Here is a 56,976-nt window from a genome sequence, read left to right on the forward strand (position 1 = left end):
GACCACCGCCAAGAAGACGACTGCCCGCAAGAAGTAGGCACCGCCGGACGGCTCACGCGCCGGGCCGGGCTCCCCTCGGGGAGCCCGGCCCGCGGCGCGTCCGAGGCGTTTTACGGACCTCAGAACGTCTGCAGCGTCACCAGGGTGATCCGCCGGGACGCGCCCTCGCCCTCCGTCTCGATGCGGACCCGCTGGCCCACCCGCAGCAGCCGCAGCCCGCCCGCGTCGAAGGCCTCGGCCCCGAACTCCACCGGGGTCCCGTCGTCGAGCAGCACACTGCCGCTGCGGGTCTCGAAGTCGTATGTGTACGCGGTCGCCTGCATGGACCGAACCTTAGTACCCGGGTACGACATCGACAGCGCCCCGCAGCGCCGCCGTGGCCGGGCCCGTGCCCAGGGACAGCACGATCCGCAGGTCCGCGCCGGTGTCCACGTCACGGCGTACCGAGTCCACCCCGGTCAGCAGGATTTCCGTCGCCCCGGAGGCCGAATGCGCGGCCCGCGAGGGGCCGCCGAATGCCGGCGCCAAATCCACTCCAGGCCCGGCCGAAAGGAAAGTCGTGCCGATTCCGGCCGCGTCGGCCAGAAATGCGCGCGAAAATACGGAGGCGGCATCCAGTACCCGGCCCAATTCCACCGGCCGCAGCGCGGGCAGATCCGCGTTCAGGGCCGCCACCGCCGCCCCGGGGCGCCGCGCCCGTACCGTACGGGCCCCGTGCGCGAGGGCGGCGTTGAGGCCGGCGCCCGGGCGGTCCGCGACGACGCGGGCGCCCAGCGCCGCCAGCTCCGCGCCCGCCAGCGGGTCGTCCGTGACGACCGCCACATCCCGTACCGCCGGGCAGCCGAGCGCCGCCCCCACGGTGTCCAGGGCGAACGCCAGAGCGAGCCGGGGTCGCAACTCCGTGCCGACGGCCGCCGCGAGCCTGCTCTTCGCCAGCGCCAACGGCTTCAGCGGCACGACCAGGGACCAGCGGCCCGGTGGTGCGGTGTTCGTGGCGTCCCCCTCGTCCTCGTCGCTCCCCGCCCGTCGAACGCATAGTCGCTGGACAGGACGGGAGTCATTGTCACCCGGCCAGGAGCGGTCGCCCCACGGTCGAGGCGTACGGTGTTCTCGACAGACCGGAGGGCCGGGGCGACACTTGCTCCCTGCGTGAGTCGCGCAGTGGTCGACAGTGGTCTGTCCTAGAGGAAGGTGCTCCGAGTGTCCCGCCGCAGAATCGGCTTCTGGTACCGCCTGGCGGCGGTCATCGCCAAACCTCCACTGGTGGTGCTTTTCAAGCGGGACTGGCACGGAATGGAGAACATTCCGGCGGACGGCGGCTTTATCACCGCCATCAATCACAACTCGTATCTCGACATGTTCTCCTACGGGCACTTCCAGTACAACACCGGACGGGTGCCCCGGTTCCTCGCCAAGGCCGCGCTCTTCAAGGCGCCCGGCGTGGGGCTGCTGCTGCGCGGCACCGGGCAGATTCCCGTCTACCGCGAGTCCTCCAACGCCTTCGGCGCCTTCCGGGCCGCCGTCGAGGCGATCGAGCGGGGCGAGTGCGTGGCGTTCTACCCCGAGGGCACCCTCACCCGCGACCCCGGTATGTGGCCGATGACCGCCAAGACCGGTGTCGCGCGCGCCGCGCTCCAGACGAAGGCGCCGGTCATCCCGGTCGCCCAGTGGGGCGCCAACTTGGCGATGCCGCCCTACGCCAAGGAGAAGAAGGTCCGCCTCTTCCCCCGCAAGACCCTCCAGGTGAAGGCCGGTCCGCCGGTCGACCTCGACCGCTTCTACGACAAGGAGCCCACGCCCGAGGTGCTGCGCGAGGCGACCGAGGCCATCATGGCCGCGATCACCCGCCAGCTGGAGGAGATCCGGGGCGAGAGCGCCCCCGCCAAGCCGTACGATCCGCGCGAAGTCCGCGCACGGCAGCGCCGCAAGGCCGCCGGGGAGGGCACCAAGTGACGCACGCCGCCACCAAGGCAGCAGTATTCGGCACCGGCTCCTGGGGTACGGCGTTCGCCATGGTCCTCGCCGACGCGGGCTGCGAGGTGACCCTCTGGGGCCGCCGCCCCGAACTCGCCGAGGCGATCAACACCACCCGCGCCAACCCGGACTACCTGCCGGGCATCGAACTGCCCGCGGCGGTACGGGCGACCACCGACCCGGCCGAGGCCGCCGGGGGCGCCGACTTCACGGTCCTCGCGGTGCCCTCGCAGACCCTGCGCGGCAACCTCGCCGCCTGGGCGCCGCTGCTCGCCCCCGACACCGTGCTCGTCTCCCTGATGAAGGGCGTCGAACTCGGCACCGCCAAGCGGATGAGCGAGGTGATCGAGGAGGTCGCCAAGGTCTCCGCCGATCGCGTCGCCGTGGTCACCGGCCCCAACCTCGCCAAGGAGATCGCCCAGCGCCGGCCCGCCGCCGCCGTGGTCGCCTGCCGCGACGAGGCCGTGGCCCAGCGCCTCCAGGCCGCCTGCCACACCCCGTACTTCCGCCCGTACACCAACACCGACGTCGTCGGCTGCGAGCTCGGCGGGGCGGTCAAGAACGTGATCGGGCTCGCCGTCGGCATCGCCGACGGCATGGGCCTGGGCGACAACGCCAAGGGCTCCCTCATCACCCGGGGCCTGGCCGAGACCACCCGGCTCGGCCTCGCCATGGGCGCCGACCCGCTGACCTTCTCCGGCCTCGCGGGCCTCGGCGACCTCGTCGCCACCTGCTCCTCGCCGCTGTCGCGCAACCACACCTTCGGCACCAACCTCGGCAAGGGCATGACGCTCCAGGAGACCATCGCGGTCACCCGGCAGACCGCCGAGGGTGTCAAGTCCTGCGAGTCCGTGCTGGATCTGGCCCGCCGCCACGGCGTCGACATGCCCATCACCGAGACCGTCGTCGGGATCGTCCACGAGGGCAAGCCGCCGGTGGTCGCGCTCAAGGAGCTGATGTCGCGCAGCGCCAAGCCCGAGCGGCGCTGAATCCCGCGAGTCGAACGGGTACGCTCATCGCGATATGAGCAGCGAGAACCTCCCCCAGAGCCCTGAATCGAGCACCCAGCAGCCGCGCAAGCCGCGGGTGGCCGTCGTGTTCGGCGGCCGCAGCTCCGAGCACGGCATCTCGGTCGTCACCGCCGGTGCCGTGCTGCGCGCCATCGACCGTACGAAGTACGACGTGCTGCCCATCGGCATCACGACGGACGGCCGCTGGGCGCTCACCGCCGACGAGCCGGACCGGATGGCCATCGCCGACCGCAAGGTGCCCTCCGTGGCCGAGCTCGCCGAGTCCGCCGAGGGCGGCGTCGTGCTCCCGGTCGACCCGGGCAACCGCGAGGTCGTCTACAGTGAGCCCGGCCAGGTGCCCAAGGCGCTGGGCGAGGTCGACGTCGTCTTCCCGGTGCTGCACGGCCCGTACGGCGAGGACGGCACCCTCCAGGGCCTTTTGGAGCTCTCCGGCGTCCCCTACGTCGGCTCGGGCGTGCTCGCCTCGGCCGTCGGCCAGGACAAGGACTACATGAAGCGGGTGTTCACCTCGTTCGGGCTGCCGGTCGGCCCGTACCTGGTGGTCCGCCCGCGCGAGTGGGAGCAGGACGAGCAGGGCGCCCGCAAGCGGATCGCCGCGTTCGCGGGGGAGCACGGCTGGCCGCTGTTCATCAAGCCGGCCCGGGCGGGCTCCTCCTTCGGCATCACCAAGGTCGACTCCTTCGACGGCCTGGACGAGGCCATCGAGGAGGCCCGGCGCCACGACCCCAAGTTCCTGGTGGAGTCGCTGCTGCGCGGCCGGGAGATCGAGTGCGGCGTCCTGGAGTTCGAGGACGGGCCGCGCGCGAGCGTGCCCGCCGAGATCCCGCCGGTCAGCGACCACGCGTTCTACGACTTCGAGGCCAAGTACATCGACTCGGCGGACGGGATCGTGCCCGCGCCGATCGGCGCCGAGGCCACCGTCGAGGTGCGCCGGCTCGCCGTGGAGGCGTTCGAGGCCGCGTCCTGCGAGGGGCTGGTCCGGGCGGACTTCTTCCTCCAGGAGAACGGCGAGTTCGTGATCAACGAGATCAACACGATGCCGGGCTTCACCCCGATCTCGATGTACCCGCGGATGTGGGAGGCGACGGGCGTGGACTACGCGGAGCTGGTGGAGGCCCTCATCGAGGCGGCGCTGCGCCGGTCGACGGGCCTGCGCTAGCGGGCACCCCACCCCGCTCGGCACACGGCTACAGGCTCTCCGGAACCGTCTTCTTGACGGGCCCGGAGAGCCCGGTCAGCCATCCGATGTCGCCGGCCGGCCTGTCGCCGTCCGTCCGCATCGTCACCTCCACGTACGCCTTGCGATAGGTCGTAGTGAAGCGGAAGCCGCCCTTCAACTGCTCCAGGAGCCAGTTGACGCCGTCCACGGTCACCCCGTCCGCCTCGGGATCGTTCATCTTCTCCGGCCGGTCGATCCCGCAGCGCAGTACGATCCCGTCGTCGCCCCACCCGGCGGTCAGCTCCGACGCCGGGCTGGGATCATTCCGCTTGAGCCCGTCCAGCTTCCGGGGCAGTGCCTTGTGCAGTGCCCCGCAGAGCGCGGCGGTCTCCTTCGGCGGGCTGGGAACCGTGATCGTCGCCTTCGCGTCCGTGGAGGAGCAGCCCGCGGCGGCCAGCAGGGCGAGGGCGGCTGCGGGCACGAGGAGGGACCGGCGGCGAGAGGAAGTCACCGGCCAAGGGTAAGCGGGGGCTACAGATGAACCACCGGGCAGGTCAGGGTGCGGGTGATCCCGTCCACCTGCTGGACCTTGGCGACCACCATGCGGCCCAGCTCGTCGACCGTGTCCGCCTGGGCGCGCACGATCACGTCGTACGGCCCGGTGACGTCCTCGGCCTGGATCACCCCCGGAATCTTTGCGATGGTCTCGGCGACGGTCGACGCCTTGCCCACCTCGGTCTGGATGAGGATGTACGCCTGTACCACGGAACCTCCAGGGCGGCCACGAGGATCATGTCCCCTCCCTACGGCGGGGAGGCCCAAGGGGGGAAGAAAGAGACGCCACGGTATCGCGTCGCCGTGCGCCCGGGGGAGTACCGCGCAGGCGCGGGCGCTCGCACATCCGCGTGCGCGCGGCAGAAGTTGACGTATGTGTTGACGGTACCCACCGAGGTGACGGCTCGCGACCGCGAGCGCGCCGGGTACCGAGGGGTACGAGGATGAGAGGTGGCACGGTGAAAGGCACTGTGGGCGAGTTGGGGGAGTTCGGGCTCATCAGGGAGCTGACCTCCCGGCTCACCTCGACCCCCGCGGTACGGATCGGCCCCGGCGACGACGCCGCGGTCGTGACCGCACCCGACCGCAGGGTGGTGGCGAGCACGGACATCCTCCTGGAGGGCCGCCACTTCCGGCGCGACTGGTCGACCGCGTACGACGTGGGGCGCAAGGCCGCCGCGCAGAACTTGGCCGATATCGCCGCCATGGGCGCCGTCCCGACGGCGCTGCTGCTCGGGCTGGTCGTCCCGGCCGAGCTCCCGGCCACCTGGCCGGTCGAGCTGATGGACGGGATCCGCGACGAGTGCCAGGTCGCGGGGGCGGCCGTGGTGGGCGGCGACGTCGTGCGGGGCGACACCATCACCGTGTCCATCACCGCCCTCGGCGACCTGCGCAACCACGAGCCGGTGACCCGCGGCGGCGCGCAGCCCGGCGACGTGGTCGCGGTGACGGGCTGGCTGGGCTGGTCGGCGGCGGGCTACGCGGTCCTCTCGCGCGGCTTCCGCTCGCCGCGCGCCTTCGTGGAGGCGCACCGCCGCCCGGAGCCGCCGTACCACGCGGGCCCCGCCGCGGCCGGGCTCGGCGCCACCGCCATGACGGACGTCAGCGACGGCCTGGTGGCGGACCTGGGGCACATCGCGGAGGCCAGCAAGGTCCGTATCGACCTGCGCTCCGGCCTGATCGACATCCCGACGCAGATGAACGACATCGGCCAGGCGGTCGGCGTCGACCCGCTCCAGTGGGTGCTGACCGGGGGAGAGGACCACGCGATCGTCGCGACCTTCCCGCCGGACGTGAAGCTGCCCGCCCGCTGGAAGGTGATCGGCGAGGTCCTCAACCCCTCGGCGCTTCCCCAGGTGACGGTGGACGGCGCCCCCTGGACCGCCAAGGGCGGCTGGGACCACTTCGGGGACCCGGAGTGAACGCCGCGCCGCCCCGGGTGCTGACCGTCGCCGGTTCCGACTCCGGCGGCGGCGCGGGCGTCCAGGCCGACCTCAAGACGATGCTGGCCCTGGGCGTCCACGGGATGAGCGTGATCACCGCGGTGACCGCGCAGAACTCGCTGGGCGTCCAGGGCGCCTGGGAGCTGCCCGTGGAGGCGGTCCGGGCGCAGTACCGCTCGGTGGTCGACGACATCGGCGTCCAGGCGGTGAAGACGGGGATGCTCTCCTCGTCCGCCCTGGTGGAGACGGTGGCCGAGCTCCTGGCCCGGACGGACGCACCCGTGGTCGTGGACCCGGTGGGCGTCTCCAAGCACGGCGACGCGCTGCTCGCCGCCGAGGCCCTGGACGCGGTACGCCACCGGCTCCTGCCCACCGCGACCGTGGCCACCCCCAACCTGGACGAGGTGGCGCAGCTCACGGGCGTACGGGTGGAGGACGAGGCCGGGATGCGCCGGGCGGCGTCCGAGATCCTGGCCTTCGGCCCCCGCTGGGCCCTGATCAAGGGCGGCCACTACCCGGGCGACGCGCTCGACCTCCTGACCGACGGCGAGGAGGAGCACTGGCTCCGGGCCCCGCGCCACGACAACACCCACACCCACGGCACGGGCTGCACCCTGGCCTCGGCGGTGGCCTCGGGCCTGGCGAAGGGACTCCGGGTCCCGGAGGCGGTGAGGCAGGCGAAGGAGTACGTGACGGGCGCGATCGGGACGGGCTTCGCGCTGGGGGCGGGGATCGGCCCGGTGGACCATTTCTGGCGGCACCGCACGCCATAGGGGCACGGGCTCGGCCTGATGGATCATTCCTGGGCGGCCCGCACCTCCTAGGGGCGCGGGGAACTGCGCGACCAGCCCCTCACCGGCCCGCAGGCGAACGGACACGGCAAAAAGCCGGCCCACCGAGGTGGACCGGCTTTTCAAGGCAACCGCAGGGGCTGCGCTACGACGAAACGTCGCGTGTTAGCGCGAGACCTTGCCGGCCTTGATGCACGAGGTGCAGACGTTGAGCCGCTTCGGCGTCCGACCGACCACGGCACGCACACGCTGGATGTTCGGGTTCCAGCGACGAGACGTACGGCGGTGCGAGTGCGAAATGTTGTTGCCGAAGCCCGGCCCCTTGCCGCAGACGTCGCAGTTGGCAGCCACGGGTCACTCCAAAGACTTCAGATGCACTTACAGTGAAATCCGGCGCACCGGAATCAGAGATCTGAAGTGGCTTGCCGGGGGAATGGCCCGACTCTCGCCGGGCAACCGAAGCAGCATACAACGGCTGCTCCCGAGATACGAAACTACCATGACCGCCGCCGCACCCCGCCCCGGCCCCGAGCCCCGCCCCGGGTCTACCCTGCTGCTGGCCCGCAGCTCACCGGCCGCCCAAGGAGGACACCAGGTGCCGCAGACTCTCGACGCCGTCGCGGTACGCACCTGGTGCTCGCTGGCCCTGGACGGGCTCGGCCGGGACCGCGAGGGGATCGACGCGGTGAACGTCTACCCCGTCGCGGACGGGGACACCGGCACCAACCTCTATCTGACCGTGGAGTCCGCCCACCAGGCGGTCGAGGCGGTCTTCGCCGCGTACACGGGCCTGCCGCGGACGGAGCTGCCGGGCACGCAGACGCCGGGCACGCAGACGTCGGGCACGGAGCTGCCGGGAACACAGACGCCGGAGACGGCCGACGTCATACGGGCCATGGCCCACGGCGCCCTCATCGGCGCCCGCGGCAACTCCGGCACGATCCTCTCCCAGCTGCTGCGCGGCATGGCCGAGGTCCTCACCGAGCGCGGCACGGACCTCGCCGGCGCCCTGCGCAGAGCGGCCGAGTCGGCGTACGAGGCGGTCGCGCACCCGGTCGAGGGCACGGTTTTGACGGTGGCGACGGCCGCGGCCGAGGCGGCCGGGACGGCGGCCGGGAAGGCGCCCGGCGACGCGGCGGCCGTGGCGAGCGCGGCCTACGCGGGCGCCCGCAGGGCCCTGGAGGAGACCCCCGGCCAGCTCGCGGTACTGGGCCGCGCCGGGGTCGTGGACGCGGGCGGCTGGGGGCTGGTGACCGTCCTGGGGGCGCTGGCGCAGACACTCTCCGGCGAGGTCCCGGCCGTACGGCACGAGGCGCACCCGCCGCTCGACCCGCACAGCTGCCCCGCCGACCGGGCGGAGGGCGCCGGGCCCGCCTTCGAGGTGATCTACCTCCTGGAGGCCGGCGACGAGGCCGTGGCCCGGCTGCGGGGCCGGCTGGACGCGCTGGGGGACTCCCTGGTGGTGGTCGGCGGCGACGGGCTGTGGAACGTCCACGTCCATGTGGACGACGCGGGCGCGGCCGTCGAGGCGGGCGTGGAGGCCGGGCGGCCGTACCGGATCCGCATCACCCACTTCGGCGCCCAGCCCGAGCCGCGCGAGCAGGTCCAGCGGGCCGTCGTCGCCGTGGTGCCCGGCGAGGGCCTGGCCGGGCTGTGCGCCGAGGCCGGGGCGACCTCGGTCCTGGCCCGGCCCGGCGAGCCCCCGGCCAGCGGCGAGCTGGTCGACGCGATCCGCCGCGCCCACGCGCGCGAGGTCGTCCTGCTGCCCAACGACGCCGAGCTGCGCCACACCGCCGCGGTGGCCGTGGAACAGGCGCGCGCCGAGGGCGTACGGGTCGCCCTGATCCCCACCCGCGCCGCCGTCCAGGGCCTCGCCGCGCTCGCGGTGCACGCCCCGGACCGCCGCTTCGACGAGGACGTGGTGGCGATGACGGCGGCGGCCGGCGCCACCCGGTACGCCGAACTGGCCGTCGCCGAGCGGCAGTCGTGGACCACGGCGGGCATCTGCCAGGCCGGGGACGTGCTGGGCCTCATCGACGGCGACGTGGCCGTGATCGGGCAGGACCTGGCCGGTACGGCGAAGGCGGTCCTGGACCGGATGCTGGCGGCGGGCGGCGAGCTGGTCACGCTGGTGCTGGCCGCCGGCACCCCGGCGGACCTGGCGCCCGGCGTCGAGGCCCATGTCCGCGAGGCCCATCTGGCGGTCGACACGGTCGTCTACGACGGCGGCAACCAGGGTTCCCCGCTGCTGATCGGCGTCGAGTAGCCGCTCGCGCGCCCGGGGGTCCTGCGGGATGTCAGTGGCGTGGTGTGCAATGGATCGCGTGCCTGCGCTCGAAGAACCACTGAAGAAGCTGCTCGGCGGACCCACCGCGAAGGTGATGGCCGAGCAGCTCGACCTGCACACGGTCGGCGACCTCCTGCACCACTACCCGCGGCGGTACGAGGAGCGCGGCCAGCTCACCAAGCTGGCCGAGCTGCCCCTCGACGAGGACGTCACGGTCGTGGCCCAGGTGGCGGACGCGCGCGTGCACACGTTCAACGGCGGCCGGGGCCAGCGCCTGGAGATCACCATCACCGACGGCAGCGGCCGTCTCCAACTGGTCTTCTTCGGCCGCGGCATCCACAAGCCGCACAAGGATCTGCCGCCCGGCAGCCGCGCGATGTTCGCGGGCAAGGTGTCGATGTTCAACCGCCGCCTCCAGCTCGCCCACCCCACGTACGCGAAGCTGGGCGCCGACAGCGACGAGGACGGCGAGACGGTCGACTCCTGGGCGGGCGCGCTCATCCCGATCTACCCCGCCTGCAAGGGCCTGGAGTCCTGGAAGATCGCCAAGGCGGTCGACGCGGTGCTGCCCAGCGCCCAGGAGGCCGTCGACCCGCTGCCCCCGTCGCTGCGCGAGGGCCGCGGCTTCGTCCCGCTGCCCGAGGCGCTGCTCAAGGTCCACCGCCCGCACACCAAGGACGACGTGGAGCAGGCCCGCCAGCGGTTGAAGTGGGACGAGGCGTTCGTCCTCCAGGTGGCACTGGCCCGGCGGCGGTACGCGGACGCCCAACTGCCCGCCGTGGCGCGCCGGCCCGCCCCCGGCGGCCTCCTCGACGCCTTCGACGCCAAGCTGCCCTTCACCCTCACCGAGGGCCAGCGACACGTCTCCGAGGAGATCTTCGACGACCTGGCGACCGAGCACCCGATGCACCGGCTGCTCCAGGGCGAGGTCGGCTCGGGCAAGACGATGGTCGCCCTGCGCGCGATGCTCGCCGTGGTCGACTCCGGGGGCCAGGCCGCGATGCTCGCCCCCACCGAGGTCCTGGCCCAGCAGCACCACCGGTCCATCACGGAGATGATGGGCGAGCTCGCCGAGGGCGGCATGCTGGGCGGCTCCGAGCTCGGCACCAAGGTGGTGCTGCTCACCGGCTCGATGGGCGCGCCCGCCCGCCGCCAGGCCCTGCTCGACCTGGTCACCGGCGAGGCCGGGATCGTCATCGGCACGCACGCGCTGATCGAGGACAAGGTGCAGTTCCACGACCTGGGCCTGGTCGTGGTCGACGAGCAGCACCGGTTCGGCGTCGAGCAGCGCGACGCCCTGCGCGGCAAGGGGAAGCAGCCCCCGCACCTCCTGGTGATGACGGCCACGCCCATTCCGCGCACGGTCGCGATGACCGTCTTCGGCGACCTGGAGACCTCGGTCCTCGACCAGCTCCCGGCCGGGCGCTCGCCCATCGCCAGCCATGTCGTCCCGGCCCAGGACAAGCCGCACTTCCTGGCCCGCGCCTGGGAGCGGGTCCGCGAGGAGGTCACCAAGGGCCACCAGGGGTACGTGGTGTGTCCGCGCATCGGTGACTCGGCCGATGAGGCCGACGAGAAGAAGGCGGGCAGGAAGAAGTCCGCCGAGGACGACGCCGAGAAGCGGCCGCCGCTCGCCGTGCTCGACATCGCGGACCAGCTCACCAAGGGCCCCCTCCAGGGCCTGCGCATCGAGGTGCTGCACGGCCGGATGCAGCCCGACGACAAGGACGACGTGATGCGCCGGTTCGCCGCCGGCGAGGTCGACGTGCTGGTCGCGACCACGGTCATCGAGGTCGGGGTGAACGTGCCGAACGCCACCGCGATGGTGATCATGGACGCGGACCGGTTCGGCGTCTCGCAGCTGCACCAGCTGCGCGGCCGCGTCGGCCGGGGCTCCGCCCCGGGCCTGTGTCTGCTGGTCACCGAGATGCCGGAGGCGAGCGCGGCCAGGGCCCGGCTGAACGCGGTGGCCGCCACCCTGGACGGCTTCGAGCTCTCCCGCATCGACCTGGAGCAGCGCCGCGAGGGCGATGTCCTCGGGCAGGCCCAGTCGGGCGTGCGCTCCTCGCTGCGGATGCTCGCGGTCATCGACGACGAGGAGGTCATCGCGGCGGCCCGCGAGGAGGCGGTGGCGGTGGTGAGCCGGGACCCGGACCTGGCGGGGCTGCCCGCGCTGCGCACGGCGCTGGACGCCCTGTTGGACAAGGACCGCGAGCAGTACCTCGACAAGGGCTGACCGGTCGCGCGGGCGGCGCCGGCGCGGCGTTCTGAGAAACTGGGGACACCAGTGACACCCGTACACCGACAAGGACTCAGATGACCCGCGTGATCGCCGGCCGGGCCGGCGGACGCCGCCTGGCCGTACCGCCGGGCAACGGCACCCGCCCCACCTCCGACCGCGCGCGCGAGGGCCTCTTCTCCACCTGGGAGGCCCTGCTCGGCACGCTGGAGGGGATCCGGGTCGCGGATCTGTACGCCGGGTCGGGCGCGGTGGGCCTGGAGGCGCTCTCCCGGGGCGCCGCGCACGCGCTGCTGGTGGAGGCCGACGCCCGGGCCGTGAAGACCGTCCGCGACAACGTGCGCGTACTGGGCCTTCCGGGCGCGGAGGTACGTAACGGAAAAGCGGAGCAGATCGTTGCCGGCTCCGCCCCCGAAACCCCCTTTGACGTGGTCTTCCTCGACCCGCCGTACGCCGTCACAGATGACGATCTTCGGGAGATCCTGCTCACACTCCGCACGGGGGGCTGGCTCGCCGACGAGTGCCTGGTCACCGTGGAGCGCAGCACCAGGGGCGGGGAATTCGGCTGGCCGCAGGGGTTCGAGCCGCTGCGGGCCCGCCGTTACGGCGAGGGCACGCTTTGGTACGGTCGCGCCGCCTCTACGTGCGAAGACGCACCATGACCGGGAGCGAGGGACTTCAGTTGCGCCGAGCCGTCTGTCCGGGTTCGTTCGACCCCATCACCAATGGACACCTCGACATCATCGCCCGCGCCTCGAAGCTGTACGACGTGGTGCACGTCGCGGTGATGATCAACCAGTCGAAGAAGGGCCTGTTCACCATCGAGGAGCGGATCGAGCTGATCCGCGAGGTGACCGCCGACTTCGGCAACGTGGAGGTCGAGTCCTTCCACGGCCTGCTGGTCGACTTCTGCAAGCAGCGCGACATCCCCGCCATCGTGAAGGGCCTGCGCGCGGTCAGCGACTTCGACTACGAGCTCCAGATGGCCCAGATGAACAACGGCCTCTCGGGCGTCGAGACCCTCTTCGTGCCGACCAACCCGACGTACAGCTTCCTGTCGTCGTCGCTGGTCAAGGAGGTCGCGGCATGGGGCGGAGACGTCTCCCACCTGCTGCCCGCCACCGTCCACGAGGCACTGGTCGCGCGGATCGCCGAGCAGCGCTGAGCTGACAGCTCGTCAGCTGGTGTCGGGCGGGCCCCGACTGGCCTTACAGTCGTCCCGTCCGTCTCCAACCAGTCGTAGAGAGTGGCGAGCCCACGGTGGACGTGCAGAAGAAGCTGGATGAGATCGTCGACGTCGTCGCCGGTGCCCGCTCCATGCCCATGTCGGCCTCGTGCGTGGTCAACCGCGCCGAGCTGCTCGCGCTCCTGGAGGAGGTGCGCCAGGCCCTGCCCGGCTCCCTCGCCCAGGCCCAGGAGCTGATCGGCGGCCGCGAGCAGCTGGTCGAGCAGGCCCGCCAGGAGGCCGAGCGGATCATCGAGTCCGCCCACGCCCAGCGCGGCACGCTGATCTCCGACACGGCCGTCGCCCGGCAGTCCCAGGAGGAGGCCGACCGCATCCTCGCCGAGGCCAAGCGCGAGGCCGAGGAGATCCGCGCCGAGGCGGAGGACTACGTCGACTCCAAGCTGGCCAACTTCGAGGTCGTCCTCACCAAGACCATCGGCTCGGTCGACCGGGGCCGCGAGAAGCTCCTCGGCCGGGGCCCGGGCCTCGACGAGCAGGGCCGGGCCGACGAGGACGCCCCCGAGTACAGCGCGGACCCGCAGACCCTGATCCGGCGGGCCGACGAGTACATCGACACCAAGCTCGGCGCCTTCGAGGCCGTCCTCGCCAAGACCCTGGAGGCCGTCGGCCGCGGCCGCGAGACCCTGCACGGCCGGATCGCCACCGACGAGCTGGGCGCCCACATGGCCGCCCAGGACGCCGCGGGGGCCCTCGGCGGCGGCCACACCAGCGACGCGGACTATCTGGCGGGCCTGGCCGAGCTGGCGGACCCGCAGCCGCAGGCCGCCGCGCAGCCCCAGGTCCCGGCGCAGGTCTACGACCCGTACGGCTACGGCCAGGCCCAGGCCCAGCCCCAGCAGGACCCGTACGCCTACCAGCAGCCGCAGCAGTACGCCCAGTACGGCTACGACCACCAGCAGCAGGACCCGTACGCCTACGACCCGCAGGCCTACGGCCAGCAGCAGGGGCAGCAGGTCCAGCAGCAGGGCCACGACTACGGCCGCCAGGCCGCGCACCCGCAGCAGCCCGCGCTCGACGAGACCAGCCTCTTCGACACGAGCATGATCGACCTGGAGCAGCTGCGGCAGTACGAACAGGGTCGCTGAGGCGGGCCGCCGCGGCCCGGATTGGGTCAATCGGCGGGCTTCCAGTATCCTGGCTCTTCGGTCGCGCGTACGTCCGCGATCAACGCTGCCCGCGCATCGCCGCACCCACGGCGAGGCATGGCGGCCACCCTCCACGATCCGAAAGCGGGAAGAACCCTGAGCACGCACCTCGACCACCGCAACCCTCTCGTGTTCGACACACACGAGCTGGGCCGGCGTCCTGGTGCCCTCCAGCGGATCTCCCGCACGGTCGAGGCGCCCGCCGATCTCGGGATCGACGGCGTCGTCGGAGTGCCCCAGGGCGCGCCCGTGGAGATCGAGCTCCGCCTGGAGTCGGTCATGGAAGGGGTGCTTGTCACAGGCACCGCCCGTGCATCGGCCGAGGGTGAGTGCGTAAGGTGTCTGGAGCCGCTCGAGCTCGCGCTCGATGCGGACTTCCAGGAGTTGTTCTCGTACCCTGACGCCGACGACCGGGGCCGCAGCAAGCAGGCGGAGCCGGCCGACGACGCCGAGGACGAGGACGTCATCCCGCTCGAGGACGGCCTGTTCGACCTCGAGCCCGTGCTGCGCGATGCGGTGGTGCTCGCACTGCCGATGCAGCCGGTGTGCCGGGAGACCTGCCTCGGCCTGTGTTCCACCTGTGGATTCAGGCTCGAGGACGACCCCGACCACCACCACGACGCCGTCGACATCCGTTGGGCGGCACTGCAAGGACTCGCCGGGACCATCCAGGACGGCGAGAAGGACAACATGAGCGGCACTGCCTCTGACGCGCAGCGAGCCGCCGAGAAGCAGGAGAAGTAGCCGTGGCTGTTCCGAAGCGGAAGATGTCGCGCAGCAACACGCGCCACCGCCGGTCGCAGTGGAAGGCTGCGGTCCCCACCCTGGTTACGTGTGAGCGTTGCCAGGAGCCGAAGCAGCAGCACATCGCGTGCCCGAGCTGCGGCACCTACAACAAGCGCCAGGTCCTCGAGGTCTGAGCGGCTGGTGAGAGGCCCGATGTCTGATCTGTCGAATGCCGGCGCCAAGAAGGCGGGCAGTAGCGACAACAACTCGGCCTCGTCCCACACGCTTCTGGAAGGGCGGCTCGGGTATCACCTTGAGTCCGCCCTTCTGGTGCGTGCGCTGACCCACCGTTCGTACGCGTACGAGAACGGCGGTCTGCCGACCAACGAGCGGCTTGAGTTCCTCGGGGACTCGGTGCTCGGTCTGGTCGTCACCGACACGCTGTACCGCACCCACCCCGACCTCCCGGAAGGCCAGCTGGCCAAGCTCCGGGCCGCGGTGGTCAACTCTCGTGCGCTGGCGCAGGTGGGCCGTGGGCTCGACCTCGGCTCCTTCATCCGGCTCGGCCGGGGCGAAGAGGGCACGGGCGGCCGGGACAAGGCTTCCATCCTCGCCGACACCCTTGAAGCGGTGATCGGCGCGGTCTATCTGGACCAGGGCCTCGAGGCGGCTTCCGAGCTCGTCCACCGCCTCTTCGACCCCCTGATCGAGAAGTCCTCGAACCTCGGGGCCGGCCTGGACTGGAAGACCAGCCTCCAGGAGCTCACCGCGGCCGAAGGCCTCGGCGTTCCGGAGTACCTGGTCTCCGAGACGGGTCCCGACCACGAGAAGACCTTCACTGCTGCCGCCCGCGTCGGTGGTGTCTCGTACGGCACCGGCACCGGCCGCAGCAAGAAGGAAGCGGAACAGCAGGCCGCGGAGTCGGCCTGGCTGTCGATTCGCGCGTCCGCCGACGAGCGGATCGCGAAGGCGAAGGCGGCGGCCGAGGCCCCCGCCCCCGAGGAGAACGGCGGGACGCCGACCCCCGCCGCCGACCCGGCAGCCTGAACCGTCTTCCTTGACCTGCCCCGCACGGCTTCCGTGCGGGGCAGGTTTTCTTACAGCCCCTCCCGGTCCGGCCGGCCCCCGTCCCCCTAGGGGCGCGGGGAACTGCGCGACCAGTGGGAGACGGCCCGCAGACAAAAACGGGGCTGCGGCCCAGCCCCGGTACGGGAAGCGGGATACTTGCCGGGCACCTACGAACCCGCACCCCTCCGGAGGACGACCGTGCCAGAACTGCCCGAGGTCGAGGTCGTCCGGCGCGGTCTCGAACGCTGGGTCGCCGGCCGGGTCGTGGACCACGTGGACGTGCTGCACCCCAGGGCCGTACGCCGCCACCCCGCCGGCGCGGCCGACTTCGCGGCCCGGCTCAAGGGGCACCGCGTCGGCGTGGCCCGGCGGCGCGGCAAGTACCTGTGGCTGCCGCTGGCCGACACCGGGCAGTCCGTGCTCGGACACCTCGGGATGAGCGGGCAGCTGCTCGTGCAGCCGCAGGAGGCGCCGGACGAGAAGCATCTGCGGATCCGGGTGCGGTTTCAGGACGCGGCCGGGACCGAGCTGCGCTTCGTCGACCAGCGGACCTTCGGCGGGCTCTCGCTCCACGAGAACACCCCCGACGGGCTGCCCGACGTCATCGCGCACATCGCGCGCGACCCGCTGGACGAACTCTTCGACGACGCCGCCTTCTTCACCGCCCTGCGGCTGCGGCGCACCACCGTGAAGCGGGCGCTGCTCGACCAGTCACTGATCAGCGGAGTCGGCAACATCTATGCCGACGAGGCGCTGTGGCGCGCCAAGTTGCACTACGAGCGCCCCACTTCGACCCTCACCCGCCCCCGGTCCGCCGAACTCCTCGGCCACGTACGGGACGTGATGAACGCGGCCCTCGCCGCCGGCGGCACCAGCTTCGACAGCCTCTACGTCAATGTGAACGGGGAGTCGGGTTACTTCGACCGCTCGCTGGACGCGTACGGGCGCGAGGGCGAGCCCTGCCGCCGGTGCGGCACCTCGATGCGCCGACGCCCGTGGATGAACCGGTCCAGTTACTTCTGCCCGCGCTGTCAGCGTCCGCCGCGCGCCGCGTCGTAACGCCCGCGCGCTTCGAGGACCGCCGGCATCCGGTCCTCCATCAGATGGATCAGACCCAGCAGGCGCTCGGCGACCTCGGAGCCCAGCGGGGTGAGGGTGTAGTCGACGCGCGGCGGGTTGGTCGGCTGGGCCTCGCGGTGCACGAGCCCGTCGCGCTCCAGCGCCTGGAGCGTCTGGGAGAGCATCTTCTCGCTGACGCCGTCGACCCGCCGCCGCAGCTCGTTGAAGCGGAAGCTGCCCTCGTGGAGCGCGCCCAGCGTGAGGCTGCCCCAGCGGCCGGTGACGTGCTCCAGCGTGGCGCGCGAGGGGCACGCCTTGGAGAAGACGTCGAACGGCAGGTCCGCGGGGTCGGCGGTGGCGGTTTCTTCCATACCTGACACCATACGACGAGACAGCGCTAACCAGAAGTTAGCGCTGTCTCATGCGTCGCGTATGGGGTGGTTCCAGCGTGGGGGCCGGGCTCAGAAGCCGAAGTCCTGCGTCCACCACGGGCCGCCGTCGCCGAAGTGCACCCCGACGCCGAGCGTCTTGTAGTCGCAGTTCAGGATGTTCGCCCGGTGGCCCGGGCTGTTCATCCAGGCCTCCATGACCGCCTTGGCGTCGGCCTGGCCGCGCGCGATGTTCTCGCCGCCCAGGTTGCCGACGCCCGCCTTGGCGGCCCGGTCCCAGGGGCTCTTGCCGTCCGGGTCGGTGTGGTCGAAGAAGCCGCGGGCCGCCATGTCGTCGCTGAAGGCGGTGGCGAGCGCCGCCAGCGAGGCGTCGGCCTTCAGGGGGCTGCACCCCGCCTGCGCGCGCTGCTGGTTGACCAGCGAGACGATGGTGGCGGCGGCGGCCTGCTCGGCGCTGGGCGCCTTGACCTGGCGCTGCTCCGGCACGGCCTTCGCCTTGGAGGGCCGCGTGGAGGGCGTGGCCGTCTTGGGCGCCGCCGGGGTGGACGGCTTCGCCTCCTCCTTCTCCCGTTCCGGAGTCGGCGCGGCCGACGACGGCTTCTGGGAGGGCGTGGCGGAGGGAGAGGTCAGGGGCGCGTGGCTGCTCGGCGAGGTGATCGGCGTCGAGGGGGCCGCACTGGTCGGCTTGACGGCCTCGCCGCCCTGCTGGCGCAGATCGGGGGAGCCGCCCGCCCGGACGTGCTCGCCCGTGGACCCGCCGTTGAGCTCGAAGGAGGAGCCGCCCGGCAGCAGGCCGGAGGCTATGGCCACGGCGCCCACCGCCACGGCGGCGGACGCGCCGAGCAGTCCGGTGCGCACGGGCGCGGCGGACCTCTTCTTGGCGGGCGCGGCGGAGCGACGATGGCGTCCCATCTGCGGGCCTCCCTCATTGCTTCAGTGCTGTGGTCCCTGGGCCCCGGGTCCCGTCCGGGGCGACGGTGGCTGGTCCGAACGGGTGAGGCTCATTGCGTCGGGACTGTACGCCATGACGCAAGAGGGCGAAGTGCTCCGTGAGCTATTGGCCGGTTAGCGTGCAGCCATGAACGAAGATGCACGGCTCACCGCCTGGGTGCGCGGCCGAGTACAGGGAGTGGGCTTCCGCTGGTTCACCAGGGCAAACGCTTTGGAGATCGGCGGCCTCGTCGGCTTCGCCCTCAACCTCGACGACGGCAGGGTGCAGGTCGTGGCCGAGGGGCCACGTGATAAATGCCACCGACTGCTCCAGTGGCTGAGGGAGGGCGACACACCCGGCAGGGTCGACGGCGTCACCGAGATCTGGTCCGTGCCGCGCGGCGGCTACGACGGCTTCGCGATCCGCTAGGACGGCCCGGCGGCCCGTGCCGCGCCCGGGCGCTCGCGTACCAGTTGGTCGGTCCGGGCCCGACGCCCCTGACCTCGTACGACTTCGTTGTTGCCAATCCCGGCCCGGCGTGCAAGGCTGCCGCTAGAAGGATGATCTCCACGCCCCCGGGGCTCCGCGGAGAGGCCTCGCCGGGTGCGTCCCGGCCGGACGGCCCCCGGATTGCCCGCCGATACGGGGCGTGATCGTGTTGACCGTCAAACTTTTTGGTGAGACGCTGGAAGCCCCGCGCACCTTAGCTGTTTGGCATGAAGAACCGCAGTCGAAGTCCAAGCACCGCGGGTGCGATTCCCTCACGACCCACACCGCTTCGGTCGGTCACTCATTGTGGAGGACCATCCATCATGGCAAAGGCGCTTCTCGGTTACGTCGGCGGTTCCGACCCGCGACTCCTCGCCGAGATGCGACGGCTCCAGCAGCGTGTCCAGGACCTCGAGTCCGAGCTCGTACGGATCCAGTCCGAGAAGGACGCGCTGTCCGCTGCCGTCGCTTCGCACCGCGGAGACTCGCTGCTCGAAGGCATCGACATCGACGTACCCCAGGCGGAGCCTGCGCTCACCTGATTGCGGGCCGGACCTCGAAGGCCCGTAGGTGAGATCCACTCTCCAGAGATAGATATGCAAGGGACGCCTTGGCGTCCCTTCTTTCTTGCCCGGCCCTTCCCGCCCGCCCTTCCGCGCCCGGCCCGTGCCGTCCGTCCCGGCCTCGTCGCCCCCGCACTCTTCTCATCCGGTGTGCCCTGGGTGGCCAGAGGTGAAACCGCCGGTGCCGCGCCTTCCCGGGGCCGGGGGCGGGCCGCAGAGTAGAGTCCGACGGCGTGCACCTCAAGGCCCTCACCCTGCGCGGGTTCAAATCCTTCGCTTCCGCGACGACACTGAAGTTCGAGCCCGGCATCACCTGTGTGGTGGGCCCCAACGGCTCCGGCAAGTCCAACGTCGTGGACGCGCTGTCCTGGGTCATGGGCGAGCAGGGCGCCAAGTCGCTGCGCGGCGGCAAGATGGAGGACGTCATCTTCGCCGGGACGACCGGCCGCCCGCCGCTGGGCCGCGCCGAGGTCTCCCTCACCATCGACAACTCCGACGGCGCCCTGCCCATCGAGTACGCCGAGGTCACCATCACCCGGATCATGTTCCGGGGCGGCAGCAGCGAGTACCAGATCAACGGCGACACCTGCCGGCTGCTCGACATCCAGGAGCTGCTCTCCGACTCCGGCATCGGGCGCGAGATGCATGTGATCGTCGGGCAGGGCCAGCTCGACTCCGTGCTGCACGCCGACCCGATGGGCCGCCGGGCCTTCATCGAGGAGGCGGCCGGCGTCCTCAAGCACCGCAAGCGCAAGGAGAAGGCGCTGCGCAAGCTGGACGCGATGCAGGCCAACCTAGCGCGCGTGCAGGACCTCACCGACGAGCTGCGGCGCCAGCTCAAGCCGCTGGGCCGGCAGGCCGCCGTCGCCCGCCGCGCCGCCGTCATCCAGGCCGATCTGCGCGACGCGCGGCTGCGGCTGCTCGCCGACGACCTGGTGCGGATGCGCCAGGCGCTGCGGGCCGAGATCGAGGACGAGGCCGCGCTCAAGCAGCGCAAGGACAGTGCCGAGGCCGAGCTGAAGGCCGCCCTCGCGCGCGAGGCGGAGCTGGAGGAGGAGGTCCGCCGTCTGGCGCCCCGGCTGAGCGGTGCCCAGCAGACCTGGTACGAGCTGTCGCAGCTGGCCGAGCGGGTGCGGGGCACCGTCTCGCTCGCGGACGCGCGCGTGAAGAGCGCCACCGCCGAGGCGCCCGAGGAGCGCCGGGGCCGCGACCCGGAGGACATGGAGCGCGAGGCGGCCCGGATCCGGGAGCAGGAGGCGGAGCTGGAGGCGGCCCGTGAGGCCGCCGAGCGCGCCTTGGAGGACACCGCCTCCCACCGCGCCGAGCTGGAGCGGGAACTCGCGCGGGAAGAGCGTCGTTTGAAGGATGTGGCCCGGGCCATCGCGGACCGGCGCGAGGGCCTGGCGCGGCTGCACGGACAGGTCAACGCGGCGCGGAGCAGGGCGGGTTCGGCGCAGGCGGAGATCGACCGGCTGGCGGCCGCGCGCGACGAGGCGGGCGAGCGGGCGGCGCTGGCCCAGGAGGAGTACGAGCAGCTGAAGGCCGAGGTCGACGGCCTCGACGCGGACGACCACGAGCTCGGCGAGGCCCATGAGCGCGCCAGAGCGGAGCTCGCCGAGGCCGAGACGGCCCTGGGCGCGGCCCGCGAGGCCCTCACGGCCGGCGAGAGGAAACGTGCCGCCGTGGCCGCCCGCCATGACGCGCTCGCCCTGGGGCTGCGCCGCAAGGACGGCACGGGCGCGCTGCTCGCCGCCCAGGAATCGCTCCAGGGGCTGCTGGGCCCCGCCGCGGCCCTGCTCACCGTGGCGCCGGGCTATGAGGTGCCGGTGGCCGCGGCCCTGGGCGCCGCCGCCGACGCGCTCGCGGTGTCGGGGCCGGCCACCGCCGCCGAGGCGATCCGGCTGCTGCGCAAGCAGGACGCCGGGCGGGCCGCGCTCCTGGTGGGCGGCCTGCCCGGCCCCGAGGAGCCGCTTCCCGTACGGCCGGGCGGCCCGCCGTACGCGGCGGACCTGGTGCGCGGCCCCGAGGAACTGCTGCCCGCCGTACGGAAGTTGCTGCGCGGGGTCGTGGTCGTGGGCACCCTGGAGGACGCCGAGGACCTGGTCTACGCACAGCCGGGGCTGACCGCCGTCACCGCCGAGGGCGACCTGCTGGGGGCGTACTTCGCCCAGGGCGGCTCGGCCGGGGCGCCCAGCCTGCTCGAAGTCCAGGCGTCGGTCGACGAGGCCGCCGCCGAGCTCGCCGAGCTGGCGGTGCGCTGCGAGGAGCTCACCGAGGCCCAGCGGACGGCGGGGGAGCGGCGGGCCCGGTGCGCCGAGCGGGCCGAGGAGCTGGGGGAGCGGCGCCGGGCCGCCGACCGGGAGAAGTCGTCCGTCGCCCAGCAGCTCGGGCGGCTCGCCGGACAGGCGCGCGGCGCCGCCGGGGAGGCCGAGCGCACGGCGGCGGCCGCCGCCCGCGCCCAGGAGGCCCTGGAGAAGGCCCTTGAGGAGGCCGAGGAGCTCACCGAGCGGCTCTTGGTCGCCGAGGAGAACCGCCCCGCCGGGGAAGAAGGGGCGGAGGAGCCGGACACCTCCGTACGGGACCGGCTCGCCGCCGACGGGGCCAACGCCCGCCAGACCGAGATGGAGGCCCGCCTCCAGCTGCGTACGCACGAGGAGCGGGTGAAGGGCCTGGCCGGCCGGGCCGACGCGCTCGACCGGGGCGCCCGAGCCGAGCGCGAGGCGCGCGCCCGGGCCGAGGAGCGGCGCGCCCGGCTGCGCCGCGAGGCCCAGGTGGCGGCGGCCGTGGCGGCGGGCGCCCGGACCCTGCTCGCCCACGTCGAGGTCTCGGTGGTGCGGGCCGAGCGGGAGCGGGCCGTCGCCGAGGCCGCCAAGGCCGCGCGCGAGCAGGAGCTGGCGGCCGCCCGGGCCGCCGGCCGCGACCTCAAGGGCGAGCTCGACAAGCTGACGGATTCGGTGCACCGCGGCGAGGTACTCGGTGCCGAGAAGCGGATGCGGATCGAGCAGCTGGAGACGAAGGCGCTGGAGGAGCTGGGGGTGGAGCCGGCCGGTCTGGTCGCCGAGTACGGCCCCGACCAGCCCGTTCCGCCGTCCCCGGCCGCCGAGGGAGAGGAGCTTCCCGAGGACCCGGAGCACCCGCGCAACCGGCCGCGGGGTTTCGACCGCGCGGATCAGGAGAAACGACTGAGGTCAGCCGAACGGGCGTACCAGCAGCTGGGAAAGGTCAACCCGCTCGCGCTGGAGGAGTTCGCGGCTCTGGAGGAGCGGCACAAGTTCCTCTCCGAGCAGCTGGAGGACCTGAAGAAGACGCGGGCCGACCTTCTTCAGGTGGTGAAGGAGGTGGACGAGCGCGTCGAGCAGGTCTTCACGGAGGCGTACCGGGACACGGCCAGGGAGTTCGAGGGCGTCTTCTCGCGGCTCTTCCCGGGCGGCGAGGGGCGGCTGGTGCTGACCGACCCGTCCAACATGCTCGCCACCGGGGTGGACGTGGAGGCGCGGCCGCCGGGCAAGAAGGTCAAGCGGCTCTCGCTGCTCTCGGGCGGTGAGCGGTCGCTGACGGCGGTGGCGCTGCTGGTGTCGATCTTCAAGGCACGGCCGAGCCCGTTCTATGTGATGGACGAGGTCGAGGCGGCGCTCGACGACACCAACCTCCAGCGCCTCATCCGGATCATGGAGGAGCTCCAGGAGTCCTCGCAGCTGATCGTGATCACGCACCAGAAGCGGACGATGGAGGTGGCGGACGCGCTGTACGGCGTGTCCATGCAGGGCGACGGCGTCTCCAAGGTCATCAGCCAGCGCCTTCGCTAGCCTCCGTTAGTTCATCTTCAAGACTTGAACAAGCACAACACGCCAGGGTCGCTCAACTCACATCTCTTGCCCTATTGACTTCGAAACTTGAAGGCATAGTCTCTGCAACGTTGCTTTTACCTTCAAGTGGTGGGTGACCCGAAGTTGTGCGCCACTTGAAGTGCCCCCAACGCCCGGCGACGCTGCCGGGCGGCCCCAGGAGTTCACGTGACCAGCACTACGCAGCCACCGGCCTCGGGAGCCCGTACGGCGCATCCCGAGCACCTCGCCCACGTCGTCTTCATCGCGGCGGCGGCAGCGATGGGCGGTTTCCTCTTCGGCTACGACAGCGCCGTCATCAACGGCGCCGTCGAGGCCGTCAGGGACCGCTACGACATCGGCTCCGCGGCGCTCGCCCAGGTCATCGCGATCGCCCTGATCGGCTGCGCGATCGGTGCCGCCACCGCGGGCCGGATCGCGGACCGCATCGGCCGCATCCGCTGTATGCAGATCGCCTCCGTGCTCTTCACCATCAGCGCCGTCGGCTCCGCGCTCCCCTTCGCCCTGTGGGACCTGGCCTTCTGGCGCATCATCGGCGGCTTCGCCATCGGCATGGCCTCGGTCATCGGCCCCGCCTACATCGCCGAGGTCGCCCCGCCCGCGTACCGCGGCCGGCTCGGCTCCTTCCAGCAGGCCGCCATCGTCATCGGCATCGCCATCTCGCAGCTGGTCAACTGGGGCATCCTCAACGCCGCCGACGGCGACCAGCGCGGCGAGCTGATGGGCCTGGAGGCCTGGCAGGTCATGCTCGGCGTGATGGTCATCCCGGCCGTCCTGTACGGGCTGCTCTCCTTCGCCATCCCCGAGTCCCCGCGCTTCCTGATCTCGGCCGGCCGCGACGCGCGCGCCCGTGAGGTCCTCAAGGAGGTCGAGGGCGATCAGATCGACCTGGACGCCCGCGTCGCCGAGATCGAGCACGCCATGAAGAGCGAGCACAAGTCGAGCTTCAAGGACCTGCTCGGCGGCAGCTTCTTCTTCAAGCCGATCGTCTGGGTCGGTATCGGCCTCTCGGTCTTCCAGCAGTTCGTCGGCATCAACGTGGCGTTCTACTACTCCTCGACGCTGTGGCAGTCGGTCGGCGTCGACCCGTCGCAGTCGTTCTTCTACTCGTTCACCACGTCGATCATCAACATCGTCGGCACCGTGATAGCGATGATCTTCGTCGACCGGATCGGCCGTCGGCCGCTGGCGCTCATCGGCTCGGTCGGCATGGCCCTCGGCCTCGCCCTGGAGGCCTGGGCCTTCAGCTACGACCTCGTCGACGGCAAGCTGCCCGCCACCCAGGGCTGGGTCGCCCTGATCGCCGCCCATGTCTTCGTGCTCTTCTTCGCCCTGTCCTGGGGCGTGGTGGTCTGGGTCTTCCTCGGCGAGATGTTCCCCAACCGGATCCGCGCCGCCGCCCTCGGCGTCGCCGCCTCCGCGCAGTGGATCGCCAACTGGGCCATCACCGCGAGCTTCCCGTCGCTGGCCGACTGGAACCTCTCCGCGACCTATGTCATCTACACGATCTTCGCCACCCTCTCGATCCCCTTCGTACTCAAGTACGTGAAGGAGACCAAGGGCAAGGCGTTGGAGGAGATGGGCTAAACCCCGCTGCCCTGACTCCTCGAACCACGTACTGCCCCGGCTCACCCATGGAGCCGGGGCAGTACGTCGTCGGTGAACAGGCGCAGACTGCGCCACCCCTCCTCCAGCGGCATCCCGCCGCACAGCGGGTGCAGCACCAGGCTCTCCGCGCCGAGCGCGGCGCACTCGTCGGGCGTCACGATCCGGTAGACGCCCTCCGCGCGCAGCTCCCGCACGCTCGACGCCGCCGAGCGCACCGCCGAGCGGATGTCCTTGGACTGCCAGGACGCGTACATCCGCGCCTCGTGCAGGAAGTGCTCCCCGTACAGCTCCCAGGCCCGGTCCGGGTCCTCGCTCAGATGCAGCAGCGGCGTCTTCTCGGCGGGCATCATCGTCCAGCCCTCGGTGCCGTGCGCGGTCAGCTGCTCGCGGTAGTACGCCTCCAGCTCCGGCAGGTGCGCGCTCGGGAAGAACGGCAGCCCCAGCCGGGCCGCGCGCCGGGCCGCCGCCTTGGAGGAGCCGCCGACCAGCAGCGTCGGGTGCGGCTGGGTGAAGGGGCGCGGGGTGACCCGCACGGTCCGGCCCCGATAGGTGAACGGCTCGCCCGTCCACGCCTTCAGGAGCGTCTCCAGGAGCAGGTCCTGGAGCTTGCCGCGCCGGCCCCACTCGACGCCCGCCTGCTCGTACTCCTCGGGCCGGTAGCCGATCCCCGCCACCGTCACCAGGCGCCCGCCGCCGAGCAGGTCCAGGACGGCGATGTCCTCGGCGAGCCGCAGCGGGTCGTACAGCGGCCCGATGATCGCGGAGACCGTGACCGCGATCCGCTCGGTGGCTCCGAACACCGCGCCCGCGAAGGCGAACGGCGAGGGCAGCCAGCCGTTGCCGGTGCCGTGGTGCTCCTCGGTCTGGACGGTGTCGACGCCGTGCGCGTCGGCGTACGCGGCCATCCGCACCGCGGCGCGGTAGCGGGCCGACAGGGCCTCGGGCCCCTCGTGCGGGGCCACCAGGTTCATGCGTACGACCGTGAACGGCATGGGAAGTCCCCCTCCGCCGGGCTGGATCCGGTGGGATCCCGGTGGAGGGGGACGGTAGCTGACGATGCGTCAGACGGCCAGGGGTGCGGGCTCCTCGGCCTCGGCCGGCGCGGCCGGGGCCGGTACCGCCGGCTTGGGCAGCGCCACGTACAGCAGGCCGGAGACCACGATGGTGGCGACCCAGCCCAGGCCGTACTCCCCGATCGGGTTGTTCGCGGCGAGCGGGCCGGTGAACCAGTCCGAGGTGGTGAACAGCAGACCCGAGCCCAGGCCCACGGCCCAGGCGGCGACGGCGGCGGGGGAGAAGCCGGCCTTGTACCAGTAGGCGCTGGTGGGCGTGGTGTCGAGCAGCGCCTTCGCGTCGTACTCGGTGCGCCGCAGCATGTCCGCGCCGAAGACGCCGACCCAGGCCGAGAAGGCGACGGCGAGCAGCGAGAGGAAGGCGATGAAGGAGCCCATGAAGCTCTTGGCGACCAGCATCAGCACACCGCCGAAGGCCAGCGAGATCACGGCGTTGACCGAGACCGCCCAGTGGCGCGGGATCTTGAAGCCGAGGGTCTGCGCGGTGAAGCCGGCCGAGTACATCGACATCGAGTTGATCAGCACCATGCCGACCAGCGCGATCAGCAGATACGGCACCGCGATCCACAGCGGCAGGATCTCGCCGAGGAAGGAGACCGGGTCGGCGGCCGAGGCGAGGTCCGGGGTGGAGACGGCCATGACCGCACCCATCAGGACCATCGGCAGCACGACGATCCCGGCGCCGCCGACGGAGCTGGCGACCATGGCCTTCGAGGAGGCCGTACGCGGCAGATAGCGGGTGAAGTCCGGGGCGGAGGGGATCCAGCTGACCCCGCCGGCCGCGATCAGACCGGTACCCGCGACCATCAGCGACATCTTCCCGGCCGGGCGGTCGAAGACCTCGCTCCAGTCGGTGTTCAGCGCCAGATAGACGAGCACGAGCACGGAGAACGCGCCGAAGAGGTAGGTCGCGTACTTGTTGCACTTCTGCACGACGTTGATGCCGAGGCCCGAGATCGCGAACGTCGTCACCACGAAGAGCAGCAGCGTCACGATGATCAGGAAGGTGTTGCTCCTGATGCCGAACACGATGTCCAGGACGGTGAGCATCGCGTACGCGCCGGTGACCGCGTTGATCGTCTCCCAGCCCCAGCGGGCGACCCAGATCAGCGAGCCGGGCAGCAGGTTGCCGCGCTGGCCGAAGACCGCGCGCGAGAGCGCCATGCCGGGCGCGCCACCGCGCTTGCCCGCGATCGATATGAGCCCCACCAGTCCGTAGCTGACGAGTGGCGCCGCGACCGCCACGACGAGCGCCTGCCAGAAGTTCAGCTTGTACGACACGACGAGGCTGGCGCCCATCGTGAGCAGCAGCACGCTGATGTTGGCGGCGACCCAGGTCGGGAAGAGGTCTCTGGTTCTGGCGGTGCGCTCGCTGTCGGGGACGGGCTCGAGGCCACGGGTTTCCAGTGCGCCTTCGGACTGGGAAGTGGTGCTCATGAGGGTGGGGTGCCTTGCCTCTCGCTCGGCTCCGGGATTGCCGCCCACGCCCTTGAGGCAGTGGGGCAGGGAGCCGGTGGGGGTCATCTTCCGGGGACTCTACGCGCGTTGACTCCTCCTCTTCCATTGTAACTTAATACGACGATTGCCCCATAGTTCCCTTTGATCTTCATGGGAAGACACGACCGGGCCCCCGCGGCGGCCCATGACTGATACTGGGGTGGTTATGGAATTCGTCATCCTTGCTGTAGTCATCGCCCTGGTCGCGGTCGGCGCGATCAGCGGGCTCGTGGTCAGCGGCCGCAAGAAGAAGCAGCTGCCGCCCTCGGCCCCGTCGTCCACGCCGACCATCACTGCCCCGCCCGCCGAGCCCCATGTGGGCGAGGACGCCGCCGAGACCGCCGAGGAGCAACGCCGCACCATCGAGGAGGTCGCCCTCCCCGAGGCCCCGGCGAGCCCCGTCGTCATCGAGGAGGCGCCCGCCGCGCCCGAGGTCGAGGTGCCCGAGCCCACGGCCGGCCGTCTCGTACGGCTGCGCGCCCGGCTCGCGCGCTCCCAGAACTCCCTGGGCAAGGGGCTGCTCACGCTGCTCTCCCGGGACAACCTCGACGAGGACACCTGGGAGGAGATCGAGGACACCCTGCTCACCGCGGACGTGGGCGTCGCCCCGACCCAGGAGCTGGTCGAGCGGCTGCGCGAGCGCGTCCGGGTGCTCGGCACCCGCACCCCGGCCGAGCTGCGCACCCTGCTGCGCGAGGAGCTCGTCGCGATCCTCGGCCCGGACTTCGACCGCACGGTGAAGACCGAGGGCGGCGCGGAGACCCCCGGCGTCGTGATGGTCGTCGGCGTCAACGGCACCGGCAAGACCACCACCACCGGCAAGCTCGCGCGCGTGCTCGTCGCCGACGGCAAGTCGGTCGTCCTGGGCGCGGCGGACACGTTCCGCGCGGCCGCCGCCGACCAGCTCCAGACCTGGGGCGAGCGCGTCGGCGCCCGCACCGTGCGCGGCCCCGAGGGCGGCGACCCGGCGTCGATCGCCTTCGACGCGGTCAAGGAGGGCATCGCGCAGGGCGCGGACGTCGTCCTCATCGACACCGCGGGCCGGCTGCACACCAAGACCGGGCTCATGGACGAGCTCGGCAAGGTCAAGCGCGTCGTGGAGAAGCACGGGCCGCTGGACGAGGTGCTGCTGGTCCTCGACGCGACGACCGGGCAGAACGGGCTGGTCCAGGCCCGCGTGTTCGCCGAGGTCGTCGACATCACGGGCATCGTGCTGACCAAGCTCGACGGTACGGCGAAGGGCGGCATCGTGATCGCCGTGCAGCGCGAGCTGGGTGTGCCGGTGAAGCTGGTGGGGCTCGGTGAGGGCGCGGACGATCTGGCGCCGTTCGAGCCGGGCGCGTTCGTGGACGCGCTTATTGGGGACTAGGGCGCCTACTGTCCGGGGTGCCTCTGCTGCTTGGCGGCTGCGGGCCGGTGGGTGGTTGCTCGCGCAGTTCCCCGCGCCCCTGGGTAGACCGGCGTATCCCCGCTGTGAAGGGCCCCGCACTCGTGTGCGGGGCCCTTTTTCAGAACGGTGCCCGGTGGCAGATGTACGCCAGGGTGCCCAGCAGGAGGCGGGCCTCCGGGGGGCGGGTCGCTGTGTCCAGGGACGGGGGGCGCAGCCAGTGGACGTCCGCCGACGGGGGAGCCGGGACGTAGGCGCCGGGCGGCGGGCAGACCAGGTCCAGGTCGGCGTCGTCCCAGCCCATCCGGTAGAGCAGACGCGGCAGTTCGGCCGCCGCTCCCGGGGCCACGAAGAAGTGCGTACGGCCCGCCGGCGTCGTCGAGACCGGGCCCAGTGGCAGCCCCATCCGCTCGAGCCGCACCAGCGCCCGCCGCCCGGCCGGCGCCGCCACGTCCAAGATGTCGAAGGTGCGGCCCACCGGCAGCAGCACCGAGGCCCCCGGGCACTCCGCCCACGCCTCGCCGACCTCGTCCAGGGTCGCACCCGCGGGCACCTCGGGCGCGAAGTCCAGCGGGTGCGCCCCCGGCGCGGGGCAGCCCGCACTGCCGCAGGAGCACTGGCCGGAGAGCTCCCGGGCCCCCGGGGCGACGTCCCAGCCCCACAGGCCCGTGTACTCGGCCACCGCCGTGACCTCGGTCGCGCGGCCGCGCCGCCGCGGGCCGGACCGGATTTCGCGGATCCCCCGGCTGCCGCCGATCGTGAAGCCCATGCCCCCTCCAACGGATATGACGCGACGGTGGTTACGATCCGGAGTTCCCTGATTGCGCACTGCTCACCCGACGGCTCGCGGCGGAAGGGAGGGTGGTGCGAACCCGTGCGCGCGCCCCGGCGTGCACCGTTCCATCGACTCCTGACCGACCTGTGTCAAGTGAATCGCGCACAGCGCCAAGGGAGTTCATTCGAAGGGGTGGCGAATGGTGGCGTTTCTGGAATCGCCCTCGCGGGAGCCGTGATCGTAGGATTACTTTCGGTACATGGACCCTGGATACGCACGCACGCGTGGGTATGCCAACGGCAAGGAGCTGTACCGTCCGGGGGGCCGCGTCCCGGGGACAGGAAGCCCCGACTCGCGGCATTCTGATAGGGGTTCGCGTGGCAGGGAAGACGCACAAGGCGTTAGCTGAATGGGGGCGTTCCAGTGGGCGGCAGTGGGGCTAGCGGTACGAGCGCCGGCAAGCGCCCCAACGAGCAGCTGAGTTCGTGGTTCGTACGGAGCGGCTGGTCGAAGGGCGAGCTCGCGCGCCAGGTCAACCGACGCGCGCGCCAGCTCGGCGCGCACCACATCAGCACGGACACCTCCCGGGTGCGCCGCTGGCTCGACGGCGAGATGCCGCGCGAGCCGATCCCGCGCATCCTCTCCGAGTTGTTCTCCGAGCGGTTCGGCAGCGTCGTGGCCGTGGAGGACCTCGGGTTGCGCACCGCACACCAGTCCCCGTCGGTCTCCGGCGTCGACCTGCCCTGGGCCGGCCCCCAGACGGTCTCCCTGCTCAGTGAGTACTCGCGGAGCGACCTGATGCTGGCCCGGCGCGGCTTCCTCGGCACCTCCCTGATGCTCTCGGCCGGGCCCGCCCTGATCGAGCCCATGCAGCGCTGGCTGGTGCCCTCGCCGCCCGGCGAGGCCGTCAACGTGGAGACCCCCGCCAACGCCCGGCGCCCCTCGCGGCTCTCCAAACCGGAGCTCGACCTCCTGGAGACCACCACGGAGATGTTCCGCCAGTGGGACGCCCAGTGCGGCGGCGGTCTGCGCCGCAAGGCCGTCGTGGGCCAGCTCCACGAGGTCACCGACCTGCTCCAGGAGCCGCAGCCCGAGGCCACCGCCCGCCGGCTGTTCCGAGTCGCGGCCGAACTCGCGGAACTGGCCGGGTGGATGAGCTACGACGTGGGCCTCCAGCCCACCGCCCAGAAGTACTTCGTGCTCGCCCTGCACGCCGCCAAGGAGTGCGGCGACAAGCCCCTCGGGTCGTACATCCTGTCCTCGATGAGCCGCCAGATGATCCACCTCGGCCGACCCGACGACGCCCTGGAACTCATCCACCTCGCCCAGTACGGCAGCCGCGACTGCGCCACCCCCCGCACCCAGGCGATGCTGTATGCGATGGAGGCGCGCGCGTACGCCAACATGGGCCAGCCCAGCAAGTGCAAGCGGGCCGTCCGGATGTCCGAGGACACCTTCGGAGACGCCGGGCTCGACGGCGAGCCGGAGCCCGACTGGATCCAGTTCTTCTCCGAGGCCGAGCTCAACGGCGAGAACGCCCACTCCTTCCGCGACCTGGCCTATGTGGCCGGCCGCAGCCCCACGTACGCCACGCTCGCCGAGCCGGTGATGGAGCGCGCGGTCGAGCTCTTCGGCAAGGACGAGGTCCACCAGCGCTCGTACGCGCTCAACCTCATCGGCATGGCCACCGTCCACCTCCTCAAGCGCGAGCCCGAGCAGTGCACCGTGCTGGCCGGAGAGGCGCTGAAGATCGCCAAGACGGTCCGCTCCGAGCGGGTGAACACCCGGCTGCGCAAGACCGTCGACACCGCCGTGCGGGAGTTCGGCGAGGTGCCCGAGGTGGTGCAGTTCACCGATGTCCTCGGCCGGGAGCTGCCCGAGACCGCCGAGGCCGTCTGACCACCGGGGGCGCCGCCACAGCGGCATCCATGACGCCGGCCGCGACGCCCACCCCGTACAGCCCGACTCGGCTCCCCCAGCCCGGTCAACCGGGGGACGTCGCGGCCGGTCACCCGTCCGCGTGTACGCGGATGGTAGCCGCCCCCCGGGGCGGTGATCCGGCAGTTCATGCCGGTGTAACACGCCCGACCTCTTCGTCACGGCGGCGAAACATCGAGCGGCATCGACGGAAACCGCGCTGCGCCAACCTCATGGCGCATAACGGCCCACCCCTTCGCAGCCACTCGTTCGCCCCCGCACGGGCCGCCGTACCGACGACGAGGAGACGCCGATGCCCCCAGGCATCACGCTCGCAGCCGACACGCCTCAGCTGTCCAGCGCCAACACCGGGTTCATGCTGATCTGCTCAGCGCTGGTGATGCTCATGACCCCCGGCCTGGCCTTCTTCTACGGAGGCATGGTCCGCGTCAAGAGCACACTCAACATGCTGATGATGAGCTTCATCAGCCTCGGGATCGTCACGGTCCTGTGGGTGCTGTACGGCTTCAGCCTCAGCTTCGGCGAGTCCAACGGCTTCATCGGCTGGTCCAAGGACTACTTCGGGCTCAGCGGCATCGGCATTGTCCAGCTCTGGCCCGGCTACACCATCCCGATCTACGTCTTCGCCGTCTTCCAGCTGATGTTCGCGGTGATCACCCCGGCGCTGATAAGCGGCGCGCTCGCCGACCGCGTCAAGTTCAGCGCCTGGGCGCTGTTCATCACCCTGTGGGTCACGGCCGTCTACTTCCCGGTCGCGCACTGGGTGTGGGCCTCCGACGGCTGGCTCTTCAAGAAGGGCGTCATCGACTTCGCGGGCGGCACCGCCGTCCACATCAACGCCGGCGCGGCGGCCCTCGGCGTCATCCTCGTCATCGGCAAGCGCGTCGGCTTCAAGAAGGACCCGATGCGCCCGCACAGCCTGCCGCTGGTCATGCTCGGCGCGGGGCTGCTGTGGTTCGGCTGGTTCGGCTTCAACGCCGGCTCCTGGCTCGGCAACGACGACGGCGTGGGCGCCGTGATGTTCGTCAACACCCAGGTCGCCACCGCCGCCGCCATGCTCGCCTGGCTGCTCTACGAGAAGCTGCGGCACGGCTCCTTCACCACCCTCGGCGCCGCCTCCGGCGCGGTCGCGGGCCTCGTCGCCATCACCCCGTCCGGCGGCTGCGTCAGCCCCCTCGGCGCGATCGCGGTCGGCGCCATCGCGGGTCTGCTGTGCGCCATGGCCGTCGGCCTCAAGTACCGCTTCGGCTACGACGACTCCCTCGACGTGGTCGGCGTCCACATGGTCGGCGGCATCGCCGGCTCCCTCCTCGTCGGCCTCTTCGCCACCGGCGGCGTACAGTCCGACGCCAAGGGCCTCTTCTACGGCGGCGGCCTCGACCAGCTCGGCAAGCAGGCCATCGGTGTCGGCGCGGTCCTCGGCTACTCGCTGGTGGTCTCCGCGGCCCTCGCCTTCGTGCTGGACAAGACGATGGGGATGCGGGTCGCCGAGGACGACGAGGTCTCGGGCATCGACCAGGTCGAGCACGCCGAGACGGCGTACGACTTCAGCGGCGCGGGCGGCGGCACGGCCGTGCGCACCCACGCCCCGGCCCCGAGCGAGAAGGCAGCGCAGAACAAGAAGGTGGACGCATGAAGCTGATCACCGCGGTCGTCAAGCCGCACCGCCTGGACGAGATCAAGGAGGCCCTCCAGGCCTTCGGGGTGCACGGCCTCACGGTCACCGAGGCCAGCGGCTACGGGCGCCAGCGCGGCCACACCGAGGTCTACCGGGGCGCCGAGTACACCGTCGACCTCGTCCCCAAGATCCGCATCGAGGTGCTGGTCGAGGACGACGACGCCGAGCAGCTGATCGACGTCGTGGTCAAGGCCGCGCGCACCGGGAAGATCGGCGACGGCAAGGTGTGGAGCGTGCCCGTCGAGACCGCGGTCCGGGTCCGCACCGGCGAACGCGGCCCCGACGCCCTCTGAGTGGTACCCCGATCAGGTACGGACAGGAGCTGCCGGGTGACGAGCGTGGACGTCAGCACAGACACAGAGAACTCCGGACCCGGCGGCTACGCGGCGGCCCGGCTGCGCCTCCTCCAGCAGGAGGCGCGGTCCGGGCCGCCGCGCCGGGCCGCCCTGGCCCGGCTCACCGACGACTGGCTGGCCGAGCTCTTCGCCGGCGCCGCCCGGGCGGCCGGGGTGCGCGGGGCCGCCCTGCTGGCCGTGGGCGGCTACGGGCGCGGGGAGCTGTCGCCCCGCAGCGACCTCGACCTGGTCCTGGTGCACGACGGCAGCGCCGGCGCGAGCGCCGTCTCCGCGCTCGCCGACGGCCTCTGGTACCCGGTGTGGGACCTGGGCCTCGCCCTGGACCACTCGGTCCGCACCCCCGCCGAGGCCCGCAGGGCGGCGGGCGCCGACCTCAAGGTGCACCTCGGCCTCCTGGACGCCCGCCATCTGGCCGGTGAGCGGAGCCTGACGGCCGCCCTGCGCACCGCCGTCCTCGCGGACTGGCGCAACCTCGCCCCCAAACGGCTGCCCGAACTCGACGCCCTGTGCCGCGAACGCGCTGAGCGCCAGGGCGAGTTGCAGTTCCTGCTCGAACCCGACCTCAAGGAGGCGCGCGGCGGGCTGCGGGACGCCACCGCCCTGCGCGCGGTCGCCGCGTCCTGGCTCGCCGACGCGCCCCGCGAGGGCCTGGCCGAGGCCCGGCGCCGGCTCCTGGACGTCCGGGACGCACTGCACCTGGCCACCGGCCGGGCCACCGACCGCCTCGCCCTCCAGGAGCAGGACGCGGTCGCCGCCGCGCTCGGCGTGCTGGACGCGGACGTGCTGCTGCGGCAGGTGTACGAGGCCGCGCGGACCATCTCGTACGCCAGTGACGTCACCTGGCGCGAGGTCGGCCGGGTCCTGCGGGCCCGCTCGGCGCGGCCCCGGCTGCGCGGTCTGCTGGGCGGGCGGACGGCGGCCCCCGCGCGGACCCCGCTCGCCGAAGGGGTCGTCGAACAGGACGGCGAGGCGGTGCTGGCGCTCGCCGCCAAACCCGAGCGCGACCCGGTGCTGCCGCTGCGGGCCGCCGCGGCCGCCGCCCGCTCCGGGCTGCCGCTCTCGCTGCACGCGGTGCGCCGGCTCGCCGCCACCGTCCCGCCGCTGCCGGTGCCGTGGCCCGCCGAGGCCCGCGACGAGCTGGTGACGCTGCTGGGCGCGGGCGAGTCCACCGTGCCGGTGTGGGAGGCGCTGGAGGCCGAGGGGCTCATCACCCGGCTGCTGCCGGACTGGGAGCGGGTGCGCTGCCGCCCCCAGCGCAACGCCGTGCACACCTGGACCGTCGACCGCCATCTGGTGGAGACGGCCGTACGGGCCGCCTCGCTCACCCGCCAGGTCGGCCGGCCCGATCTGCTCCTGGTCGCCGCCCTGCTGCACGACATCGGCAAGGGATGGCCCGGCGACCACAGCGTGGCGGGCGAGGTCATCGCGCGCGACGTGGCCGCCCGGATCGGTTTCGACAAGGACGACGTGGCCGTGGTCGCCGCCCTCGTACGCCACCATCTGCTGCTCGTCGAGACGGCGACCCGGCGGGACCTGGACGACCCCGCGACGGTACGGGCGGTGGCCGAGGCGGTCGGGATGGCGTCCACGCTCGAACTCCTCCACGCGCTCACCGAGGCGGACGCGCTCGCCACCGGTCCCGCCGCCTGGTCCTCCTGGCGGGGCTCGCTCGTGGCGGACCTGGTCAAGCGGGTCGGGGCGGTGCTGGCGGGGGAGCCGGCCGACCCGGAGCCGCCGCTCGCCACGGCCGAGCAGGAACGCCTCGCGATGGAGGCGCACCGCACGCGCGGGCCGGTGCTTGCGCTGCGGGCCCAGCCGGACGCGCCGGTGGAGGAGGGCGCCCGGGAACCGCTCGGCGTCGAGCTGGTGATCGCGGTCCCGGACCAGCCCGGGGTGCTGCCCGCGGTGGCGGGGGTGCTCGCGATGCACCGGCTCACCGTGCGCACTGCGGAGCTGCGGGCGATCGGCCTGCCGGATCCGCTGGGCGGGGAGGTGCTGCTGCTGGACTGGCGGGTGGCGGCGGAGTACGGCTCGCTGCCGCAGGCGGCCCGGCTGCGGGCCGATCTGGTCCGCGCCCTGGACGGCTCCCTGGACCTCCCGGCCCGCCTCGCCGAACGCGAGGCGGCCCGCCGCCGGGGCCCGGCCGCGCCCCCGCCGCGCGTCACGGTCGCCCCGGCCGCGTCCCGCCTGGCCACGGTGATCGAGGTCCGTGCCCAGGACGCGCCGGGGCTGCTGCACCGGATCGGGCGGGAGCTGGACCGGGCGGGGGTGCGGGTGCGCAGTGCGCATGTGTCGACGTTGGGGGCCAACGCGGTGGACGCGTTCTATGTGACGGACGGGGTGGGGGAGCCGTTGGGGGTGGAGGTGGCGGTGGGGGTTGCGCGCGGCGTGGAGCGGGCGTTGTCCACCCCCACCCCGCCCGTCGCCTGAACCCTCCGGGGGCGGGCGGGGCGCCCCGCTGCGCGTTCGTGTGCGGCTGGGTGGGTGGCTGGCCGCGCAGTTCCCCGCGCCCCTAAAAGCCGGCGGTGGCTGAGCTGGCTCTTCCGGCTGCGGCGTACCCCCTAAGGGGCGCGGGGAACTGCGCGAGCAACCACCCACTCACCCGCAGACGAAAGTGCGCCGGGGCCGGCCGCAGGCCCCGGCCGGGGGTCCGGGGGCGTAGCCCCCGGCAAACCACCTCCACCCACCCCCACCCCCGGAGGGTTAAGGGAACGGGCGGGGTGGGGAAATGCGCGCCCGGGATACCCTGGGGGGCGTTCACCCGACCGCCCTACGAGCCGAGGATCCGCGACCACCGTGTTCGACACCCTCTCCGACCGCCTCAGCGCGACATTCAAGAACCTCCGGGGCAAGGGCCGCCTGTCCGAGGCGGACATCGACGCCACGGCACGCGAGATCCGTATCGCCCTGCTCGAGGCCGACGTCGCCCTGCCCGTCGTCCGCGCCTTCATCAAGCAGGTCAAGGAGCGCGCGTCCGGCGCCGAGGTCTCCCAGGCGCTCAACCCCGCCCAGCAGGTCGTCAAGATCGTCAACGAGGAGCTCATCACCATCCTCGGTGGTGAGACCCGCCGGCTGCGGTTCGCCAAGACCGCCCCGACGGTCATCATGCTCGCCGGTCTCCAGGGCGCCGGTAAGACGACGCTGGCCGGAAAGCTCGGCCAGTGGCTCAAGGGCCAGGGCCACGCCCCGCTGCTCGTCGCCTGTGACCTCCAGCGCCCCAACGCCGTCAACCAGCTCAGCGTCGTCGCCGAGCGCGCGGGCGTCGCCGTCTACGCGCCGGAGCCCGGCAACGGCGTCGGCGACCCGGTCAAGGTCGCCCAGGACTCCATCGAGTACGCCCGGTCGAAGCAGTACGACGTGGTCGTCGTCGACACCGCCGGCCGCCTGGGCATCGACCAGGAGATGATGCAGCAGGCCGCGGACATCCGCGACGCCGTCAAGCCCGACGAGATCCTCTTCGTCGTCGACGCGATGATCGGCCAGGACGCGGTCAACACCGCCGAGGCCTTCCGCGATGGCGTCGGCTTCGACGGCGTGGTGCTCTCCAAGCTCGACGGCGACGCCCGAGGCGGTGCCGCGCTCTCCATCGCGCACGTCACCGGCAAGCAGATCATGTTCGCCTCCAACGGCGAGAAGCTCGACGAGTTCGACGCGTTCCACCCGGACCGCATGGCGTCCCGCATCCTCGACATGGGTGACCTGCTCACCCTGATCGAGCAGGCGGAGAAGACGTTCAGCCAGGAAGAGGCCGAGAAGATGGCCTCCAAGCTGGCGTCCAAGAAGGGCCAGGACTTCACGCTCGACGACTTCCTGGCGCAGATGGAGCAGGTCCGCAAGATGGGCTCCATCTCCAAGCTGCTCGGCATGCTGCCCGGCATGGGGCAGATCAAGGACCAGATCAACAACATCGACGAGCGCGACGTGGACCGCACCGCCGCGATCATCAAGTCGATGACGCCGGGCGAGCGCCAGGACCCCACGGTCATCAACGGCTCGCGCCGCGCCCGTATCGCCAAGGGCTCCGGCGTCGAGGTCAGCGCGGTCAAGAACCTGGTCGAGCGGTTCTTCGAGGCCCGCAAGATGATGTCGCGGATGGCCCAGGGCGGCGGCATGCCGGGTATGCCCGGCATCCCCGGCATGGGTGGCGGCCCCGGCCGTCAGAAGAAGCAGCAGAAGGTCGCCAAGGGCAAGCGCAAGAGCGGCAACCCGATGAAGCGCAAGGCCGAGGAGCAGGCCGCGGCGGCCCGCCGCGAGCAGGGCCCGCAGGCGCTGCCCGGCGCCGCCCAGGCCCCGCAGGACTTCGAACTGCCCGACGCGTTCAAGAAGTTCATGGGCTGACCTCCGCCCGGGCTCGTCCGACGTACTTCGCGTACTTCGTACGTACGAGTCGCTCCACGCGGCACCGGAAGGGCCCGCGAGCCGTACAGGCCGCGGGCCCTTCCGGCGTACCGGAGGCCCGGCAGCCCCGTCGGCCCACCCGGAATGCCCCGTTCCACCCGCTCTCCGATAATCGCCGTACAGGCCAGAGGAGAGCAGCGTGCCCAATCCCGTACCCCCACGAGATCGCACCGACCAGCCGTGGCGCTCCGAGGGCGCGCCCCCGCCGCCCCCGCCGAAGCGGAAGATGCCCGGGGGCTGGGGCAGTCTGATCCTGGCCGCGCTCGTCGTCTATCTGGTCACCAATCTGATCCTGTCGTTCTTCGACGAGGGCAACGAGCCGACGCTGTCGTACACCGAGTTCAGCAAGCAGGTCGCGGCCGGCAACGTGGAGAAGATCTACTCCAAGGGCGACGCCATCCAGGGGCAGCTCAAGAGCTCCCGGACGGTGCCCGGCGGCAGCGACAAGTACACGAAGTTCACCACCCAGCGGCCCACCTTCGCCGATGACGACCTGTGGTCGCAGCTGACCAAGCAGAACGTCACGGTCACCGCCCAGCCGGTCGTCGAGCACCGCGGCTTCCTCGCCAATCTGCTGATCTCGCTGGCGCCGATGCTGCTGCTCGTCGTGCTGTGGCTGTTCATCGCGCGCCGGATGAGCGCCGGGATGGGCGGCGGCATGCTGGGGCGCAAGGCGCCGCCCAAGCCGGTCGAGCTCAGCGAGGACAAACGGACCACGTTCGAGGACGTGGCGGGCATCGACGAGGTCGAGGGCGAGCTCAACGACGTCGTGGACTTCCTGAAGAACCCGGCCGCCTACCGCCGGATGGGCGCCCGGATGCCCGGCGGCGTGCTGCTCGCGGGCCCGCCCGGCACCGGCAAGACGCTGCTCGCGCGGGCCGTGGCGGGCGAGGCGGGGGTGCCGTTCTTCTCCGCGTCGGCGTCCGAGTTCATCGAGATGATCGTGGGCGTGGGCGCCTCGCGGGTGCGCGAACTCTTCGCCGAGGCCCGCAAGGTGGCCCCGGCCATCATCTTCATCGACGAGATCGACACCATCGGCCGGGCGCGCGGCGCCGGTGCCGGGATGGGCGGACACGACGAGCGCGAGCAGACGCTCAACCAGATCCTCACCGAGATGGACGGCTTCTCCGGGTCCGAGGGCGTCGTCGTCATCGCCGCCACCAACCGGGCCGACGTGCTGGACCCGGCCCTCACCCGGCCCGGCAGGTTCGACCGGATCGTGCAGGTCAGCCCGCCCGACCGGGGCGGCCGCGAGTCCATCTTGAAGATCCACACCCGGGAGATCCCGATGGCGTCCGACGTGGACCTCGCCCAGCTGGCCCGCACCACCCCCGGGATGACCGGCGCCGAACTCGCCAACCTCGCCAACGAGGCCGCCCTGCTCGCCGTCAAGCGCCGCCAGAGCGAGGTCACCCAGTCGGACCTCTCCGACGCCCTGGAGAAGGTCCAGCTCGGCGCCGAGCGGCCGCTGGTGATGCCCGAGGAGGAGCGCCGCCGCACCGCCTACCACGAGAGCGGCCACGCCCTGCTCGGCATGCTCCAGCCCGGCGCCGACCCCGTACGCAAGATCACCATCGTGCCCCGGGGGCGGGCGCTCGGCGTGACGCTGTCCACCCCGGACGCCGACAAGTACGCGTACACCGAGGACTATCTGCGCGGCCGCGTCATCGGCGCGCTCGGCGGCATGGCGGCCGAGCACGTGGTCTTCGACGTGATCACCACCGGCGCCGAGAACGACCTCGAACAGGTCACCGGCCTGGTCCGCGGCATGGTGGCCCGGTGGGGCATGAGCAAGAAGATCGGCCCCCTCACCGCGCTGCCCAGCGACGCCCAGCAGGCGTATGGGCTCTCCGCGGCCCCCGTCACGCTGGACACCATCGCCACCGAGATGCGCCGCATCGTCGACGAGTGCTACGCCGACGCGTGCCGGCTGCTGCGCGAGCACCGCCCCCAGCTCGACGCGCTCGCCGAGGCGCTGCTGAAGAACGAGACGCTGGAGGAGGAGGCCGCCTACCGCGCGGCGGGCATCCCACGCCTGGCCAGGACGGAGATCTGAGGTCCGGTGGCGTCACGGGGTACGGGCGATCAGATAGCGGAACACGTTGGGCATCCACACCGTGCCGTCCCGGCGCAGATGCGGGTGCAGCGCCTCCGCCAGCTCCTTCTCGACCTGGACCTGGTCGGTGGCCCGGGCCGCCGCGTCGAACAGGCCCGTCGAGAGCAGCCCGCGCACCGCGCTGTCCTGGTCCGCGTACCCGAACGGGCAGGCCACCCGGCCCGAGCCGTCGGGCCGCAGCCCGGCCCGTGAGGCGAGGTCCTCCAGGTCGTCGCGCCGGCTCGGGCGCCAGCGCGGCGCGTCGGTCAGCCGGGTCGCCACCCGCAGCACCCCGGAGGTCGCACACCGCTCCGGCGGCCCCCAGCCGGCCAGCACCACCACGGCCCCGCGCTCGGCGAGCCCCACCCCGGCCTCCAGCGCCGGGACCAGGCCGTCCGCGTCGCCCGCGGCGCAGCCCACCGGTTCGAAGGAGGTCACCAGGTTGTAGCGGGCCCCGGCGGGCCCGGCGGCCTGTGGGCCGCCCTCCAGGACGCGGGCCCCGTCACGCTCGCCCACGCGCCCCCACACCCCCTCCGGCAGCAAGCGCTCCCGGGCCAGCGCGAGCCGCTCCGGACGGGTGTCGACACCCGTCACGCGCGCGCCGTGCGAGGCCGCCATCAACAGGGCGAGCCCGGAGCCGCAGCCCAGGCCGAGCAGCCGGGTGGCGGGTCCCACCTCCAGCCGCTCGTACACCGCCTCGTAGAGCGGCACCAGCATGCGCTCCTGGATCTCCGCCCAGTCACGCGCGCGGGCACACGCCTGCGCGGGCGGGGCGGAGGCCGCGGGGGACTGGTGCCGGACGAGCGTAGGTGTCATGGAAAGCGCCCCAATCCGCAGAAGAGGTCAGCCGTGCGCTGATGGAAAGCCCCCGTACACGTGCGGTCGCACTCCCCCCGTATGCCAGGGAACTCCGCATCCGCCACCGCGTCCAGAGGGAGGGCGATTCACGTTCGGGGCCGCCGGGCCCGTACCATTCGCGCCATGGCAAAGGCACCCGTTCTCACGCCCCAGGCGGAAGACTTCCCCCGCTGGTACCAGGATCTGATCAACAAGGCCGAGCTCGCGGACAACGGTCCGGTGCGCGGCACCATGGTGATCCGACCGTACGGCTACGGCCTGTGGGAGCGGATGCAGCAGGAGATGGACGCACGCATCAAGGACGCGGGCGCCCAGAACGCGTACTTCCCGCTGTTCATCCCCCAGTCTTACCTGACACGTGAGGCCGAGCACGTCGAGGGCTTCGCGCCCGAGCTCGCGGTGGTCACCCACGGTGGCGGCAAGGAGCTCGAAGAGCCCGTCGTGGTGCGCCCCACCTCCGAGACGATCATCAACGACTACTTCTCCAAGTGGGTGCAGAGCTACCGCGACCTGCCCCTGCTCATCAACCAGTGGGCCAACGTCGTCCGTTGGGAGATGCGCCCGCGCGTCTTCCTCCGTACGAGTGAGTTCCTCTGGCAGGAGGGCCACACCGCGCACGCTTCTTACGAGGACGCCCGCGACTACGCGGCGCGCATCCACAAGGACGTGTACGCGGACTTCATGGTCAACGTCCTGGGGATCGACGTGGTCCTGGGCCGCAAGACGGCCAAGGAGCGCTTCGCCGGCGCCATCAACACCCTCACGCTCGAAGGCATGATGGGCGACGGAAAGGCCCTCCAGCTGGGCACCAGCCACGAGCTGGGCACCAACTTCGCCAAGGCCTTCAACACCCAGTACCTCTCCAAGGACGGCAAGCAGGAGCTGGTCTGGCAGACCTCGTGGGGTGTCTCCACCCGGATGGTCGGCGGTCTGATCATGTCGCACGGCGACGACAACGGCCTGCGGGTGCCGCCGCGCCTGGCCCACGTCCAGGTCGTCGTCATGGCGATCAAGGGCGACGAGGCCGTCGCCAAGGTCCGCGAGATCGGCGACCGCCTCAAGGCGCTCGGCATCCGCGTCCAGGTCGACGACCGCGTCGACACCCCCTTCGGCCGCCGCGCGGTGGACTGGGAGCTCAAGGGCGTGCCCGTACGGGTCGAGATCGGCCCGCGCGACCTGGAGGCCGGCACCGCGATGCTCGCCCGCCGCATCCCCGGCGGCAAGGAGCCCGTCTCCATCGACGCGCTCGGCGAGCTGCTGCCCAGGGTCCTGGAGGAGGACCAGGCGCAGCTGCTGCGCGAGTCCCGCGAGCGCCGCGAGTCCCGTACGAGCGAGGTGACCACCATCGAGGAGGCCGCCGAGGCGGCCACCGCCGGCGGCTGGGCGCGCATCCCGTGGGCGACCCTCGGCGCCGAGGGCGAGGCCAAGCTCGCCGAGCAGGCCGTGTCCGTACGGTGTCTGGTCACCGAGGACGGATCGGTCCCCGAGGCCGACGACGCCCCCGGTACCGTCGCCATCGTCGCGCGCTCCTACTGAGCGCGGCGCGGCCTGTTCCAGTCGGCCGAAAACGCCCCTTGCGCACCGGCCGGATCCTGGAATCCCGGCGCGTGGACATCATCTACGCGCCGGGGCGTACGCGCCGCTACGTACTACCTTGGTGCGAGCTGTGAGACTTCTCCGCAGATCAGCGCACCCGCCCTCGTCCGGACGCATCAACGGCAACTGACGGGTACGTGCAAATTATTTGGGATGCCCCGGAATAGGAACACCGGGGCACTCCGGCTCGTTGTCACGACGTGAGCACGACACCACCTGTTCTCGCCGCAGAGCTGGCGCAGGCGTGGGCCGACATTCAGCGGTACCACCCCGAGCTGCCTGACCTTGCCGCGCCCGAGTCCCTGATCGGAGAGTCGTCGTCCGCCTGCGGCGCCGAGCTCTCCTTCGAGCGACTGCTCCACGAGGCAGTCCACGGCATTGCCGCCGCCCGGGGTGTCCGCGACACATCCCGGGCCGGGCGGTACCACAACCGCAGATTCCTGGCCATCGCCGAGGAGCTCGGCCTCGACCATCCCGAGGAGCCGCATCCCAGCAGCGGCTTCTCGCTGGTCGCGCTGAACCCCGAGGCGAGGCGCCGCTACCGGCCGACGATGGAGCGCCTCCAGCGGGCCCTGAAGGCCCACACCGTGGCCACCGCCGCCGACACCAAGCGCTCCTTCCGGGGCCCGGCGGCACGGCACGGCTCCTCCGGCGGCGGCGTCCGCGTCAAGGCCGTCTGCGACTGCGGCCGCAATGTGCGCGTCGTCCCCTCCGTGCTCGCCCAGGCGCCGATCGTCTGCGGCGGCTGCGGTAAGCCCTTCCGTATCCCCGAGGTCGTGGCCGCGGCGAGCTGACCCCGGGCCCGGCCGTCCGACGGGGGCGGCGCGGGCCGGACAGGACGCGGACACGGCCGCCGTGCCGCCCGGGGGTGCCCCACGGACCCCCGGCGTGCCCGGCGCCGGCATGTGGCACAATGACTAGCTGTACTCGACAGCCGCACAGGAACCCTCTCGCCTCCGGCTGACGCGTCCATCGGGCACTTTGAGTACCGCAACCCCACGTGGCATCCCGTTGTGCCCAACCACGTCAAGACCAGGAGACACCACTCCAGTGGCAGTCAAGATCAAGCTCAAGCGCCTCGGCAAGATTCGCCAGCCGCACTACCGCATCGTCGTCGCCGACGCCCGTACCCGTCGGGACGGCCGCGCGATCGAAGAGATCGGTATCTACCACCCGACCTACAACCCGTCGCGCATCGAGGTCAACGCCGAGCGTGCGCAGTACTGGCTGTCGGTCGGCGCCCAGCCCACCGAGGCTGTGCTCGCCATCCTGAAGCTGACCGGTGACTGGCAGGCCCACAAGGGCCTTCCCGCCCCCGCGCCGCTCCTGCAGCCGGAGACGAAGGAGAGCAAGCGCCGCTCCTTCGACGAGTTCGCCAAGGCTCTCGAGGGCGACGACGCCAAGGGTGAGGCCATCACCCCCAAGGCCAAGAAGGCTGACAAGAAGGCGGACGAGGCTGCGGCCGACGCCGCCGAGTCGACCGAGGCCTGAGCATGCTCGAGGAGGCTCTTGAGCACCTCGTGAAGGGCATCGTCGACAACCCCGACGACGTGCAGGTGGCCTCGCGCACCCTGCGCCGGGGGCGCGTGCTGGAGGTCCGGGTCCACCCCGACGACCTCGGCAAGGTGATCGGCCGCAACGGCCGCACCGCCCGCGCTCTTCGTACCGTCGTGGGCGCCATCGGTGGCCGTGGGATCCGCGTCGACCTCGTCGACGTGGACCAGGTCCACTGACAAAGTTGGTCGTTTTACCAGATGCGCCGGCTCGGGCCGGGGAGGGCCTTGGCCTTCCCCGGCCCGCAGTCGTCTGTAGAGCCGCATCCCCCGAGAGAGCCGCATCCCCCGAGCAGCTGAGGCCCCCGAGCAGCTGAGGCCCCCCGAGGAGCCGAAGCCGCCGAGCAGCCGAAGCCACCCGACAGGAAAGTTGAACGACGTGCAGCTGGTAGTCGCGCGGATCGGCCGCGCCCACGGCATCAAGGGCGAGGTCACCGTCGAGGTGCGCACCGACGAGCCGGAGCTGCGGCTCGCCCCCGGCGCCGTACTGGCCACCGACCCGGCCGCCACCGGGCCGCTCACCATCGAGACCGGCCGCGTCCACAGCGGCCGGCTGCTGCTGCGCTTCGAGGGCGTGCGCGACCGGACCGCCGCCGAGGCGCTGCGCAACACCCTGCTCATCGCCGACGTGGACCCGGACGAGCGCCCCGAAGAGGACGACGAGTACTACGACCACCAGCTCATCGACCTCGACGTGGTCCTCACCGACGGCACCGAGGTCGGCCGGATCACCGAGATCTCCCATCTGCCCTCGCAGGACCTCTTCATCGTGGAGCGGCCCGACGGCACCGAGGTCATGATCCCGTTCGTCGAGGAGATCGTCACCGAGATCGACCTGGACGAGCAGCGGGCCGTCATCGACCCGCCGCCCGGACTGATCGACGACCGCGCCGAGATCGCCTCCGCCCGGGACGAGGCCGACGAGGCCGACGGGGACCAGAGGGACGAGACCGACGAGAGCGACGAGACCGACGGGGCCCAGAACTGATGCGGCTCGACGTCGTCACGATCTTCCCCGAGTACCTGGAACCGCTGAACGTCTCCCTCGTCGGCAAGGCACGCGCGCGTGGCCAGCTCGACGTCCACGTACACGACCTGCGGGAGTGGACCTACGACCGGCACAACACGGTCGACGACACCCCCTACGGCGGCGGCCCCGGCATGGTCATGAAGACCGAGCCCTGGGGCGCCTGCCTCGACGACGCGCTGGCCGACGGCTACGAGGCGGGGGCGCACGGCCCCGTCATGGTCGTGCCCACCCCGAGCGGCCGGCCGTTCACCCAGGAACTCGCCGTCGAGCTCTCCCAGAAGCCGTGGCTGATCTTCACGCCCGCGCGCTACGAGGGCATCGACCGCCGCGTCATGGACGAGTACGCCACGCGGATGCCGGTGTACGAGGTGTCCATCGGCGACTACGTCCTCGCGGGCGGGGAGGCCGCCGTCCTGGTGGTCACCGAGGCCGTCGCCCGGCTGCTGCCCGGCGTCCTCGGCAACGCCGAGTCGCACCGCGACGACTCCTTCGCCCCCGGCGCCATGGCCAACCTCCTGGAAGGGCCGGTGTACACCAAGCCCCCCGAGTGGCGCGGCCGTGGCATCCCCGACGTGCTGCTCAGCGGACACCACGGCAGGATCGCCCGCTGGCGCCGGGACGAGGCCTTCCGCCGTACCGCCGAGAACCGGCCCGACCTGATCGAGCGCTGCGACCCCGCGGCCTTCGACAAGAAGGACCGCGAAGTGCTCTCCATCCTGGGCTGGGCCCCCGAGCCCGGCGGCCGATTTTGGCGCAGGCCCCAGGACGTGGAAGAATGAGCCGCTGCTGTACGCCCGGCCCAGGCCCCTGCCACAGGGGGAAGGGCAAAGCGTTCCCCGCGCACGCGGGAGTCGCCCCACGGCGGTCCGGCGCGGACAGCACCCTTTGAACCCCATCACGACATTCCGCTGATGACCTGTGGCATCGGCGAGGAAGCAGAAGAACATGGCCAGCCTGCTCGACTCCGTCAACGCCGCGGCGCTCCGCACCGACGTCCCGGCCTTCCGCCCGGGTGACACCGTCAACGTCCACGTCCGCGTGATCGAGGGCAACCGCTCCCGTATCCAGCAGTTCAAGGGCGTTGTCATCCGCCGCCAGGGCGCCGGCGTCTCCGAGACCTTCACGGTCCGCAAGGTCTCCTTCTCCGTCGGCGTCGAGCGCACCTTCCCGGTGAACTCCCCGATCTTCGAGAAGATCGAGCTCGTCACCCGCGGTGACGTCCGCCGCGCGAAGCTGTACTACCTCCGTGAGCTCCGCGGCAAGGCCGCGAAGATCAAGGAGAAGCGCGACAACTGAGCTCCGGCTCAGCGGTGAGCCCAGGCCCACCGCACTCGCGTACGGGTCCACAGGCCGGGCGGATAGGCTCTGCCCCCGATGGACACCGAAGCACAGCACACGGAGCGCGACCTCCCCTCCACCCCTCAGCCGGGGCCGGAGCGGGGGTCGCGCTCCGCGCGTTTTCCCGCCCTCGCCGCGCTGGTCGAGGGGCCCTGGCGCAAGGCCGCGGCCCTGGCCGCGGTGTGCCTGGTCTTCCTGCTGCTGCTCAGCCACTTCGTGATGCAGCCCTTCCTGATCCCCTCCGGCTCCATGGAACCCACCCTGAAGCCCGGCGACCGGGTCCTGGTCAACAAGCTGGCGTACCGTTTCGGCAGCCATCCCGCCCGCGGCGACGTCGTCGTCTTCGACGGCCGGGGCTCCTTCACGGACGAGCCGCCCGAGGGGAACCCGGTGGGCAGGGCCCTTCGTTCAGTGGTCGCGTCCCTGGGACTGCGGGAGTCCGAGGGGAACGTGTACGTGAAGCGGGTCGTCGGAGTCGGCGGGGACCGGATCGTGTGCTGCGACAAGGGCGGGAGGCTCCAGGTGAACGGGACACCGGTGACCGAGGACTATGTGCACCCGGGCGACGTCCCCTCCCAGGTGCCGTTCGACATCGTGGTGCCCGAGGGCACCCTGTTCGTCCTGGGCGACCACCGCTCCCGCTCCAGCGACTCCCGCGACCACCTGGGCTCCCCGGGCGGCGGCATGGTGCCGGTGGACCACGTGGTGGGGCGGGCCGACCGGATCGGCTGGCCGCTCGGCCGCTGGTCGGGCATCGACGGCTCCGACGCCTTCGCGCGCGTGCCCGCGGCGGGCGGCGCCCATGGGTAACCGCGGGCGCCCGCGCTCGGCGCCCCGCCCGTCGTCCGACGAGTCGCTGCCCACGGGCAGGCGCGCGGCGCCCCGCGCCGGGGACGAGCCGTCGAGGGGCAGGCGGTCGGCCTCCGGCCCTGCGGACGAGCCGTCGAGGGGCAGGCGGTCGGCCACCGGCCCCGCGGACGAGCCGCTGCCCACGGGCACCCGGCCGACCTCGCGTACGAGGGCGCGGCGCGCCGCAGCCGGGGCCCAGGCGCCGGGCGGCGCCTTCGCCACCGCGCAGGAGCCCACGGCCTACACGACCGGCTCCGCACACCTCCCCGGGCCCGACGATCCTCCGGAGGCCGCTCCGCCCGGCGCCGAGGCCGCCTCCGAGCGCGAGGCCGCCCCGGAGCGCCCGCCCGGCCGCCGGGCCCAGCAGGGCCGGGCCGACCGGCGCAGGCTCGCCCGCAAGGTGAAGCGGCGCAGGCGCAGGTCCGCCGTGAAGGAGATACCTCTGCTGGTCGGGGTGGCGGTGCTCATCGCCCTCGTACTGAAGACGTTCCTCGTCCAGGCTTTCGTGATCCCCTCCGGCTCCATGCAGGAGACGATCACGATCGGCGACCGGGTGCTGGTCGACAAGCTCACGCCCTGGTTCGGCTCCCGGCCGCAGCGCGGCGACGTGGTGGTCTTCAAGGATCCCGGCGGCTGGCTGAAAGCCGAGAAGAAGACCACCGGCGGCAGTGACCCGGTCGTCGTCAAACAGGTCAAACAGGCCCTCACCTTCATCGGACTGCTGCCCTCCGACAACGAGCAGGACCTCATCAAGCGGGTGATCGCGGTCGGCGGCGACACCGTGAAGTGCTGTGACGGCAGCGGCAGGATCACCGTCAACGGCATGCCCCTGGACGAGCCCTACGTCCACCCCGGCAACCCGCCCTCGGAGATCAACTTTGAGGTGAAGGTGCCCCAGGGACGGCTCTTCGTGATGGGCGACCACCGCTCGAATTCAGCCGATTCCCGCTTCCACCTCGACGAGGCGTACCACGGGACCGTCTCCGAGGACGGGGTCATCGGGCGGGCCATCCTGATCGGCTGGCCCTTCGACCACTGGCGCTGGCTGGAGGAGCCCGGGACATTCGGCTCGGTGCCGGACGCGCCCGGCAGGTCGGACACCGCGCTCGGCGGGTCGCATAGGGTGTCCTCCCGGGCTCCGGCAGCGGATCCCGACAGATCACGTCAAGTGACGGTAAATAAATCGATATCGGATGACCCGAAATCGAACGAAGCGATCCGGCTCCCGAGCCCTGCGGAACTCCCGCTCGTTATGGGAGTGGTGGGCCTGCGTCTGGCATGGCGCGGGCGGTGGCACGGAGTGAGGAGTGGATGTGGGGGATTTGGCGGTCGGCGCACGATCCGGACACGACGAGCCCGAGGAGCGGCCGGACCGGCCCGTCGACTCTCCCGCCCCGGCTCAGGCCGACAGCGGCGGTGGCGGCACCGCCGACGGCGGCTCGGGAGATGACGGCGAGCCGGGCGGCGGCTCGGACCGCAGCCCCAAGAAGCAGCGCTCCTTCTGGAAGGAACTGCCGCTGCTCATCGGTATCGCGCTGATCCTCGCGCTGCTGATCAAGACGTTCCTGGTGCAGGCGTTCTCGATTCCCTCGGACTCGATGCAGGACACCCTGCAGCGCGGCGACCGCGTCCTGGTCGACAAGCTGACCCCGTGGTTCGGCTCCACGCCCGAGCGCGGCGAGGTCGTCGTCTTCCACGACCCGGGCGGCTGGCTGGAGGACCAGAAGCCGGCCGAGCCCAACGCGGTGCAGAAGTTCCTGAGCTTCATCGGCCTGATGCCGTCCGCCGAGGAGAAGGACCTGATCAAGCGGGTCATCGCGACCGGCGGCGACACCGTGGAGTGCAAGAAGGGCGGCCCGGTCAAGGTCAACGGCAAGGCGTTGAACGAGCCGTACATCTACCCCGGCGACAGCGCCTGCGACGACATGCCGTTCGGCCCGATCAAGGTCCCCAAGGGCCGGATCTGGGTGATGGGCGACCACCGGCAGAACTCGCTGGACTCCCGCTACCACCAGGAGCTGCCGGGCGGCGGCACGGTCTCCGACGACGAGGTCGTGGGCCGCGCCTTCACCATCGCCTGGCCGCTCAACCGCATCGACTGGCTCGGCATCCCGGGCACCTTCGACCAGAAGGGCCTCAACGGCATGGGGTCGGCGGCCCCGGTGGGCGCGGGCCTCGCGGGCGCGGTGCCGATCGTGCTGTGGCGCCGGCGCCGGCTCACCCGGCAGAGTGACGCGATCGAGGGCACCGACCTCACCCGCAAGGGCTGACCGGGCGGGATACCGCCGGGTAGGGTGCCGTCCCAGATCGTCGATCTCCGGAGTCCGCGCAGCCGCGGGCGACCGGGGGAGGAGCACTGGGATGAGCGGAACAGGACGCAACGACGACGGCCACGGCCGCGGTCTCGGCAATCTGCTGTCGGGGCTGGCCGTGGCCGTCGGCTGTGTGCTCTTCCTCGGCGGGTTCGCCTGGGGCGCCGTCGAGTACAAGCCGTACACGGTGCCCACCCAGTCCATGGAGCCGACGGTCAAGGCCGGCGACCGGGTCCTGGCCCAGCGCATCGACGGCGGCGACGTCAGACGCGGCGACGTGGTGATCTTCAAGGACAAGGCCTGGGGAAACGTCCCCATGGTCAAGCGCGTCGTCGGCATAGGCGGCGACACCGTCAAGTGCTGCGACCGGGGCGGCAAGCTCACCGTCAACGGCCAGGAGATCGAAGAACCGTATCTGCACAATACGGCGGCCTCCACCACCAAGTTCAGCGCCACCGTCCCCAAGGACCAGCTCTTCCTCCTCGGCGACGAGCGCGATGTCTCGCTGGACTCCCGGGTGCACCTGGAGGACGCGGCGAACGGCTCGGTACCGCGCTCGGCCGTCAGCGCGCGCGTGGACGCGGTGGCGTGGCCGCTGGACGGCATGCTGGAGCGCCCCACGGGCTTCAAGGCCCTGCCCGGCGGCATCTCCCAGCCCGGCCCGCTGACGCTGGTGGTGGGCTCGGTGGTGGCCGGCACGGTCCTGATCGTGGCCGGGGCGGCGTACGGCCCGCTGGCGCGGCGGTTCGGACGGCGGCGCGGGGTGCGGGGGGAGGCGGCCGGTGCGCGGTGACGGCGCTGGTGGGGGTGGGGGTGGGGGTGGGGCCCCCGGGGGTGAGGGGGCTGGTTCCGGTGGGGCGCCCGGGGATGATGGTGCCGGTTCCGGTGGGGCGCTGGGTGAGGTGGCCGGGGGTAACGGTGGTGGGCCCGGTGGGGCGCTGGGTGAGGTGCCCGGCGAGCTCCGCAAGGTCGCCCGGGTCGTGCTGCTCGATCCGCAGGACCGCATCCTGCTGATGCACGGATACGAACCGGAGGACCCCGACGACACCTGGTGGTTCACCCCGGGCGGCGGCCTGGAGGGCGACGAGAGCCGGGAACAGGCCGCGCTGCGCGAGCTCGCCGAGGAGACGGGCATCACCCAGGTCCAGCTCGGCCCGGTGCTGTGGCGGCGGATGTGCTCGTTCCCGTTCGCCGGGCGGCGCTGGAACCAGGACGAGTGGTACTTCCTCGCCCGTACCACCCAGACCGAGGCCGCGCCGACGGACCTCACCGAGCTGGAACGACGCAGTACCACGGGGCTGAGGTGGTGGACCTCCGCCGAACTGTCGGCGGCCCGTGAGACGGTGTACCCGACCAGACTCGCCGAGCTGCTGCGCACGCTGCTCGACGAGGGTCCTCCGCCTGCGCCGGTGGTCCTGGCTCCGGAAATCGTCTAGGGGTCCGGAGGGCTGACGCACAATAGGGGGACGCACGGCTGAAGGGGAACATGCCATGAGCGCCGAGGACCTCGAAAAGTACGAGACCGAGATGGAGCTGAAGCTCTACCGGGAGTACCGCGACGTCGTCGGTCTGTTCAAATACGTGATCGAGACCGAGCGGCGTTTCTACCTCACCAACGACTACGAGATGCAGGTGCACTCGGTCCAGGGTGAGGTGTTCTTCGAGGTGTCGATGGCGGACGCCTGGGTCTGGGACATGTACAGGCCGGCCCGGTTCGTGAAGCAGGTCCGGGTGCTCACGTTCAAGGACGTGAACATCGAGGAGCTCAACAAGAGCGATCTGGAGCTGCCGGGCGGGTGAGCGGCGGCTCGGGGTGGCTGATCGCCCCGGCTTGATCGGTGGGGGCGGCTGCTCGGCCGGGGTGTGGGGTGGGGCTTCTACTCCGCGCCCTCGCCCGCGCGGCGCGAGGCGCCGATTTGGCGCGTTCGTGGCGTCAACTGATTCCATCGTGCCCACCTTGCGGGTGACCGGATTATCCACAACGGCCCGGTTGTCCACCAAGATCCACACGACGGCGGCGGGTGGGTGAGAGTCGGTGCCGGAGGTGGTGCCGAGATGAACGCACGAGGAGCGCTCGGACAGTACGGCGAGGACGTGGCGGCCCGGCTGCTGGCGGACGCCGGAATGACAGTGGTCGCCCGCAATTGGCGCGGCGGCAGGACCGGGGAGATCGACATCGTCGCCCGTGACGGCGACGTGCTGGTGGTCTGCGAGGTCAAGACCCGCAGAGCGGGCCCGTTCGAACACCCCATGGCGGCCGTCACCCCCGCCAAGGCCGAGCGGCTCAGACACCTCGCCGAACGCTGGCTCGCCGACCACGGCGGACCCCCACCCGGCGGCGTCCGCATCGACCTCGTCGGCGTCGTCCTGCCCGAGCGCGGCGCACCCCGCGCCGAGCACGTCCGGGGGGTGGCGTGATGGGATTCGCCCGCACCTGCTCGGTGGCGCTGGTCGGCGTCGAGGGCGTCGTCGTGGAAGTCCAGGCGGACCTGGAACCGGGCGTCGCCGCCTTCACCCTCGTCGGCCTCCCCGACAAGAGCCTCAGCGAGAGCCGCGACCGCGTCAGAGCGGCCGTCGTCAACTCCGGGGGCGACTGGCCCCAGAAGAAACTCACCGTCGGCCTCAGCCCCGCCTCCGTCCCCAAGGGCGGCAGCGGCTTCGACCTCGCCGTCGCTTGTGCGGTCCTCGGCGCCGCCGAGCGCATCGACCCCAGAGAGCTCGCCGACCTGGTGATGATCGGCGAGCTGGGACTCGACGGCCGGGTGCGCCCCGTGCGCGGCATCCTGCCCGCAGTCCTCGCCGCCGCCGAAGCCGGGTACGAACAGGTCGTCGTCCCCGAACAGACCGCCGCCGAAGCCTCCCTGGTCCCCGGCATCTCCGTCCTCGGCGTCCGGAGCCTGCGTCAGCTCATCGCCGTCCTCACCGACGAACCCGTCCCCGAGGAGGAACCCGACCAGGAAGGCAGGCCCGACTCCATGCTCGCCGGGCTGGTCGTCCCCGGTGCCGGAGTCGGCACCGGACTGTCCGTCGACGCCGACAGCAGCCCGCCCGACCTCGCCGACGTCGCCGGCCAGCGCACCGCCCGCACCGCACTGGAGGTCGCCGCCGCAGGCGGCCACCACCTGATGCTGTACGGGCCGCCCGGCGCGGGCAAGACCATGCTGGCCGAACGGCTCCCCGGCATCCTGCCGCCGCTCACCCGCCAGGAATCCCTCGAAGTCACCGCGATCCACTCGGTCGCCGGCATCCTGCCCCCGGGCAAACCCCTCGTCCACAAGGCGCCGTACTGCGCCCCCCACCACTCGGCGACCATGCAGTCCCTGGTCGGCGGAGGCAACGGCCTGCCGAGGCCCGGAGCCGTCTCGCTGGCCCACCGGGGCGTCCTGTTCCTGGACGAGGCCCCGGAGTTCACCGGCAAGGCACTCGACTCCCTGCGCCAGCCGCTGGAGGCAGGACACGTCGTCGTGGCCCGCAGCGCGGGCGTCGTCCGCCTCCCCGCCCGCTTCCTCATGGTCCTCGCCGCCAACCCCTGCCCCTGCGGCCGCCACACCCTGCACGGCGCGGGCTGCGAATGCCCGCCCTCCGTCATCCGCCGCTACCAGGCCCGCCTCTCCGGGCCCCTCCTCGACCGCGTCGACCTCCGGGTGGAGGCCGAGCCGGTCCGGCGCGAGGACCTCCTCGCCCAAGGCGGCCGCGGCGAATCCACGGCGCAGGTCGCCGAACGGGTCCGGGCCGCCCGCGAACGGGCCGCCGCGCGCCTTCAGGGCACCCCCTGGACCACCAACAGCGAAGTCCCCGGACATGAGCTGCGCACCCGCTGGGTCACGGCCCCCGGAGCCCTCGTCGCGGCGGAACGGGACATGGAACGCGGCCTGCTCACCGCCAGAGGTCTCGACCGGGTCCTGCGCGTCGCCTGGACCCTCGCCGACCTCTGCGGCGACGACCGCCCCGACGAAACCCACATCGGCCTCGCCCTGGAGCTCAGAACGGGCATCTCCAGAGGGGCACCGCTGCCGGTGGGAGGTGCGGGGTGAGCGGGGGCGCGCCGCCCGGGGCCGGGGCCGGGGGCTTGGCCGGCCCCGGACCGGGCGATCCCGGGCTCCCCGCCGGGCCCGCCGACCGTGTCGGTGACGGCTTGGCCGACGGCGGCTCCGCCGATCGTGTCCGTGACGGCCTGGCCGGCGGCGGCGGCCCCGCCGCTCGTGTCCGTGACAGCCCGGCCGACGACGGCCCTGCTGCGGGCTCCCCGCCCGGTGACCGCGAGCGGCTGGCACGGGCCGCGCTGACCAGGGTCATCGAACCGGGGGACGAGCGGGGCGGCCGATGGCTGCGCACCTACGGGGCGGTGGAGTTGATGCGGCGGCTCACCGCGCCCGAGGACCCCGACGACCCGCTCACCGGAGTGAGCACCGCACGGCTCGCCGGGTACCGCAGACGCGCGGCGGGCGCGGACCCCGAACGGGACCTGGCCGCGCTGGCCGAGCTCGGTGGACGGTTCATCTGCCCCGGGGACCACGAGTGGCCCGGACAGCTCGACGACCTGGGCGACGCCCGCCCCGTCGGGCTGTGGCTGCGCGGCCCCGCCGACCTGCGGCTATGGGCGCTGCGGTCGGTCGCCGTGGTGGGTGCCCGCGCCTGTACGCCCTACGGCGCCCACATGGGTGCCACCCTCGGCGCCGGGCTCGCCGAGAAGGGCTGGGTGGTCGTCTCCGGCGCCGCCGCGGGCGTGGACGGCGCCGCCCACCGCGGCGCCCTCGCGGCAGGCGGCGCCACCATCGCCGTCCTGGCCAGCGGAGTCGACGTCGTCTACCCGCGCGCCCACACCGAGTTGATCGGGCGCATCGCCGAACAGGGCGTCCTCGTGGCGGAGTTACCGCCGGGCGACCACCCCACCCCGAGCCGGTTCGTCCTGCGCAACCGCGTGATCGCGGCGCTCACCAGGGGAACGGTCGTGGTCGAGGCCGAGTACCGCAGCGGCTCCCTGGTCACCGCGCGCAACGCCCAGCGGCTCGGCCGCCACACCATAGGGGTGCCGGGGCCCGCCACCAGCGGACTCTCCGCCGGAGTCCACGAACTGCTGCGCGGTGAGGCAGCCCTTGTCACCGACGCCGCCGAAATCGTCGAACTCGTGGGGGAGATGGGCGACCTGGCCCCGGTGCGCCGAGGCCCCGTACTGCCCAGGGACCTTCTCGCCCCGGCCGCCGCACGCGTACTCGACGCACTGCCCGGCCACGGCGCGGCGCCCGTACCGGACATCGCCCGAGAGGCGGCGACGACTCAGGAGGAAGCCCTCGGCAGGCTGTACGAACTGCACTCCCTGGGGTTCGTCGAACGCGAAGGAGACCACTGGCGGTTGACGACCAGCCCGCTCCCCACCCCGGGCGCGCGGCGAGGCGGTGCTTGACCTGGGGCATTCGGGTGAAAAGGTAAGACCGATGACCACCGAGGGCCGCACGCCAGCGCTTTCGGGGCCGACGCGCCCGGCGACGGCCCCCACCCCCGCGCGCGACCGGCCGCCCGCCCCGAGCCGCCCCGATCCGCCGACGTTTGCGCACCGCAACAGCCCGGTCACGCTACGCTCACGAGAACCCCGCAGCAGAGACAGCTCCCCGCTCACCGCACAGCAGAACGGCTCAAGGCAACGCATGCCCCAGCACACCTCCGGGTCTGATCGCACGGCAGCTCCCCCCGCTGCCCGCGCCGGCGGCACCGTGCGACCACCGGCGCCCTCGTCCGTCGACGAACTGTGGCGCGCGTACAAGAACAGCGGCGACGAGCGCCTGCGCGAACAGCTGATCCTGCACTACTCGCCGCTGGTCAAATATGTCGCGGGCCGGGTGAGTGTCGGGCTCCCGCCCAACGTCGAACAAGCCGATTTCGTCTCCTCCGGGGTCTTCGGACTCATCGACGCCATCGAGAAGTTCGACATCGAGCGGGCCATCAAGTTCGAGACGTACGCCATCACGCGCATCCGGGGCGCGATGATCGACGAACTCCGCGCACTTGACTGGATCCCGCGCTCCGTACGGCAGAAGGCCCGCGCCGTCGAGCGCGCCTACGCGACCCTCGAAGCGCAGTTGCGCCGTACGCCCTCGGAGAACGAGGTCGCGAGCGAGATGGGCATCGCGGTCGAGGAACTCCACTCCGTCTTCAGCCAGTTGTCGCTCGCCAACGTCGTCGCACTCGAAGAGCTGCTGCACGTCGGCGGCGAGGGCGGCGACCGGCTCAGCCTCATGGACACCCTGGAGGACACCGCGGCCGACGACCCCGTCGAGGTCGCCGAGGACCGCGAGCTGCGCCGACTGCTCGCCCGCGCCATCAACACGCTGCCGGAGCGCGAGAAGACGGTCGTCACGCTCTACTACTACGAAGGCCTCACCCTGGCCGAGATCGGCAACGTCCTCGGCGTCACCGAGAGCCGCGTCAGCCAGATCCACACCAAGTCCGTCCTCCAGCTGCGGGCCAAGCTGGCCGACGTCGGCCGCTGATCACACCCCCGGGAAATCACCCCTCCGTGGAACCCGGACCCAGCCTTACAGTGGAGCGGTGCCAAGGATTCGAGCGGCCTCAGTGGCCGAGCACCGCGCCATGCAGCGCGCCGCCCTGCTGGACGCCGCACGCTCCCTGCTGTCGCAGGGCGGCACCGAGGCCCTGACCTTCCCCGCCCTGGCCGAGCGCACCGGACTCGCCCGGTCCTCCGTGTACGAGTACTTCCGCTCCCGGGCCGCCGTCGTCGAAGAGCTCTGCTCCGTCGACTTCCCGCGGTGGGCCGCGGACATCGAAAGCGCGATGCAGCAGGCGGACAGCCCCGAGGCCAAGGTCGAGGCGTACGTCCGCCGCCAGCTGGAGCTCGTCGGCGACCAGCGCCACCGCGCGGTCGTCGCCATCTCCGCCAGCGAGCTCGACGCCGGCGCCCGAGAGAAGATCCGCGCCGCCCACGGCGGCCTCATCGCCATGATCGTCGAAGCCCTCGCCGACCTGGGCCACGCCCAGCCCCGCCTGGCCGCGATGCTGCTCCAGGGCGTGGTGGACGCGGCGGTCCGCCGCATCGAACTCGGCGCGGCGGAAGACCCGGCGACAATCACGCAGGCAGCAACGGCAATGGCCCTACGAGGCGTAACCGGCTAACCCTCGGGCGCCTCCCCCCCCCCGCTCCCCCCGCCCCCCCACCCGGTCCCCGCCGTACCTGTTTCGTGGCCGTGCAGCAGGGCACCTCAGGCCCTGCTCTGCCTCCCCCGACGCCGGGGGGCGTCCTCCCCGTGATGCTCCGCGAGGCGCGTTCTACGGGCTCCGAGCCGCGACCCGCTGGGGCCAGGTGCGGTTCAGGCTGGTCGGTCAGTCTTCCGGGCGAAGTCGCTGTCGAGTGGCCTTGAGCGGCTGCCTATAGCCGGGTGCGAACAGCACCGGGAAAGCTGTGTCGAGCGCTCCGGCGATCCGTGGATCGGAGCCCAGACCGCTGGATCACCGGCAACGCGGCTGAGGCCCGTCATCGGAAGCCGCTCCAGCCAGCGCGACAGGCACCCGTGCCTCGTCACTCGTGAGGCCGCTCGTGACCGGGCTGTCGCCCTTGCGCGCCCGCTGGCCCGGCCGCGCCCCCGACCGCATGGACCTACTGATCTACGGCCTTGACCAAACGTATAGGGGCACCCGGCTTCGCTCCCGCTGGCTCACTCACCCCCACCACAGGCAACAGCCG

The 56,976-nt window shown here is 72.0% G+C and carries 55 protein-coding genes and 1 pseudogene (2 of these 56 cut by a window edge); 44 read left to right on the forward strand and 12 right to left on the reverse strand.

Annotation, left to right across the window (positions count from 1 at the left end; genetic code table 11):
* Positions 1 to 37 carry the end of an HU family DNA-binding protein gene (locus ABD236_RS18375; protein ID WP_344074851.1) on the forward strand. The gene continues 644 nt to the left of window position 1, outside the view, so the window shows 37 of its 681 coding nt (coding positions 645-681); its start codon lies off the left edge, out of view; it ends in the stop codon at positions 35 to 37.
* A gap of 82 nt (positions 38 to 119) precedes the next feature.
* Here the strand turns inward: ABD236_RS18375 and ABD236_RS18380 are convergent, their stop codons facing one another.
* The gene (locus ABD236_RS18380) at positions 120 to 323 is read right to left on the reverse strand and encodes a hypothetical protein (RefSeq protein ID WP_344074853.1); all 204 of its coding nucleotides are present in this window, start codon (positions 321 to 323) and stop codon (positions 120 to 122) included.
* Between the two features lie 10 nt (positions 324 to 333).
* Positions 334 to 957 (reverse strand): 2-phospho-L-lactate guanylyltransferase, encoded by a 624-nt coding sequence (gene cofC, locus ABD236_RS18385; protein ID WP_425543900.1) that lies wholly within the window; start codon positions 955 to 957, stop codon positions 334 to 336.
* Between the two features lie 243 nt (positions 958 to 1,200).
* Between cofC and ABD236_RS18390 the strand changes: the two genes are divergently transcribed.
* From ABD236_RS18390 to ABD236_RS18400, 3 genes are read left to right on the forward strand one after another with little or no spacing between them, the layout of a single operon-like run.
* Positions 1,201 to 1,953 carry a lysophospholipid acyltransferase family protein gene (locus ABD236_RS18390; protein ID WP_344074854.1) on the forward strand — a complete coding sequence of 251 codons (753 nt, stop codon included), beginning with the start codon at positions 1,201 to 1,203 and terminating at the stop codon, positions 1,951 to 1,953.
* The gene (locus ABD236_RS18395) at positions 1,950 to 2,963 is read left to right on the forward strand and encodes an NAD(P)H-dependent glycerol-3-phosphate dehydrogenase (protein ID WP_344074855.1); all 1,014 of its coding nucleotides are present in this window, start codon (positions 1,950 to 1,952) and stop codon (positions 2,961 to 2,963) included. Before ABD236_RS18390 ends, ABD236_RS18395 begins: the two co-directional genes overlap by 4 nt.
* A gap of 34 nt (positions 2,964 to 2,997) precedes the next feature.
* Positions 2,998 to 4,164, forward strand: a complete 1,167-nt coding sequence (locus ABD236_RS18400; protein ID WP_344074856.1) for a D-alanine--D-alanine ligase family protein — start codon at positions 2,998 to 3,000, stop codon at positions 4,162 to 4,164.
* A 28-nt stretch (positions 4,165 to 4,192) separates the two neighbouring features.
* Here the strand turns inward: ABD236_RS18400 and ABD236_RS18405 are convergent, their stop codons facing one another.
* Entirely contained in the window at positions 4,193 to 4,675 is a 483-nt protein-coding gene (locus ABD236_RS18405; RefSeq protein ID WP_344074857.1) for a DUF3515 domain-containing protein, read from the reverse strand.
* A gap of 20 nt (positions 4,676 to 4,695) precedes the next feature.
* The gene (locus ABD236_RS18410) at positions 4,696 to 4,929 is read right to left on the reverse strand and encodes an Lrp/AsnC family transcriptional regulator (protein ID WP_064070330.1); all 234 of its coding nucleotides are present in this window, start codon (positions 4,927 to 4,929) and stop codon (positions 4,696 to 4,698) included.
* A gap of 248 nt (positions 4,930 to 5,177) precedes the next feature.
* On the opposite strand from ABD236_RS18410, the gene ABD236_RS18415 reads away from it, so the two are divergent.
* Positions 5,178 to 6,140: a thiamine-phosphate kinase gene (locus ABD236_RS18415; protein WP_344074859.1), complete on the forward strand. Its 963-nt coding sequence runs from the start codon at positions 5,178 to 5,180 to the stop codon at positions 6,138 to 6,140.
* Complete coding sequence (gene thiD, locus ABD236_RS18420; protein WP_344074861.1) at positions 6,137 to 6,934, forward strand: bifunctional hydroxymethylpyrimidine kinase/phosphomethylpyrimidine kinase; 798 nt, start codon at positions 6,137 to 6,139, stop codon at positions 6,932 to 6,934. The genes ABD236_RS18415 and thiD overlap by 4 nt, the downstream gene beginning before the upstream one ends.
* Positions 6,935 to 7,117: 183 nt before the next feature.
* Here thiD and rpmB read toward each other — a convergent pair whose 3' ends face one another.
* Entirely contained in the window at positions 7,118 to 7,303 is a 186-nt protein-coding gene (gene rpmB, locus ABD236_RS18425; protein WP_003957616.1) for a 50S ribosomal protein L28, read from the reverse strand.
* Between the two features lie 244 nt (positions 7,304 to 7,547).
* Between rpmB and ABD236_RS18430 the strand changes: the two genes are divergently transcribed.
* The 9 genes from ABD236_RS18430 (at position 7,548) to mutM (ending at position 16,722) form a co-directional block, all read left to right on the forward strand.
* Positions 7,548 to 9,218, forward strand: coding sequence for a DAK2 domain-containing protein (locus ABD236_RS18430; protein ID WP_344074908.1), 1,671 nt, complete (start codon positions 7,548 to 7,550; stop codon positions 9,216 to 9,218).
* Positions 9,219 to 9,267: 49 nt separating this feature from the next.
* Complete coding sequence (recG, locus tag ABD236_RS18435; protein WP_344074863.1) at positions 9,268 to 11,475, forward strand: ATP-dependent DNA helicase RecG; 2,208 nt, start codon at positions 9,268 to 9,270, stop codon at positions 11,473 to 11,475.
* A gap of 80 nt (positions 11,476 to 11,555) precedes the next feature.
* Positions 11,556 to 12,140, forward strand: coding sequence for a 16S rRNA (guanine(966)-N(2))-methyltransferase RsmD (gene rsmD, locus ABD236_RS18440; RefSeq protein WP_344074864.1), 585 nt, complete (start codon positions 11,556 to 11,558; stop codon positions 12,138 to 12,140).
* Between the two features lie 20 nt (positions 12,141 to 12,160).
* Positions 12,161 to 12,643, forward strand: a complete 483-nt coding sequence (gene coaD / locus ABD236_RS18445) for a pantetheine-phosphate adenylyltransferase (RefSeq protein WP_283145821.1) — start codon at positions 12,161 to 12,163, stop codon at positions 12,641 to 12,643.
* A 95-nt stretch (positions 12,644 to 12,738) separates the two neighbouring features.
* Positions 12,739 to 13,809, forward strand: a complete 1,071-nt coding sequence (locus ABD236_RS18450; RefSeq protein ID WP_344074865.1) for an ATP synthase subunit B family protein — start codon at positions 12,739 to 12,741, stop codon at positions 13,807 to 13,809.
* A gap of 117 nt (positions 13,810 to 13,926) precedes the next feature.
* Positions 13,927 to 14,613: a YceD family protein gene (locus ABD236_RS18455; protein ID WP_344074866.1), complete on the forward strand. Its 687-nt coding sequence runs from the start codon at positions 13,927 to 13,929 to the stop codon at positions 14,611 to 14,613.
* A gap of 2 nt (positions 14,614 to 14,615) precedes the next feature.
* Positions 14,616 to 14,789 (forward strand): 50S ribosomal protein L32, encoded by a 174-nt coding sequence (rpmF, locus tag ABD236_RS18460; protein WP_101390332.1) that lies wholly within the window; start codon positions 14,616 to 14,618, stop codon positions 14,787 to 14,789.
* Between the two features lie 19 nt (positions 14,790 to 14,808).
* Positions 14,809 to 15,642 carry a ribonuclease III gene (gene rnc / locus ABD236_RS18465; RefSeq protein WP_344074869.1) on the forward strand — a complete coding sequence of 278 codons (834 nt, stop codon included), beginning with the start codon at positions 14,809 to 14,811 and terminating at the stop codon, positions 15,640 to 15,642.
* A 219-nt stretch (positions 15,643 to 15,861) separates the two neighbouring features.
* A complete protein-coding gene (mutM, locus tag ABD236_RS18470) occupies positions 15,862 to 16,722 on the forward strand; it encodes a bifunctional DNA-formamidopyrimidine glycosylase/DNA-(apurinic or apyrimidinic site) lyase (RefSeq protein WP_344074870.1) in 861 nt (286 codons plus the stop codon).
* Here the strand turns inward: mutM and ABD236_RS18475 are convergent.
* Both ABD236_RS18475 and ABD236_RS18480 read right to left on the reverse strand, forming a co-directional pair.
* The gene (locus ABD236_RS18475; RefSeq protein WP_344074871.1) at positions 16,695 to 17,093 is read right to left on the reverse strand and encodes a winged helix-turn-helix transcriptional regulator; all 399 of its coding nucleotides are present in this window, start codon (positions 17,091 to 17,093) and stop codon (positions 16,695 to 16,697) included. The genes mutM and ABD236_RS18475 overlap by 28 nt on opposite strands.
* Before the next feature lie 90 nt (positions 17,094 to 17,183).
* Positions 17,184 to 18,023, reverse strand: a complete 840-nt coding sequence (locus ABD236_RS18480; protein WP_344074872.1) for a CAP domain-containing protein — start codon at positions 18,021 to 18,023, stop codon at positions 17,184 to 17,186.
* 166 nt (positions 18,024 to 18,189) lie between these two features.
* Here ABD236_RS18480 and ABD236_RS18485 point away from each other — a divergent pair, with 166 nt between their 5' ends.
* The 4 genes from ABD236_RS18485 (at position 18,190) to ABD236_RS18500 (ending at position 24,526) form a co-directional block, all read left to right on the forward strand.
* Positions 18,190 to 18,471 carry an acylphosphatase gene (locus ABD236_RS18485; RefSeq protein ID WP_344074873.1) on the forward strand — a complete coding sequence of 94 codons (282 nt, stop codon included), beginning with the start codon at positions 18,190 to 18,192 and terminating at the stop codon, positions 18,469 to 18,471.
* Positions 18,472 to 18,854: 383 nt separating this feature from the next.
* On the forward strand, positions 18,855 to 19,073 hold the full coding sequence (locus ABD236_RS18490) for a hypothetical protein (protein WP_067164723.1): 219 nt from the start codon (positions 18,855 to 18,857) through the stop codon (positions 19,071 to 19,073).
* A 254-nt stretch (positions 19,074 to 19,327) separates the two neighbouring features.
* Complete coding sequence (gene smc / locus ABD236_RS18495) at positions 19,328 to 22,900, forward strand: chromosome segregation protein SMC (RefSeq protein WP_344074874.1); 3,573 nt, start codon at positions 19,328 to 19,330, stop codon at positions 22,898 to 22,900.
* A gap of 207 nt (positions 22,901 to 23,107) precedes the next feature.
* Positions 23,108 to 24,526 carry a sugar porter family MFS transporter gene (locus ABD236_RS18500; RefSeq protein ID WP_344074875.1) on the forward strand — a complete coding sequence of 473 codons (1,419 nt, stop codon included), beginning with the start codon at positions 23,108 to 23,110 and terminating at the stop codon, positions 24,524 to 24,526.
* Between the two features lie 41 nt (positions 24,527 to 24,567).
* On the opposite strand, the gene ABD236_RS18505 is transcribed toward ABD236_RS18500, so the two are convergent.
* Positions 24,568 to 25,539, reverse strand: a complete 972-nt coding sequence (locus tag ABD236_RS18505) for an LLM class flavin-dependent oxidoreductase (RefSeq protein ID WP_344074876.1) — start codon at positions 25,537 to 25,539, stop codon at positions 24,568 to 24,570.
* Between the two features lie 69 nt (positions 25,540 to 25,608).
* The gene (locus tag ABD236_RS18510) at positions 25,609 to 27,057 is read right to left on the reverse strand and encodes a cytosine permease (RefSeq protein ID WP_344074877.1); all 1,449 of its coding nucleotides are present in this window, start codon (positions 27,055 to 27,057) and stop codon (positions 25,609 to 25,611) included.
* A 226-nt stretch (positions 27,058 to 27,283) separates the two neighbouring features.
* Between ABD236_RS18510 and ftsY the strand changes: the two genes are divergently transcribed.
* Entirely contained in the window at positions 27,284 to 28,486 is a 1,203-nt protein-coding gene (gene ftsY / locus ABD236_RS18515) for a signal recognition particle-docking protein FtsY (protein ID WP_344074878.1), read from the forward strand.
* Positions 28,487 to 28,625: 139 nt separating this feature from the next.
* Here ftsY and ABD236_RS18520 read toward each other — a convergent pair whose 3' ends face one another.
* On the reverse strand, positions 28,626 to 29,273 hold the full coding sequence (locus tag ABD236_RS18520) for a bifunctional DNA primase/polymerase (protein ID WP_344074879.1): 648 nt from the start codon (positions 29,271 to 29,273) through the stop codon (positions 28,626 to 28,628).
* Positions 29,274 to 29,702: 429 nt separating this feature from the next.
* Here ABD236_RS18520 and nsdA point away from each other — a divergent pair, with 429 nt between their 5' ends.
* From nsdA to ftsH, 6 genes are all read left to right on the forward strand, one after another.
* Complete coding sequence (gene nsdA, locus ABD236_RS18525) at positions 29,703 to 31,178, forward strand: transcriptional repressor NsdA (protein ID WP_344074880.1); 1,476 nt, start codon at positions 29,703 to 29,705, stop codon at positions 31,176 to 31,178.
* Between the two features lie 331 nt (positions 31,179 to 31,509).
* On the forward strand, positions 31,510 to 32,853 hold the full coding sequence (locus tag ABD236_RS18530; RefSeq protein WP_344074881.1) for an ammonium transporter: 1,344 nt from the start codon (positions 31,510 to 31,512) through the stop codon (positions 32,851 to 32,853).
* Positions 32,850 to 33,188, forward strand: coding sequence for a P-II family nitrogen regulator (locus tag ABD236_RS18535; protein ID WP_004924863.1), 339 nt, complete (start codon positions 32,850 to 32,852; stop codon positions 33,186 to 33,188). The genes ABD236_RS18530 and ABD236_RS18535 overlap by 4 nt, the downstream gene beginning before the upstream one ends.
* 36 nt (positions 33,189 to 33,224) lie before the next feature.
* Entirely contained in the window at positions 33,225 to 35,681 is a 2,457-nt protein-coding gene (locus ABD236_RS18540) for a [protein-PII] uridylyltransferase (protein ID WP_344074882.1), read from the forward strand.
* Positions 35,682 to 36,047: 366 nt separating this feature from the next.
* Positions 36,048 to 37,589 (forward strand): signal recognition particle protein, encoded by a 1,542-nt coding sequence (ffh, locus tag ABD236_RS18545; RefSeq protein WP_344074883.1) that lies wholly within the window; start codon positions 36,048 to 36,050, stop codon positions 37,587 to 37,589.
* Between the two features lie 199 nt (positions 37,590 to 37,788).
* Entirely contained in the window at positions 37,789 to 39,705 is a 1,917-nt protein-coding gene (gene ftsH / locus ABD236_RS18550; RefSeq protein ID WP_344074884.1) for an ATP-dependent zinc metalloprotease FtsH, read from the forward strand.
* Between the two features lie 12 nt (positions 39,706 to 39,717).
* Here ftsH and ABD236_RS18555 read toward each other — a convergent pair whose 3' ends face one another.
* Positions 39,718 to 40,560: a methyltransferase domain-containing protein gene (locus ABD236_RS18555; RefSeq protein WP_344074886.1), complete on the reverse strand. Its 843-nt coding sequence runs from the start codon at positions 40,558 to 40,560 to the stop codon at positions 39,718 to 39,720.
* A 165-nt stretch (positions 40,561 to 40,725) separates the two neighbouring features.
* On the opposite strand from ABD236_RS18555, the gene proS reads away from it, so the two are divergent.
* The 18 genes and pseudogenes from proS to ABD236_RS18645 all read left to right on the forward strand — a co-directional run bounded on the left by proS (position 40,726) and on the right by ABD236_RS18645 (position 56,408).
* Positions 40,726 to 42,138, forward strand: coding sequence for a proline--tRNA ligase (proS, locus tag ABD236_RS18560; protein ID WP_344074887.1), 1,413 nt, complete (start codon positions 40,726 to 40,728; stop codon positions 42,136 to 42,138).
* Between the two features lie 260 nt (positions 42,139 to 42,398).
* Complete coding sequence (locus tag ABD236_RS18565) at positions 42,399 to 42,992, forward strand: hypothetical protein (protein ID WP_067164754.1); 594 nt, start codon at positions 42,399 to 42,401, stop codon at positions 42,990 to 42,992.
* Between the two features lie 256 nt (positions 42,993 to 43,248).
* A complete protein-coding gene (gene rpsP, locus ABD236_RS18570) occupies positions 43,249 to 43,689 on the forward strand; it encodes a 30S ribosomal protein S16 (protein WP_266984282.1) in 441 nt (146 codons plus the stop codon).
* A 2-nt stretch (positions 43,690 to 43,691) separates the two neighbouring features.
* Positions 43,692 to 43,931, forward strand: a complete 240-nt coding sequence (locus ABD236_RS18575; RefSeq protein ID WP_033266910.1) for an RNA-binding protein — start codon at positions 43,692 to 43,694, stop codon at positions 43,929 to 43,931.
* Between the two features lie 199 nt (positions 43,932 to 44,130).
* Positions 44,131 to 44,739, forward strand: a complete 609-nt coding sequence (rimM, locus tag ABD236_RS18580; RefSeq protein WP_344074888.1) for a ribosome maturation factor RimM — start codon at positions 44,131 to 44,133, stop codon at positions 44,737 to 44,739.
* On the forward strand, positions 44,739 to 45,560 hold the full coding sequence (gene trmD, locus ABD236_RS18585; RefSeq protein ID WP_344074889.1) for a tRNA (guanosine(37)-N1)-methyltransferase TrmD: 822 nt from the start codon (positions 44,739 to 44,741) through the stop codon (positions 45,558 to 45,560). The genes rimM and trmD overlap by 1 nt, the downstream gene beginning before the upstream one ends.
* 166 nt (positions 45,561 to 45,726) lie before the next feature.
* The gene (gene rplS / locus ABD236_RS18590) at positions 45,727 to 46,077 is read left to right on the forward strand and encodes a 50S ribosomal protein L19 (RefSeq protein ID WP_101390355.1); all 351 of its coding nucleotides are present in this window, start codon (positions 45,727 to 45,729) and stop codon (positions 46,075 to 46,077) included.
* 78 nt (positions 46,078 to 46,155) lie between these two features.
* Positions 46,156 to 46,929: a signal peptidase I gene (lepB, locus tag ABD236_RS18595; protein WP_344074890.1), complete on the forward strand. Its 774-nt coding sequence runs from the start codon at positions 46,156 to 46,158 to the stop codon at positions 46,927 to 46,929.
* Positions 46,922 to 47,941, forward strand: a pseudogene (lepB, locus tag ABD236_RS35030) (signal peptidase I); the annotation flags it as partial. The gene lepB (ABD236_RS18595) and the pseudogene lepB (ABD236_RS35030), both read left to right, overlap by 8 nt.
* A gap of 349 nt (positions 47,942 to 48,290) precedes the next feature.
* Complete coding sequence (gene lepB / locus ABD236_RS18605; RefSeq protein ID WP_344074909.1) at positions 48,291 to 49,238, forward strand: signal peptidase I; 948 nt, start codon at positions 48,291 to 48,293, stop codon at positions 49,236 to 49,238.
* 91 nt (positions 49,239 to 49,329) lie between these two features.
* Positions 49,330 to 50,073, forward strand: coding sequence for a signal peptidase I (lepB, locus tag ABD236_RS18610; protein WP_344074891.1), 744 nt, complete (start codon positions 49,330 to 49,332; stop codon positions 50,071 to 50,073).
* A gap of 145 nt (positions 50,074 to 50,218) precedes the next feature.
* Positions 50,219 to 50,716 carry an NUDIX hydrolase gene (locus tag ABD236_RS18615; RefSeq protein ID WP_425543901.1) on the forward strand — a complete coding sequence of 166 codons (498 nt, stop codon included), beginning with the start codon at positions 50,219 to 50,221 and terminating at the stop codon, positions 50,714 to 50,716.
* Positions 50,717 to 50,771: 55 nt separating this feature from the next.
* A complete protein-coding gene (locus ABD236_RS18620) occupies positions 50,772 to 51,080 on the forward strand; it encodes a DUF2469 domain-containing protein (protein WP_003965949.1) in 309 nt (102 codons plus the stop codon).
* 225 nt (positions 51,081 to 51,305) lie between these two features.
* Positions 51,306 to 51,698 (forward strand): YraN family protein, encoded by a 393-nt coding sequence (locus ABD236_RS18625; RefSeq protein ID WP_344074893.1) that lies wholly within the window; start codon positions 51,306 to 51,308, stop codon positions 51,696 to 51,698.
* Complete coding sequence (locus ABD236_RS18630) at positions 51,698 to 53,314, forward strand: YifB family Mg chelatase-like AAA ATPase (RefSeq protein WP_344074894.1); 1,617 nt, start codon at positions 51,698 to 51,700, stop codon at positions 53,312 to 53,314. Before ABD236_RS18625 ends, ABD236_RS18630 begins: the two co-directional genes overlap by 1 nt.
* Positions 53,315 to 53,547: 233 nt before the next feature.
* Positions 53,548 to 54,684, forward strand: a complete 1,137-nt coding sequence (gene dprA / locus ABD236_RS18635) for a DNA-processing protein DprA (RefSeq protein WP_344074911.1) — start codon at positions 53,548 to 53,550, stop codon at positions 54,682 to 54,684.
* A 241-nt stretch (positions 54,685 to 54,925) separates the two neighbouring features.
* Positions 54,926 to 55,768 (forward strand): RNA polymerase sigma factor WhiG, encoded by an 843-nt coding sequence (whiG, locus tag ABD236_RS18640; protein ID WP_344074895.1) that lies wholly within the window; start codon positions 54,926 to 54,928, stop codon positions 55,766 to 55,768.
* 82 nt (positions 55,769 to 55,850) lie between these two features.
* The gene (locus tag ABD236_RS18645) at positions 55,851 to 56,408 is read left to right on the forward strand and encodes a TetR/AcrR family transcriptional regulator (protein WP_344074912.1); all 558 of its coding nucleotides are present in this window, start codon (positions 55,851 to 55,853) and stop codon (positions 56,406 to 56,408) included.
* Positions 56,409 to 56,889: 481 nt separating this feature from the next.
* Here ABD236_RS18645 and ABD236_RS18650 read toward each other — a convergent pair whose 3' ends face one another.
* Positions 56,890 to 56,976, reverse strand: partial view of a murein hydrolase activator EnvC family protein gene (locus ABD236_RS18650; RefSeq protein ID WP_344074896.1) — the end only. The gene runs 675 nt beyond the window's last position; the window shows 87 of its 762 coding nt (coding positions 676-762); the start codon falls outside the window, past its right edge; the stop codon is at positions 56,890 to 56,892.

The sequence above is a fragment of the Streptomyces crystallinus genome (genome assembly GCF_039521265.1).
GTDB lineage: Bacteria > Actinomycetota > Actinomycetes > Streptomycetales > Streptomycetaceae > Streptomyces > Streptomyces crystallinus.

Coding starts and splice junctions, on each gene's coding strand:
- rplS (WP_101390355.1), top strand. CDS start 45,727: ATGGCCAGCCTGCTCGACTCCGTCAACGCCGCGGCGCTCCGCACCGAC.
- ftsY (WP_344074878.1), top strand. CDS start 27,284: ATGGAATTCGTCATCCTTGCTGTAGTCATCGCCCTGGTCGCGGTCGGC.
- proS (WP_344074887.1), top strand. CDS start 40,726: ATGGCAAAGGCACCCGTTCTCACGCCCCAGGCGGAAGACTTCCCCCGC.
- rnc (WP_344074869.1), top strand. CDS start 14,809: ATGTCTGATCTGTCGAATGCCGGCGCCAAGAAGGCGGGCAGTAGCGAC.
- ABD236_RS18520 (WP_344074879.1), bottom strand. CDS start 29,273: ATGGGCTTCACGATCGGCGGCAGCCGGGGGATCCGCGAAATCCGGTCC.
- ABD236_RS18490 (WP_067164723.1), top strand. CDS start 18,855: ATGGCAAAGGCGCTTCTCGGTTACGTCGGCGGTTCCGACCCGCGACTC.
- recG (WP_344074863.1), top strand. CDS start 9,268: ATGGATCGCGTGCCTGCGCTCGAAGAACCACTGAAGAAGCTGCTCGGC.
- ABD236_RS18620 (WP_003965949.1), top strand. CDS start 50,772: ATGAGCGCCGAGGACCTCGAAAAGTACGAGACCGAGATGGAGCTGAAG.
- ABD236_RS18505 (WP_344074876.1), bottom strand. CDS start 25,539: ATGCCGTTCACGGTCGTACGCATGAACCTGGTGGCCCCGCACGAGGGG.
- trmD (WP_344074889.1), top strand. CDS start 44,739: ATGCGGCTCGACGTCGTCACGATCTTCCCCGAGTACCTGGAACCGCTG.
- ABD236_RS18530 (WP_344074881.1), top strand. CDS start 31,510: ATGCCCCCAGGCATCACGCTCGCAGCCGACACGCCTCAGCTGTCCAGC.
- rsmD (WP_344074864.1), top strand. CDS start 11,556: ATGACCCGCGTGATCGCCGGCCGGGCCGGCGGACGCCGCCTGGCCGTA.
- ABD236_RS18380 (WP_344074853.1), bottom strand. CDS start 323: ATGCAGGCGACCGCGTACACATACGACTTCGAGACCCGCAGCGGCAGT.
- ABD236_RS18510 (WP_344074877.1), bottom strand. CDS start 27,057: ATGAGCACCACTTCCCAGTCCGAAGGCGCACTGGAAACCCGTGGCCTC.
- ABD236_RS18455 (WP_344074866.1), top strand. CDS start 13,927: ATGGCGGCCACCCTCCACGATCCGAAAGCGGGAAGAACCCTGAGCACG.
- ABD236_RS18535 (WP_004924863.1), top strand. CDS start 32,850: ATGAAGCTGATCACCGCGGTCGTCAAGCCGCACCGCCTGGACGAGATC.
- lepB (WP_344074891.1), top strand. CDS start 49,330: ATGAGCGGAACAGGACGCAACGACGACGGCCACGGCCGCGGTCTCGGC.
- ABD236_RS18475 (WP_344074871.1), bottom strand. CDS start 17,093: ATGGAAGAAACCGCCACCGCCGACCCCGCGGACCTGCCGTTCGACGTC.
- ABD236_RS18575 (WP_033266910.1), top strand. CDS start 43,692: ATGCTCGAGGAGGCTCTTGAGCACCTCGTGAAGGGCATCGTCGACAAC.
- ABD236_RS18400 (WP_344074856.1), top strand. CDS start 2,998: ATGAGCAGCGAGAACCTCCCCCAGAGCCCTGAATCGAGCACCCAGCAG.
- ABD236_RS18480 (WP_344074872.1), bottom strand. CDS start 18,023: ATGGGACGCCATCGTCGCTCCGCCGCGCCCGCCAAGAAGAGGTCCGCC.
- ABD236_RS18485 (WP_344074873.1), top strand. CDS start 18,190: ATGAACGAAGATGCACGGCTCACCGCCTGGGTGCGCGGCCGAGTACAG.
- whiG (WP_344074895.1), top strand. CDS start 54,926: ATGCCCCAGCACACCTCCGGGTCTGATCGCACGGCAGCTCCCCCCGCT.
- lepB (WP_344074890.1), top strand. CDS start 46,156: ATGGACACCGAAGCACAGCACACGGAGCGCGACCTCCCCTCCACCCCT.
- ABD236_RS18555 (WP_344074886.1), bottom strand. CDS start 40,560: ATGACACCTACGCTCGTCCGGCACCAGTCCCCCGCGGCCTCCGCCCCG.
- ABD236_RS18630 (WP_344074894.1), top strand. CDS start 51,698: ATGGGATTCGCCCGCACCTGCTCGGTGGCGCTGGTCGGCGTCGAGGGC.